The organism is Streptomyces sp. NPDC005775 (assembly GCF_042871565.1).
Taxonomy (GTDB): Bacteria; Actinomycetota; Actinomycetes; order Streptomycetales; family Streptomycetaceae; genus Streptomyces.
The window spans coordinates 119,765-176,793 of the sequence record NZ_JBIAIU010000018.1 but is presented as its reverse complement, the minus strand read 5'-3'; the positions used below and the strand labels follow the sequence as shown (position 1 = coordinate 176,793).

The 57,029-nt window shown below is 71.3% G+C and carries 47 protein-coding genes and 1 pseudogene (1 of these 48 cut by a window edge); 27 read left to right on the top strand and 21 right to left on the bottom strand.

What is annotated here, in order from left to right:
• Positions 1-87 precede the first annotated feature (87 nt).
• Positions 88-1,443 (bottom strand): lipase family protein, encoded by a 1,356-nt coding sequence (locus ACFYPA_RS33160; protein ID WP_389136076.1) that lies wholly within the window; start codon positions 1,441-1,443, stop codon positions 88-90.
• Between the two features lie 359 nt (positions 1,444-1,802).
• Here ACFYPA_RS33160 and ACFYPA_RS33155 point away from each other — a divergent pair, with 359 nt between their 5' ends.
• The 5 genes from ACFYPA_RS33155 (at position 1,803) to ACFYPA_RS33135 (ending at position 8,216) form a co-directional block, all read left to right on the top strand.
• On the top strand, positions 1,803-3,332 hold the full coding sequence (locus ACFYPA_RS33155; RefSeq protein ID WP_389136074.1) for a glycoside hydrolase family 43 protein: 1,530 nt from the start codon (positions 1,803-1,805) through the stop codon (positions 3,330-3,332).
• Between the two features lie 308 nt (positions 3,333-3,640).
• On the top strand, positions 3,641-4,594 hold the full coding sequence (locus tag ACFYPA_RS33150; RefSeq protein WP_359353629.1) for a hypothetical protein: 954 nt from the start codon (positions 3,641-3,643) through the stop codon (positions 4,592-4,594).
• A gap of 114 nt (positions 4,595-4,708) precedes the next feature.
• The gene (locus ACFYPA_RS33145) at positions 4,709-5,335 is read left to right on the top strand and encodes a TetR/AcrR family transcriptional regulator (protein ID WP_359085325.1); all 627 of its coding nucleotides are present in this window, start codon (positions 4,709-4,711) and stop codon (positions 5,333-5,335) included.
• Positions 5,336-5,367: 32 nt separating this feature from the next.
• Positions 5,368-7,029, top strand: coding sequence for an acyl-CoA dehydrogenase family protein (locus ACFYPA_RS33140; RefSeq protein ID WP_389136070.1), 1,662 nt, complete (start codon positions 5,368-5,370; stop codon positions 7,027-7,029).
• Between the two features lie 122 nt (positions 7,030-7,151).
• A complete protein-coding gene (locus ACFYPA_RS33135) occupies positions 7,152-8,216 on the top strand; it encodes an NAD-dependent epimerase/dehydratase family protein (protein ID WP_389136067.1) in 1,065 nt (354 codons plus the stop codon).
• Positions 8,217-8,219: 3 nt separating this feature from the next.
• Here the strand turns inward: ACFYPA_RS33135 and ACFYPA_RS33130 are convergent, their stop codons facing one another.
• Positions 8,220-9,326 (bottom strand): HAMP domain-containing sensor histidine kinase, encoded by a 1,107-nt coding sequence (locus ACFYPA_RS33130; protein ID WP_359085328.1) that lies wholly within the window; start codon positions 9,324-9,326, stop codon positions 8,220-8,222.
• Entirely contained in the window at positions 9,323-10,225 is a 903-nt protein-coding gene (locus ACFYPA_RS33125) for a response regulator transcription factor (protein WP_389136064.1), read from the bottom strand. The genes ACFYPA_RS33130 and ACFYPA_RS33125 overlap by 4 nt, the downstream gene beginning before the upstream one ends.
• 124 nt (positions 10,226-10,349) lie before the next feature.
• On the opposite strand from ACFYPA_RS33125, the gene ACFYPA_RS33120 reads away from it, so the two are divergent.
• The 3 genes from ACFYPA_RS33120 to ACFYPA_RS33110 are packed head-to-tail and all read left to right on the top strand — an operon-like array spanning position 10,350 to position 12,531.
• Positions 10,350-11,054 carry a glycosyltransferase family 2 protein gene (locus ACFYPA_RS33120; protein ID WP_359353637.1) on the top strand — a complete coding sequence of 235 codons (705 nt, stop codon included), beginning with the start codon at positions 10,350-10,352 and terminating at the stop codon, positions 11,052-11,054.
• On the top strand, positions 11,051-11,728 hold the full coding sequence (locus ACFYPA_RS33115) for a DUF2064 domain-containing protein (RefSeq protein WP_359317269.1): 678 nt from the start codon (positions 11,051-11,053) through the stop codon (positions 11,726-11,728). The genes ACFYPA_RS33120 and ACFYPA_RS33115 overlap by 4 nt, the downstream gene beginning before the upstream one ends.
• Entirely contained in the window at positions 11,725-12,531 is an 807-nt protein-coding gene (locus ACFYPA_RS33110) for a class I SAM-dependent methyltransferase (RefSeq protein ID WP_389136060.1), read from the top strand. Before ACFYPA_RS33115 ends, ACFYPA_RS33110 begins: the two co-directional genes overlap by 4 nt.
• 325 nt (positions 12,532-12,856) lie before the next feature.
• Here ACFYPA_RS33110 and ACFYPA_RS33105 read toward each other — a convergent pair whose 3' ends face one another.
• Positions 12,857-14,167: a molybdopterin-dependent oxidoreductase gene (locus ACFYPA_RS33105; protein ID WP_389136057.1), complete on the bottom strand. Its 1,311-nt coding sequence runs from the start codon at positions 14,165-14,167 to the stop codon at positions 12,857-12,859.
• A gap of 186 nt (positions 14,168-14,353) precedes the next feature.
• On the opposite strand from ACFYPA_RS33105, the gene ACFYPA_RS33100 reads away from it, so the two are divergent.
• From ACFYPA_RS33100 to ACFYPA_RS33085, 4 genes are all read left to right on the top strand, one after another.
• Positions 14,354-15,748, top strand: coding sequence for a hypothetical protein (locus ACFYPA_RS33100; protein ID WP_359317272.1), 1,395 nt, complete (start codon positions 14,354-14,356; stop codon positions 15,746-15,748).
• Between the two features lie 176 nt (positions 15,749-15,924).
• Complete coding sequence (locus ACFYPA_RS33095) at positions 15,925-16,533, top strand: hypothetical protein (RefSeq protein ID WP_389136054.1); 609 nt, start codon at positions 15,925-15,927, stop codon at positions 16,531-16,533.
• 591 nt (positions 16,534-17,124) lie between these two features.
• Positions 17,125-18,135: a glycoside hydrolase family 11 protein gene (locus ACFYPA_RS33090; protein WP_389136051.1), complete on the top strand. Its 1,011-nt coding sequence runs from the start codon at positions 17,125-17,127 to the stop codon at positions 18,133-18,135.
• A gap of 93 nt (positions 18,136-18,228) precedes the next feature.
• Positions 18,229-19,224: a polysaccharide deacetylase family protein gene (locus tag ACFYPA_RS33085; protein ID WP_359353647.1), complete on the top strand. Its 996-nt coding sequence runs from the start codon at positions 18,229-18,231 to the stop codon at positions 19,222-19,224.
• Between the two features lie 161 nt (positions 19,225-19,385).
• On the opposite strand, the gene ACFYPA_RS33080 is transcribed toward ACFYPA_RS33085, so the two are convergent.
• The 7 genes from ACFYPA_RS33080 to ACFYPA_RS33050 form a co-directional block, all read right to left on the bottom strand.
• A complete protein-coding gene (locus ACFYPA_RS33080) occupies positions 19,386-21,341 on the bottom strand; it encodes an acetoacetate--CoA ligase (RefSeq protein WP_389136048.1) in 1,956 nt (651 codons plus the stop codon).
• Positions 21,338-21,931, bottom strand: coding sequence for an alpha/beta hydrolase (locus ACFYPA_RS33075; protein ID WP_359085337.1), 594 nt, complete (start codon positions 21,929-21,931; stop codon positions 21,338-21,340). Before ACFYPA_RS33075 ends, ACFYPA_RS33080 begins: the two co-directional genes overlap by 4 nt.
• A complete protein-coding gene (locus ACFYPA_RS33070; RefSeq protein WP_389136045.1) occupies positions 21,928-23,238 on the bottom strand; it encodes an MFS transporter in 1,311 nt (436 codons plus the stop codon). Before ACFYPA_RS33070 ends, ACFYPA_RS33075 begins: the two co-directional genes overlap by 4 nt.
• The gene (locus ACFYPA_RS33065) at positions 23,222-24,097 is read right to left on the bottom strand and encodes a TauD/TfdA family dioxygenase (RefSeq protein ID WP_359085339.1); all 876 of its coding nucleotides are present in this window, start codon (positions 24,095-24,097) and stop codon (positions 23,222-23,224) included. The genes ACFYPA_RS33070 and ACFYPA_RS33065 overlap by 17 nt, the downstream gene beginning before the upstream one ends.
• Before the next feature lie 64 nt (positions 24,098-24,161).
• A complete protein-coding gene (locus ACFYPA_RS33060) occupies positions 24,162-25,133 on the bottom strand; it encodes a quinone oxidoreductase family protein (RefSeq protein WP_389136042.1) in 972 nt (323 codons plus the stop codon).
• Positions 25,134-25,189: 56 nt separating this feature from the next.
• Positions 25,190-26,248: a 3-keto-5-aminohexanoate cleavage protein gene (locus ACFYPA_RS33055; RefSeq protein ID WP_359085341.1), complete on the bottom strand. Its 1,059-nt coding sequence runs from the start codon at positions 26,246-26,248 to the stop codon at positions 25,190-25,192.
• A 186-nt stretch (positions 26,249-26,434) separates the two neighbouring features.
• The gene (locus ACFYPA_RS33050) at positions 26,435-27,454 is read right to left on the bottom strand and encodes an AraC family transcriptional regulator (protein WP_359085342.1); all 1,020 of its coding nucleotides are present in this window, start codon (positions 27,452-27,454) and stop codon (positions 26,435-26,437) included.
• Between the two features lie 252 nt (positions 27,455-27,706).
• On the opposite strand from ACFYPA_RS33050, the gene ACFYPA_RS33045 reads away from it, so the two are divergent.
• The 3 genes from ACFYPA_RS33045 (at position 27,707) to ACFYPA_RS33035 (ending at position 34,735) form a co-directional block, all read left to right on the top strand.
• On the top strand, positions 27,707-29,209 hold the full coding sequence (locus ACFYPA_RS33045) for a long-chain fatty acid--CoA ligase (protein ID WP_359085343.1): 1,503 nt from the start codon (positions 27,707-27,709) through the stop codon (positions 29,207-29,209).
• Positions 29,210-29,452: 243 nt separating this feature from the next.
• The gene (locus ACFYPA_RS33040; RefSeq protein WP_359085344.1) at positions 29,453-33,184 is read left to right on the top strand and encodes a S8 family serine peptidase; all 3,732 of its coding nucleotides are present in this window, start codon (positions 29,453-29,455) and stop codon (positions 33,182-33,184) included.
• Between the two features lie 351 nt (positions 33,185-33,535).
• Positions 33,536-34,735 (top strand): MFS transporter, encoded by a 1,200-nt coding sequence (locus tag ACFYPA_RS33035; protein WP_359085345.1) that lies wholly within the window; start codon positions 33,536-33,538, stop codon positions 34,733-34,735.
• Between the two features lie 97 nt (positions 34,736-34,832).
• Here ACFYPA_RS33035 and ACFYPA_RS33030 read toward each other — a convergent pair.
• The 3 genes and pseudogenes from ACFYPA_RS33030 to ACFYPA_RS33020 form a co-directional block, all read right to left on the bottom strand.
• A pseudogene (locus ACFYPA_RS33030) lies at positions 34,833-35,153 on the bottom strand (S8 family serine peptidase); the annotation flags it as partial.
• An 11-nt stretch (positions 35,154-35,164) separates the two neighbouring features.
• The gene (locus tag ACFYPA_RS33025; RefSeq protein ID WP_359085346.1) at positions 35,165-36,286 is read right to left on the bottom strand and encodes a serine hydrolase domain-containing protein; all 1,122 of its coding nucleotides are present in this window, start codon (positions 36,284-36,286) and stop codon (positions 35,165-35,167) included.
• A gap of 372 nt (positions 36,287-36,658) precedes the next feature.
• Entirely contained in the window at positions 36,659-37,636 is a 978-nt protein-coding gene (locus ACFYPA_RS33020; RefSeq protein WP_359085347.1) for a helix-turn-helix domain-containing protein, read from the bottom strand.
• A 124-nt stretch (positions 37,637-37,760) separates the two neighbouring features.
• On the opposite strand from ACFYPA_RS33020, the gene ACFYPA_RS33015 reads away from it, so the two are divergent.
• Both ACFYPA_RS33015 and ACFYPA_RS33010 read left to right on the top strand, forming a co-directional pair.
• Positions 37,761-38,723 carry an NADP-dependent oxidoreductase gene (locus ACFYPA_RS33015; protein WP_359085348.1) on the top strand — a complete coding sequence of 321 codons (963 nt, stop codon included), beginning with the start codon at positions 37,761-37,763 and terminating at the stop codon, positions 38,721-38,723.
• Between the two features lie 109 nt (positions 38,724-38,832).
• Positions 38,833-40,158: an APC family permease gene (locus ACFYPA_RS33010; RefSeq protein ID WP_359085349.1), complete on the top strand. Its 1,326-nt coding sequence runs from the start codon at positions 38,833-38,835 to the stop codon at positions 40,156-40,158.
• An 86-nt stretch (positions 40,159-40,244) separates the two neighbouring features.
• Here ACFYPA_RS33010 and ACFYPA_RS33005 read toward each other — a convergent pair whose 3' ends face one another.
• Both ACFYPA_RS33005 and ACFYPA_RS33000 read right to left on the bottom strand, forming a co-directional pair.
• Positions 40,245-40,775 (bottom strand): metallophosphoesterase, encoded by a 531-nt coding sequence (locus ACFYPA_RS33005; RefSeq protein ID WP_359085350.1) that lies wholly within the window; start codon positions 40,773-40,775, stop codon positions 40,245-40,247.
• Between the two features lie 174 nt (positions 40,776-40,949).
• The gene (locus tag ACFYPA_RS33000) at positions 40,950-41,600 is read right to left on the bottom strand and encodes a TetR family transcriptional regulator (RefSeq protein ID WP_359085351.1); all 651 of its coding nucleotides are present in this window, start codon (positions 41,598-41,600) and stop codon (positions 40,950-40,952) included.
• A 131-nt stretch (positions 41,601-41,731) separates the two neighbouring features.
• On the opposite strand from ACFYPA_RS33000, the gene ACFYPA_RS32995 reads away from it, so the two are divergent.
• The 5 genes from ACFYPA_RS32995 to ACFYPA_RS32975 all read left to right on the top strand — a co-directional run bounded on the left by ACFYPA_RS32995 (position 41,732) and on the right by ACFYPA_RS32975 (position 47,081).
• Positions 41,732-42,517 (top strand): SDR family NAD(P)-dependent oxidoreductase, encoded by a 786-nt coding sequence (locus ACFYPA_RS32995; protein ID WP_359085352.1) that lies wholly within the window; start codon positions 41,732-41,734, stop codon positions 42,515-42,517.
• Positions 42,518-42,804: 287 nt separating this feature from the next.
• A complete protein-coding gene (locus ACFYPA_RS32990; RefSeq protein ID WP_359085353.1) occupies positions 42,805-45,390 on the top strand; it encodes a tetratricopeptide repeat protein in 2,586 nt (861 codons plus the stop codon).
• The gene (locus ACFYPA_RS32985; RefSeq protein ID WP_359085354.1) at positions 45,387-45,767 is read left to right on the top strand and encodes a hypothetical protein; all 381 of its coding nucleotides are present in this window, start codon (positions 45,387-45,389) and stop codon (positions 45,765-45,767) included. Before ACFYPA_RS32990 ends, ACFYPA_RS32985 begins: the two co-directional genes overlap by 4 nt.
• Positions 45,764-46,432, top strand: coding sequence for a hypothetical protein (locus tag ACFYPA_RS32980; protein ID WP_359085355.1), 669 nt, complete (start codon positions 45,764-45,766; stop codon positions 46,430-46,432). Before ACFYPA_RS32985 ends, ACFYPA_RS32980 begins: the two co-directional genes overlap by 4 nt.
• A 64-nt stretch (positions 46,433-46,496) precedes the next feature.
• Positions 46,497-47,081: a hypothetical protein gene (locus ACFYPA_RS32975; protein WP_359085356.1), complete on the top strand. Its 585-nt coding sequence runs from the start codon at positions 46,497-46,499 to the stop codon at positions 47,079-47,081.
• A 16-nt stretch (positions 47,082-47,097) separates the two neighbouring features.
• Here ACFYPA_RS32975 and ACFYPA_RS32970 read toward each other — a convergent pair whose 3' ends face one another.
• Together ACFYPA_RS32970 and ACFYPA_RS32965 are read right to left on the bottom strand one after the other, a co-directional pair.
• On the bottom strand, positions 47,098-47,853 hold the full coding sequence (locus ACFYPA_RS32970) for a dienelactone hydrolase family protein (protein WP_359085357.1): 756 nt from the start codon (positions 47,851-47,853) through the stop codon (positions 47,098-47,100).
• A 231-nt stretch (positions 47,854-48,084) separates the two neighbouring features.
• Complete coding sequence (locus ACFYPA_RS32965) at positions 48,085-48,978, bottom strand: LysR family transcriptional regulator (protein ID WP_359317297.1); 894 nt, start codon at positions 48,976-48,978, stop codon at positions 48,085-48,087.
• Between the two features lie 100 nt (positions 48,979-49,078).
• Here ACFYPA_RS32965 and ACFYPA_RS32960 point away from each other — a divergent pair, with 100 nt between their 5' ends.
• Together ACFYPA_RS32960 and ACFYPA_RS32955 are read left to right on the top strand one after the other, a co-directional pair.
• Positions 49,079-50,164 carry an alcohol dehydrogenase catalytic domain-containing protein gene (locus ACFYPA_RS32960; RefSeq protein ID WP_359085359.1) on the top strand — a complete coding sequence of 362 codons (1,086 nt, stop codon included), beginning with the start codon at positions 49,079-49,081 and terminating at the stop codon, positions 50,162-50,164.
• Positions 50,165-50,360: 196 nt separating this feature from the next.
• Positions 50,361-50,729, top strand: coding sequence for a VOC family protein (locus ACFYPA_RS32955; RefSeq protein WP_359317300.1), 369 nt, complete (start codon positions 50,361-50,363; stop codon positions 50,727-50,729).
• Positions 50,730-50,771: 42 nt separating this feature from the next.
• On the opposite strand, the gene ACFYPA_RS32950 is transcribed toward ACFYPA_RS32955, so the two are convergent.
• Positions 50,772-51,296, bottom strand: a complete 525-nt coding sequence (locus tag ACFYPA_RS32950; RefSeq protein ID WP_359317303.1) for a hypothetical protein — start codon at positions 51,294-51,296, stop codon at positions 50,772-50,774.
• A gap of 13 nt (positions 51,297-51,309) precedes the next feature.
• Between ACFYPA_RS32950 and ACFYPA_RS32945 the strand changes: the two genes are divergently transcribed.
• Positions 51,310-51,438, top strand: a complete 129-nt coding sequence (locus tag ACFYPA_RS32945) for a hypothetical protein (protein ID WP_359317305.1) — start codon at positions 51,310-51,312, stop codon at positions 51,436-51,438.
• Positions 51,439-51,630: 192 nt separating this feature from the next.
• Here ACFYPA_RS32945 and ACFYPA_RS32940 read toward each other — a convergent pair whose 3' ends face one another.
• Positions 51,631-53,085 carry an endo-1,4-beta-xylanase gene (locus tag ACFYPA_RS32940; RefSeq protein WP_359317307.1) on the bottom strand — a complete coding sequence of 485 codons (1,455 nt, stop codon included), beginning with the start codon at positions 53,083-53,085 and terminating at the stop codon, positions 51,631-51,633.
• A gap of 551 nt (positions 53,086-53,636) precedes the next feature.
• Here ACFYPA_RS32940 and ACFYPA_RS32935 point away from each other — a divergent pair.
• Positions 53,637-55,106 carry a non-reducing end alpha-L-arabinofuranosidase family hydrolase gene (locus ACFYPA_RS32935; RefSeq protein WP_359085363.1) on the top strand — a complete coding sequence of 490 codons (1,470 nt, stop codon included), beginning with the start codon at positions 53,637-53,639 and terminating at the stop codon, positions 55,104-55,106.
• 170 nt (positions 55,107-55,276) lie between these two features.
• Entirely contained in the window at positions 55,277-55,636 is a 360-nt protein-coding gene (locus ACFYPA_RS32930; protein WP_359085364.1) for a hypothetical protein, read from the top strand.
• Positions 55,637-55,740: 104 nt separating this feature from the next.
• Here the strand turns inward: ACFYPA_RS32930 and ACFYPA_RS32925 are convergent, their stop codons facing one another.
• Positions 55,741-57,029 carry the 3' end of an AAA family ATPase gene (locus ACFYPA_RS32925; RefSeq protein ID WP_359085365.1) on the bottom strand. Its footprint extends 1,552 nt past the window's final position, so only the last 1,289 of its 2,841 coding nucleotides appear in the window; the start codon falls outside the window, past its right edge — the gene reads right to left on this strand; the stop codon is at positions 55,741-55,743.

Genomic DNA, 57,029 nt, shown 5'->3' with positions numbered 1-57,029 from the left:
TGCCCTGTCGGACGACGAACCGGGCGACTGCCGGGCGGACCGGGGATCCGCCCGGCAGTCGGTACCGAGTGCCGGGACGTCAGGACGTCAGGGCTGCAGCGGCATCGTCCAGCAGTTGGACGATGTGCTCCTGCCCGAGAGGCGGTCGGTCATCCAGGAGATCGCGTCGCCCTGGTCGGTGATCAGCGGGACCAGATGGTTGGTCAGGAGCTTGTCCCCGAGGTTCGGCAGCACGATCGCGTCATAGGTGACGTCGGCGCCCTTGCGGCACCAGTCCACGGCCAGTTGGCGCGCCTGCGCGTGGGGCACGATGTCGTCCTGCACACCGGTGGCCAGGCGCACCGGTCCGGTGGGCTTCAGCGTTCCGATGCGCTGCCTGTCGAGGGCGGCCTGTGCCTTGGGCTCGGCGGCGATGACGTCGCCGAGGGACTTGCCGCTGGTGGTCCACTTGGTGCTCTTGGTGAAGCCGTAGCCGAAGATCGCGTCGCCGACGCACATGGTCGAGGCGTCCTTCAGCGCGGCGCGGCCGGCGTCGTTGACGTTGGCCTCGACGACGTCCCTCAGATCGGCGTCGGCCTGGGCGAATCCGTTGATCGACCAGGCCAGCGCGCCGGCGAGCGCGCTGCCGTCGATGCCCTTCATCGTCGCGGTCAGGTTGGCGGGCGGCGCACCGGCATAGGTACCGGCGAGCTTGACGTCGGGTGCGTAGGAGGGCTGGAGTTCGGCCGCGGACGCGCTGGCGCCGCCGCCCTGGCTGTAGCCGTACAGACCGGTGCGCGAGTCGGGCGTGATCGAGGTGCCGGGCAGTTGGTGCGCGGCGCGGGCCGCGTCCAGCAGGGCGTGGCCCTGGTCGAGCCGGTTGACGTAGGTGTGGAGCCGGTCCGTCGTGCCGAGGCCGACGTAGTCGGTGACCACGACGGCGACGCCGGCGGAGAGCAGACGGTAGATCGCCAGCGTCTCGTAGCCGACCGAAACGGTCTCGGGGCTGAGGGTCAGCGGGTGCTGGAGGGTCATGGAGGGCGCGCACTGGTCGCCCTGGCCGACGGTTCCGGAGGCCAGCGCCACCAGGGGACGTGTGCCCGGTCCCTTCCAGGCGGCGGACGGTTCTATGTAGGCGCCGGTGACCGCGACGCCCTGTCCGCCCGAGTCGGTGGAGCGATACATCAGCCGGGTGGCCGTGCCCGGCATCGGCCGGCCGTCGAGGCCCGGCAGGCTCAGCCCGAGCGGCAGCGGCTCGTGGCGGATCACCGTGCCGTTTGCGGCGGGCAGTTCGGACGGCGGGTTGTAGAAGGCGGGGATGGTGACCCCTCGGGACACCACGGGCTGGGCCCCGTCGTTGGCGGACGCGGGTGCGGCGTACGCGGCCACGCAGGCCGCCGCGGTCACGGCGACGGCCACCGCGCGCATGCCACCGGCGCGTGGCCCACGGACTGGGGGAACCATGGGGGACGTCGTGGGGGAGATGGAAGGCGAACGGGTGTTCCTGCGGCTCACAGCTCACTCCTCGCTCTGCTCGGAATGCGGGTGAACGCAAGCTAGCAGCGGCACTTACCGAAGGTAACCCGTCGGTAAGTTACGCTGTGGTAACTGTCGAATCGGCCCCTCTGGACCACCCCCGCTCGGCACCTTCACCCCGTAGCGCCGGTGCAGGGAAGCGGAGAGCGGCCCTCGGTCGGCGGCGTGCGACCCCTCCCCCAAGCGTTGACAGTGCCGTCTCCCCGTGCGAGCGTCGAAGCGCTTCGACGATCGTGGCGGTACGGCGGGCAGCCGTTCCTGTCACCCGGCCACACCTTGGGACGGACATGGCGCTCTTCGACAACCCCGTGATTCCCGGCTTCAGTCCGGACCCGAGCATCTGCCGGGCGGGCGACGACTACTACGTGGCGACGTCCAGCTTCGAGTACGTGCCCGGGGTGCCCCTGTGGCACAGCCGCGACCTGGTGAACTGGCGGTTGATCGGCCACGCGCTGGACCGGCCCGGTCAGTTGGAACTGCCGGAGACCGTTCCGGCCTCGTGCGGCGTGTACGCGCCCACGCTGCGCCACCACGACGGCCGCTTCTGGATGATCACGACCGTGGTCACCGACGCCGGCACCGTCCTGGTGACCGCGAAGGACCCCGCCGGGCCCTGGTCCGACCCGGTGCCGGTCGGCGTACCCGGCATCGACCCCGATCTGGCCTGGGACGAGGACGGCGCCTGCTGGTGCGTGTACTCGGACGACGGCATCCGCGCGGTGCGCATCGATCCGGAGACAGGCGAAGTGCTGGACGAGCCGGTGGCGTTGTGGTCCGGCACCGGTCTGCAGTACCCCGAAGGACCGCACCTGTACCGGATCGGCGACTGGTGGTACCTGCTGCTGTCGGAGGGCGGCACCGAACGCGGTCACGCGATGTCGGTGGCCAGGGCCCGCAGCCTGCCCGGTCCGTTCGAACCTCACCCGGACAACCCCGTGCTCTCGCACCGCAGCACGAGCCACCCGGTGCAGAACGTCGGCCACGGCGACCTCGTACAGGCGCATGACGAGACCTGGTGGATGGTGCTGCTGGGTACCCGGCCCCGCGGCGACACCCCGAAGTACCACGGCCTGGGCCGGGAGACCTTCTTGGCGCCTGTCCGCTGGGAGGACGAGTGGCCACTGCCGGGGCCGGTGGACCTGCGGGCCGAGGCTCCCGCACTGTCGCCGCACCCGTGGCCCGACGAGGCGGACCGGGACGACTTCGACTCCCCCGCGCTCGCGCCGTGCTGGGTGTCACTGAGGCGGCACGATCCGGCCGCCGTCCGCCTGGACGAGCGCCCGGGCCACCTGGTGCTCCACGCCCGCGCGGACAGCCTCGACCTGCCCGGCGCGCTCTTCGTGGGGCGGCGGCAGCAGGACCCCGACTGCAGCGCCCGTACGCGCGTCGAGGTCGCCCCGGGCGGGCTGGGCGGGCTCGTGGTGCGGCTCGACGAAGCGCACCACTACCGGGTCGAGACGGACGGCGCCGGTACGGTCCACGTCGTCGCCAGGATCGGCCCGCTGTGCCACAGCGTGGCCGAACACACGGTGCCGCCGGGCCCGTTGACCCTGCGGATCGACGTCACCACCGCGGTGACCCTGCCGCCCTCCGTCACGGACCCGGGGGCGACGGCTCCGCCCGGCCTGCGGGTCGGCGGGCCCGACACCCTGCATCTGGGGTACGAGACGGCCGAGGGCGTCTTCGAGGTCCTGGCCGCACTCGACGGCCGCTACCTCACCACGGAGGTCGCCGGGGGCTTCACCGGCCGGGTGATCGGCATGTACGCGACCCGGGGCAGTGCGGCCTTCGACTGGTTCGGCCTGAGCCCGGCGTGACCGCGGGGGCGGGGGCGGAGCGCGTGCCGGGCGTGACCGCCGGAGCGGAAGCGGAACGCGCGCCGGGACACCGCTCGCGTTCCACTCCGCCCGTACCGCGCGGCGCTCAGTTCGGATGCACCGGCCGGACGGCCGTCGGATCGCAGTGGGCCGCGCACGCCGGCAGGTAGACCTCGTTGCCGACCAACATCAAGCACCCTGGCGGGCGGTGTGAGAACAAGCCGGCGCCCCTTGGGGGGCCCGGTTGCACCAACCCGCGCCGCAGAGAGGAGGATGCGGAGCGGGAGGGGATTTGAATGAGTTCAAAAATGGAGCATCCGGTGCAGGCGCGGGCACGGGTGCGGGACAGGTTCGGTGCGGTGCTGGCCACGTCCGTGTCCGTGCTGTTCGTCGAGGCCGCGATCGGGGCGATCGCTCTTGTCGTGTGGGGCCAGACCCAGGAGAGTCCGCGCCTGGCGCCCAACTCACTGGGGACCATCTTCCTGATCCTGCTGGCGCCCGTCATGGCTGCCGTCGGAGCTGTCGTCGGCACCCTGTTGTCGGTCGGCGTGGTGATGCCGCTCCTGACCGCGGCCGGGTGGCTCGGCCGCGGGCTCTCGGGGCGCGAGGCATGGTGGTGGGTTCCGGTGGTGACAGCCACCGGAGCCGCTCCGCCCGTCCTGACCGGGACGGTGCTCGCCGGGTCCGGTCCGCTGGCAGGCCTCGGCGGCTGGCTCATGGTGACAGCGGTGCTCGTTCCCCCGGCGCTGGTCGCCCGAAGGCTGCTGTCGGCGGACCGTCGACGGCTCACCGGCGCTGCCATGTTCTGGCGGGTGGTGATGTACGGGACGCTCGCCGTCATCGCCGCCTGCACGCTCGCCGTCAGCGCGCTCGCCGCGGGGATCGGGTACGAGCCTCCGCGGCTGAGCGCGGACCGGATCGCCGGGACGTGGTCCGACGGGAGGGGCGGCACGCTCCGCCTCACGACAGACGGCGCGGCCGCGGCCACCCGCGTCAACACGTTCGAGTCCGACGGCTCGTTCGAGTACGTGGCACACCCGTGCACCGGCACCGGGAGGTGGGAGTACGCCTCCGGTTCCGGGCCGTGGTCCCAGGTCGTGAACGTATCCATCGGCGCGTGCGCGATGGACGCCTGGGAGGTGTTCGGCACGCCCGAACATCCGAAGCTCTACGTGTTCATCGGCGATCCCGACTCCGTGGACCTCTACATCCTGCGACGCCAGCACCAAGATGTGTCCGCACCCATCGACTCCGCCCCGTAGAGCCAGGAACGGACCGAGGAGAGGTCGCCTGGGGCGCGGGCCTTCTCGCGAGGTCGCGGGCCGGGGCGTTCGGGACCCTTGTCGGAAAACTATGAATGATGGTTCACTTCTTTCATGGCCTACCGCAAGACCCCAGCCGAAATGCAGCGCCTCGAGTCGGCCCGTGAGCATCTGGTCGCCCGGGCGACCGACGTCGTCGCCGAAGTGGGCTGGTCAGGGGCGTCCGTGACCGCGGTCGCCGGCGCCGCGGGCATCGCGGCGGGCTCGGTGTACCAGCACTTCGCGTCGAAGTCCGCCCTCGCGGTCGAGGTCTTCCGACGGGCGGCGGGGCACGAGGTGGAGGTCCTCGAATCCGTGCTGAACGGCGCCGGTTCCCCGGTCGAGCGGCTCGCCGACGGCGTCCGGGTCTTCGCCCGCCGCGCCCTCGAAAGCCGCGGCCTGGCCCACGCCCTGCTCGCCGCTCCGGCCGATGCCGCGGTCGGTGCGGAACGGCTCGTCTTCCGTCGCCGCTACCGCGCGGTGTTCGCCGAAGTGATCCGCGAGGGCATGGCCGAGGGACTGCTGCCGCCCCAGAACGGGGAGGTCACCGCCGCGGCGCTCACCGGCGCGGTCGGTGAGGTCCTCGTGGCGCCGCTGGGCGCAGGCACTGCGGAGGAGGACGACGACGACCAGGACATCGTCGCCGAACTGACCGCCATGGCACTGCGCTGCGCGGGCGCCGCCCCTCTCCCCCGCATCTGAACCGTCACACGTCCCTGCCCCAGGAGGGCTTCATGTCCGACACCGCCGCAGCACTCCACAGCCGTCCGACCGCCACCACCCACGAGGTGACGAACCAGCCGCCGCCGCTGTCCGGCCACGACGTCGCCGACGACCCGGTGCTGGTGGAGGGCGTGCGCCGCGAGGGTGCCCAGTGGTACCTGGACGATCTGCACCGGCTGGGCCGCCGCGCCGGCAGCGAGGAGGTACAGCGCTGGGCGGACGAGGCCAACCGCCACGAGCCGAGGCTGCGCACCCATGACCGCTACGGCCACCGCATCGACGAGGTCGAGTTCCACCCCTCGTACCACTCCCTCATGGACGTGGCGATCAGCGAGGGGCTCGGCGGCGCCGCCTGGGCCGACGAGCGGCCCGGTGCGCACGTGGCCCGCGCGGCGGGCTTCATGGTGTGGAGCAGTACGGAAGCGGGCCACGGCTGCCCCGTATCGATGACGTACGCGGCGGTCCCCGCCCTGCGTCACGCCCCGGACCTCGCCAGGACGTACGAGCCCCTGCTGACCAGCCGCGTGTACGAGTCCGGGCTGCGCACACCGGCCGAGAAGCCCGGTCTGCTCGCGGGGATGGGCATGACGGAGAAGCAGGGCGGCACCGATGTGCGCGCCAACACGACCGCCGCCACGCGACAGACGGACGGCACCTGGCGGTTGCGCGGCCACAAGTGGTTCACGAGCGCCCCGATGAACGACCTCTTCCTCGTACTCGCCCAGGCCCCGGCCGGGCTGTCCTGCTTCCTGGTCCCCCGGGTCCTGCCGGACGGCAGCCGCAACACGTTCCGCATCCAGCGCCTCAAGGACAAGCTCGGCAACCGCTCCAACGCCAGCAGCGAGCCCGAGTTCGACGACACCGTGGCCTGGCTCGTCGGGGACGAGGGCCGGGGCGTGCGCACGATCATCAACATGGTCACCATGACCCGCCTGGACTGCGTGCTCGGTTCCGCCGCCGGCACCCGCGCGGCGCTCGCCCAGGCAGCCCACCACGTACGCCACCGGGCCGTGTTCGGTGCCAAGCTGATCGACCAGCCACTGATGCGCAACGTCATCGGCGACCTGGCGCTGGAGTCCGAGGCCGCGACCACGCTGGCGCTGCGCCTGGCCGGCGCGGCGGACCGTGCGCAGCAGGGCGACACCCAGGAGCGCGCCTTCCTGCGGCTGGCCACCGCCGTCGGCAAGTACTGGGTGTGCAAGCGCCAGCCCGCCGCCGTCGCCGAGGCCCTCGAATGCCTGGGCGGCAACGGGTACGACGAGGAGTCCGGCATGCCCCGCCTCTACCGCGACGCTCCGCTCAACGGCATCTGGGAGGGATCGGGCAACGTCAACGCCCTGGACATGCTGCGCGCCCTGTCCCGTGAGCCGGAGTCGCTCCAGGCCCTGAGCGCGGAGATCGAGGCCGCTGCCGGAGCCGACCGTCGTCTGGACGACGCCTGGCGGAAGCTCCGGGGTGAGCTCGCCCTCACCGAGGACGCGCCCCTTCGCGCCCGTCGCGTCATCGAACGCGCGGCACTCGTCCTCCAGGGCTCCCTGCTCGTACGCCACGCCCCGGCCGCCGTCGCCGACGCCTTCTGCGCGTCGCGACTGGCCGGGGACCGGGGCCTGGCCTTCGGAACCCTGTCGGCCGGGACGGACTTCGCTGGGCTGCTGGCCCGACTGCCTGTCTGACCGGCCTTCCGCGGCCGGCTTCCCGTCACGGGCCGGCCGCGCACGCCCGTTTCCCTTACGTTCCCGTGACGTGCCGGGTCGTCGGCGCCCGGTTCGCCCCGGCCCGGCCTACCGTGGGCGCCATGCGAGTACTGGTCACCGGCGGCGCCGGGTTCATCGGTTCGGAGATCGTGCGGACCCTCGTGTCGGCCGGGCACGAGGCGGTGGTGCTTGACGCCCTGCTCCCTTCGGCGCACGGCGACGGCGCCGTGCCGCCCGACACCGGCAGCGGGTTCGTCGTGGCGGACGTGCGCGACCGCGAGGCCGTGGACCGTGCGCTGCGCGGCGTTGACGCGGTCTGTCACCAGGCGGCGATGGTCGGCCTCGGCAAGGACTTCGCGGACGCGCCGGACTACGTGGGGTGCAACGACCTCGGAACGGCCGTGCTGCTCGCGGCGATGGCCCGCGCGGGGGTACGGAATCTGGTCCTCGCGGGGTCGATGGTGGTCTACGGGGAGGGGCGGTACGACTGCCGGCTCCACGGCCGGGTCCGGCCCGGGCCCCGCGCGGAAGCCGATCTGGCCGAGGGCCGGTTCGAGCCCCGCTGCCCTTCCTGCGGCACGGAACTGGTCCCCGGGCTCGTCGGCGAGGACGCGCCGGTGGACCCGCGCAATGTGTACGCGACGACCAAGCTCACCCAGGAGCACCTCGCCTCCTCGTGGGCGCGGGCGACGGGCGGGCGCGCGGTGTCGCTGCGCTACCACAACGTGTACGGGCCGGGCATGCCGCGCGACACCCCGTACGCCGGTGTCGCCTCCTTCTTCCGCTCGGCCCTGGCCCGGGGCGAGGCGCCCCGCGTGTTCGAGGACGGCGGCCAGCGCAGGGACTTCGTCCATGTGCGGGACGTGGCCGCCGCGAACGCCGTCGCGCTGGAAGCGGTCGCGGGGCTCGGGCCCGGCAGTTTCGCCGCGTACAACACCGGGAGCGGGCAGCCGCACACCATCGGCGAGATGGCCGCCGCCCTGGCATCGGCCCACGGGGGCCCGGCCCCGGTGGTCACCGGTGAGTACCGGCTCGGGGACGTACGCCATGTCACGGCGGACTCGCGGCGGCTGCGCGACGAACTGGGGTGGAAGCCGGAGGTGGGCTTCGCCGAGGGGATGGCGGGGTTCGCGGCGGCGCCGCTGCGGGAGGGAGCCTCGGTATGAGGCTCACGCCACCGGCAGCGTCACCTCGAAGCAGCAGCCGCCGCTGACGTTGCGGACGTCCGCCCGGCCGGCGTGCGCCTCGACGATCCCGCGCACGATGGCGAGCCCGAGGCCCGCGCCGGCCGGTGGCGTACGGGCGTGGGTACCGCGCCAGCCGGTGTCGAAGACCCTGGGCAGGTCCTCCTCCGGGATGCCGCCGCAGCCGTCGGTCACCGAGAGCACCACCCCGCCGCCCGTGCGGTGGGCGGCCACCGCGACGGTGCCGTCGGCGGGGGTGCGGCGGATGGCGTTGATCAGGAGGTTGCCCAAAACACGGCTCATCTCCTTGCCGTCGACCTCGATGGGCACCGCCTCGATCCGGTCGCCCACCAGCCGTACACCGTGCTCCCGCGCCAGCGGGTCGGCCCCGGCGAGCGCGTCGCCCACCAGGTCGTAGACGGAGATCCGGGTGGGGGTGAGGGTGAGCGAACCGGCGTGGATGCGGGAAAGCTCGAAGAGGTCGCCGACCATGTCGTTCATCCGCTCCACCTCGGTGCGTATCTGCCGCAGATAGCGCCGCGAGTCGACGGCCATGCCGTCCTCCAGCGCCTCGGACATGGCACGCAGTCCGGCGAGCGGGGTGCGCAGGTCGTGCGAGATCCAGGCGACGAGCTCCCGCCGCGAGGTCTCCAGGGCGCGCTCCCGCTCGCGCGAACTGTCGAGCTTGGCGCTGGTGGCGGCCAGTTCGCGGGTGAGCGCGGCGAGTTCGGCCGTGGCCGGGGCCTCGGGGGCGGCGAAGGTGCCGCCGTCGCCGAAGGAACGGGCGGCGAGCGTCAGATCGCGGCTCCGCGCAGCCACCCAGCGGCCCAGGAGCATCGCGGTGGCGAGCGAGACGACGGCGGCCATGGCCACCACGATGGTGACCACGGTGAGGTCGTGCGGCGACAGGAACATCTCCCAGGCGACGGCCAGCGTGCCGGCGAGCATCGCGGTGACGGCCACGGCGGCGACGACGGTCAGCGAGACGACGAGCGATCGGTGCCGGGAGAGCCGCAGCACGAGTGCGCCGAGCAGTCCCGCGGCTGCGGCGCCCAGGAAGGCGAAGAGCGCGATGAGGAGGATGTCGGTCATGCCGGCGCTCCGGAGCCGGAGCCGGTAGCAGGCGTGGAATCGGTGCAAGGCGTGGAAGCGGTGGAAGGCGTGGAAACGGCGGGGGCGGCGGCCCGGTCCCCAGGCAGGTCCAGTCGGTAGCCGACGCCCCAGACCGTACGGATCAGCTCCGGGCGGGCCGGATCGGCCTCGACCTTCCCGCGCAGCCGGCGGACGTGGACGGTCACGGTCGACAGGTCCCCGAAGTCCCATCCCCAGACCCCGCTCATCAGCTCCTCGCGGGTGAAGGCCCGGCCCGGGTGTCGCAGGAGGAAGGCGAGCAGGTCGAACTCCCGCAGGGTGAGGGCGAGCGCCCGGCCGTCGAACGTCGCGCGCCGGGCCGCGGGGTCCAGGACCAGGCCCGCGCCTTCGAGCAGTTCGGGGCGGCCGGGAGGTGTCGCGGCCGCCCGGGCGCGGCGCAGCACGGAGTCGACGCGCAGGACGAGTTCGCGGGGGCTGAACGGCTTGGTGACGTAGTCGTCCGCCCCCGTCTCCAGGCCGAGGATGCGGTCGTCCTCGTCGCCGCGCGCGGTGAGCATGATGACCGGCACGGGTCCGTGCGCCCGCATGCGGCGGCAGACCTCGAAGCCGTCCATGCCCGGCAGCATCAGGTCCAGGACGGCGAGGTCCGGACGGCGGGCGGCGTACTGGTCGAGCGCGGCCGGGCCGTTCGACGCCCGCGCCACCTCGTATCCGGCCCCGGTCAGGTACCCGGCGACCACCTCCGCCACCGTGGGGTCGTCGTCCACGACGAGCACATGGCCGCGCGGGGAGGCGCCGCGAGCCGGCGCACCCGGCGGAGGCAAGGCTCCGGGCTCCGGGCGGGGTGCCGGCGCCCCGTCGGCGGGGCGGCGCGGTGAGGGGTCCGGGGTCGGCTGCATGCCCCCCACCTTGGCACCCGCCGCGGCCAAGCGCGGACACCCCTGCGCCGCCGACCGCCGACGTCCACATTCCGTAAGATTCCGGAACCCGAATTGTCGCTTTTCGCTCCGTAGGGTGAGCCGGGTGACTGCTCCCTCGGATACCTCCGGCCTCTGCGCCGATATCGTCCTGCCCTGTCTTAACGAAGCCGGCGCACTGCCCGGGGTGCTGGCCGCGGTCCCGCGTGGCTGGCGGGCGATCGTCGTGGACAACGGTTCCACCGACGGTTCGGCCGCACTGGCCGCTTCCCTCGGCGCCTCGGTGGTGCGTGAGCCGCAGCGGGGCTTCGGCGCGGCCTGCCAGGCCGGGCTGCTCGCCGCCGAGGCCGAGTTCGTCTGCTTCTGCGACTGCGACGGCTCGCTGGACCCCGGTCTGCTCCCCGGACTCGTCGCCCGGGTCGCCGCCGGGGAGAGCGACCTGCTGCTCGGCCGCCGTCGCCCCCAGGGGCGCGGCGCCTGGCCCCTGCACGCACGGGCGGGCAACGCGGCGCTTGCGCGGATGCTGCGCCGGCGCACGGGGCTGCGTCTGAGCGACCTCGGACCGATGCGGGCCGCGCGCCGGGCCGATCTGCTGGCACTCGGCCTCACCGACCGCCGCAGCGGCTACCCGCTGCAGATGGTCGTGCGCGCCGCCGACGCGGGACTGCGCGTCACCGAGACGGACGTCCCGTACCTCCCGCGGACGGGGAAGTCGAAGGTCACCGGCACCTGGCGGGGCACCTGGCACGCGGTGCGCGACATGCGCGCCGTGCTGGCGGAGCCACCGGTCCGGATGGGGGCCACGCGATGAACCGACCCCGGTCCGACACGGCCCGTCTCGCCCCGGCCGGGGCGACGACCCTGCTCGTCATCGCGAAGGAGCCGCTGCCCGGCCGGGTCAAGACCCGGCTCACTCCGCCGTTCTCCCCCGCCGAGGCCGCGCGACTCGCCGAGGCGGCACTGGCCGACACGCTGCGTACCGTGCGGGCGCTGCCCGCCGCGCGGCGCGCGGTCGTCCTGGACGGGCGGCCGGGGCCGTGGCTGCCGCCCGGCGTCGAGGTGGTGGCGCAGGGCCCGGGACGTCTCGACGAACGGCTGGCCGCCGCGTTCGCCGCCTGCACCGGGCCGACCCTGCTGATCGGAATGGACACCCCGCAGATCACCGCCTCCGATCTGGCTCCCGCCCTCTCCCCCCACGCCTGGGACGACTGCGACGCCTGGTTCGGCCCCGCCGAGGACGGCGGGTTCTGGGCGCTGGGCCTGGCCGAACCCGACCCCGGGCTCCTGCGCGGCGTGCCGATGTCGGTGCCCGAGACCGGTGCGGTACAGCGGCGCCGGCTGGTCGACGCCGGACTGGCCGTCCGCGATCTCCCCCGGCTGCGGGACGTGGACACCGCGGCCGACGCCACGCACGTGGCCGCACTCGCGCCGCACGGACGGTTCGCCGCCGAACTCGCCCGGCTGACCGGGGCGGTGGTCCGATGAGCCGTACGGGCCAGGACCGTGACGTGATGAGCGCCCCCCATCCGGACGTCGCCTCGTGGGGCACCGATCCCTACGCCAACGCGCTGCGCAACGGACACGGCCCGCTCTTCCTCCGCCGTACGGACGGCTGGCTGCTGCCGCTGGACGTGGAGCGGTGGTGTGCCGGCGCGGACGCCGCGGACCTGTCGGCGCTGCGCCGTTGCGAGGGGTCCGTCCTGGACATCGGCTGCGGGCCCGGGAGGCTGGTCGCCGCGCTGGCGGCCCGGGGCCACCGCGCGCTCGGCATCGACGTCAGCGAGGCCGCGGTCGAGCGCACCCTGCGGCTCGGCGGTTCGGCACTGCGCCGCTCCGTTTTCGAACCCCTCCCGGCCGAGGGGCGCTGGGGCACCGTCCTGCTCCTCGACGGCAACGTCGGGATCGGCGGTGACCCGTCCCACCTGCTGCGGCGCACGGCGGACCTGCTGGCCCCGGGCGGGCTCCTCATCGCCGAGACCGCACCGCACGACATCGACGAGCGGGTCCGGGTGCTGCTGGACGACGGGGGCGCCTCCACCGCCGGGCCGCCGGCCGCCCCGTTCCCGTGGGCCCGGCTCGGCACGTCCGCACTGCTGGGATACGCCCGCCACCACGACCTGCACCGCGTCGATCAGTGGGACGCGGACGGCCGCTCCTTCGTCTCCCTGCGACGCTGCCGGACCGTCCGGACCACCAGCCAGGCCGCCGACACCGAGAACAGCGCGGCCGTGATCAGCAGCCAGTTCCCCAGGAACACATCGGCCGACAGCCCGCTGGCCGGCTCGTAGCGCTCCGTCTGCCGGGTGATCAGCGGGAACCACACGAGCAGCAGCAGTCCGGAGAGGAAGACCGGCACCCGGACGAAGTTCACCAGGTCCGGGCGCCGGCCGGCCGGCAGGCGCAGCAGCCGGTCCGCGCCGGCGCAGAGCGGAACCAGCACCAGGTCGTGCACGAGGGCGGCGCCGACGAACCACATGATGACGCCCCAGGTGTCCCCCGCCAGCAGCCGTACGCCCGCATAGCCGGCCAGGGCGAAGGAGGCTGCCATCAGCAGGAGGTGCAGCGGCCCCTCCCCGTACCAACGCCGTACGACGGCGCGCGGGTCCACACGGTTCACAGCTCTCCAAAGGTCAGCCGGGACACCCATTTGGTGTTGAGTACGCCGGGGGCTGCCGGGACGATGATCCGTGCCGGATATCCGTGATCGGGGGTCAGGTCCTCGCCGTTGACCTGGAGGGCCAGCAGGGAGCGCGCGTCGCGCACCTGGTTGTCGCGCAGGGCGACCCGGCGGAACGGCCCGCTGCGCTGAACGGACTCCACGAGCACGCCCGGCACCCCGTCCGGGTAGCCGGCGAGCGCGGCCAGGTCCTTCAGCCGTACCCCGCGCCACCACTGGTCCGAGGTGGACCAGCCCTCCACGCACGCGATCGGGAGCGCCGCGCTGTGCTGGTCCATCGCGAGGAGCTGGTCGCGGGTGAACCGGAGGTCTCCGGCCGGCCCGCTGACGGTGAGCCACCAGCCCTCCCCCGTGTCGGCGGCGGTGACGCCGACGGCGGCGGCCGTCTTGTTGATCTGGAAGCCATTCGGCCCTGAGCCCGGCTCGGCCGCGCCGTGCGGAGTGAGCACGGCGAGCCGCCGCAGCGGTCCGTCGAAGCTCCGCCCGGCCGAGGTGATCAGCAGGACCAGTGAGCCGGCACCGACCATGGCAAGCGCACCGCGGCGGGACAGCGTCGGCGGCGAGGGGGCCGGGGAATCCAGCCGGTCCCCCTGAACGGCCCCGCTCAGTCCTCCCGACCGCAGCACCCGTACGGCCTGCGGCACCCGGAGCCCCGCATGGGCGAGAAACGCGGCGAAGAACACCCACGCCCCGTAGAAGTGCAGGGGGTAGAAGGAGCCGGGGAACAGGTACTCCAGCTGGATGTTGAGCAGCCCCGTGACGAACTCGAACAACGCCCCGCCCACCAGCAGGAGCAGCGAGATCCGCTCCAGGGCGTGCCCGACGGATCGGGCCGGCGGCAGCGCGAAGAGCCGGGGGACCACGGACCAGAGCTTGGCCAGCAGGACCGGCACGAGCACGATCCCGAGGGTGACGTGGAGCCCCTGCGTCAGCCGGTACAGCCAGTGCGGCCCGGTCGGCCAGTCGAAGAGGTAGAAGCCCAGCAGCCCCTTGTCCGGAGTCTTGTCGTTGACCGGGTTCAGGTCCGGGTTGTACGCGGCGTACGACAACAGACCGGTCACGAACAGCACGGTGATCCCGACGAGCAGGACGAGGCCGAGCACCGCGGTGAACCGCATGCCGCGCACCGGGCTGCGCCAGAACCCGGGCGCGGAGGGGAGGCGTCCGAGAATCGTCGGCGCACGTCCGCCGAGCAGACGGGAAAGGAACGCGGGTGGGGTCGGACTCTGCCGACGGCTGTCGCCCATGCGCCGACGCTATGCCGGGGGTGGAGGTGTCGCGTGGTTGCGACTCCTGACGAAACGATGACGTCACCCCCTGGAGGCACGGTGCGGGGCGCCCCTCCCTCCCCCGCCCCCACCCGAATCTGACGGTTCGGTGACGCGCCCGCCCGCCACGCCCCCACCCCGTGGTGTCGTGCGTACGGTGCGTGCGTGAAGACCGTGGACCGCACCGAACAAGTCATCGAACCGCCTCCCACGCAACGCTCCGGGCACCGCCGGGACCTGGCAGCCGCGGGTGCGGGGGTCGTACTCGTCGCCGCAGCCGTGTTCGTCGGCCGGGCCTTCGACGACTACGGCCGCGTCCTCGTGGTCCACTGGCCGCCCCTGCTCGCGACCTGGAACCCGCATGTCGGGCCCGGCACCTGGCTCGCGCCCACCGTCGCCGCGGCCGTCATCGCCTACGGCCCCGTCCTCGCCGACCGGTGGCCCTGGCGCTCACTGCTCCTCAGCGGCTACGCCACCGCGCTCGCCTGGGTCTTCTCGCTCGCGCTGATCGACGGCTGGGAGCGGGGCATCGCCGAACGCATCACGACGAAACACGAGTACCTGCGGGTCATCGGCCGCTTCGACGACATCGGTGCCGCCCTGCGCGGCTTCAACGAACACATCCTGATCGGCCCGCCGGGCAACTGGCCCGCCCATGTCGCCGGGCACCCGCCGGGCGCCACGCTCACCTTCGTCCTGCTGGACCGCGTCGGGCTCGGCGGCGGCGCCTGGGCCGGGGTCTGGTGCATCGTGACGGGCGCCTCGGCGGCGGTGGCCCTCCTGGTCGCCCTGCGCGCCCTGACCGACGAGCACACCGCACGCCGCGCCGCCCCGTTCGTCGTCCTCGCCCCGGTCGCGATCTGGGCCGGCACCTCCGCCGACGGCTACTTCACCGCGGTGGCCGCGTGGTCCGTCGCGCTGCTGGCCCTGGCCGCCACCCGCACGGTCCGCAGCCCCGCGGCCGCCGCCCTGGGCGCCGGGCTCCTCTACGGACTGACCTGCTACCTCAGTTACGGTCTGACACTCATCGCGGTCCCGCTCCTTACCGTCCTCCTGCTCACCCGCACCGCCCGGCCGCTCCCCCTCTTCGCACTGGGGGCTCTGGTGGTGCCGGTGGCCTTCACCCTGGCGGGCTTCAACTGGTGGGAGGCGTACCACCTGCTCGTCGAGCGCTACTACCAGGGAGCCGGTGGGGTCCGCCCGTACTCCTACTGGGTCTGGGCCAATCTCGCCTGCACCGCGATCGCCGTCGGACCGGCGACGCTCGCGGGCCTGCGCCGGAGTACGGCGGGTGCTCCCGGCGCGGTACGCGCGCTGCGCACCGGGACGACCACTGCGCCGCAGCGGCTGGTCCTGCTCGCCTCGGCGGCGCTCCTGGCGCTGCTGGCGGCCGACCTGTCCGGGATGAGCAAGGCCGAGACGGAACGGATCTGGCAGCCGTTCATGCTCTGGCTGCTCCCCGCGGCGGCCCTCCTGCCCGCCCGTGGCCGGCGCGGCTGGCTGGCCGCGCAGGCGATCGTGGCCCTGGCGGTCAACCACCTGCTGTGGACCGGCTGGTGACCGGACTGCGATAGCCGCTGAGGCGCGCGGCCCCGCCCCGGAGCCGCGTGCTCGCCCCCGACAGGGCCACCGCAGGTGTGCGCGCTTCACTCGGCGGAGTGGAGTCCGCAGCCCGCAAAGAGCATTTCGGCCGCGCCACGCTCAGGTCTCGGGCGGGGCTGCCGAACGATGAGCGCATGTCACTGAACAGTGTGCGCTCGCTGGCCCGCCGCGTGGTTCCCACCCTGCTGGTCGCCCAGGTCGTTCTCTTCCCCCTTCAGCCCGCCTCCGCCGCCGCACACACGGCCCATCCGTGCCGGTCGCTCGCCGGCTGCGGTTCGGTCGTCGTCGCCCCCGTGTCCCAGGCCGCCCCGGACCACGGTGACTGCACCAGTCCGGAACCGGTCGTGTGTCAGATCCGCAGGGAGACGCCGACGGAGCGCGAGGTCGCCCGCGACCAGCGGATGCGCTATCACCAACTCCTCGAGGACATGGAGCGCGAGGAGTGTGCCATGCGCGAGGAAGGGCGCTCGGAGGAGGACATCGCCCGTGCTCTGGTCCGGATGCGCAACGACGCCAAGGACGTCGTCCGTGCCGGCATGACTCCGGAACAGGTCGCGGAACTGGAGGCGCGCAATCAGAAGAAGTACGGCAACCCGCTCGGCCCGACGGCTGACCAGCTCTACATGAAGTACGGCTCCTGGGAAAAGGTCGCCGAAGCCGCCACCCGTTCCAGCGCGGCCGTGGACCGCGAACTCGGTCTTGAGTTCCGCCACTGCCCCTGCGAAGTGCTCCAGGCAGCCTGATCAGCCGTCAGTCCGGGCCGTCTGTCCGCGCGGACGGGCGGCCCGGACTGGGCCGCGTCGGCGGGAGGTACGAGCCCCGACCCCGCCGCGCGGCTGTGCGCAGCGCCGCGACGACCGCCGTGAGCGGGGGGTTTCGCGGTCCCGGTGTCACGTGTCGCGGCGAACAGCCGCCCGAGGATCGTCGCTCGACGCCCTGCGGATCCCCGACGAGTCGCGGCGCCGCTCCGTTGGACGCGAAGCACGGACGACACCGCATCCAGCGCTTCGAAAGTTTCGAACTCGTCCGCCAAGCGGGATGGATCACCTCGCACCAACTCGGCCGTACGTCGCACTGAAATCCCTCTATCCAGGCAATTGGCCTGCAAAGAAAGCCACTCCAACACCCCCTCATCAAGACCGAAGCTTTCGAAATAAATGCCGAAACTATTGACAGCCGTCGGAGCCGGACCAAAGATCCGTGGTCAGGCCCGACCACCACCACCGTCCACCGCCGCGTGAGCCCAACCAGGCGGCCAGGCACTTGTGTTGGCGGATTTACGTGAGGGCCCGTCCGGCACCACTCGTACGTCACAGTCCCTGGAGGACACCGACATGAGCGCACCCGTGCCTACGCCGCGCAGACGCAGACCCGCCCGCTGCATGACCCTGCTCAGAAGCTCCTGGGTCATCGCCCTGGCCGCGGTCGGCGTGTTGCTGCTGCCCAACGCCGCCAGCGCCGACACCGTCATCAACTCGAACCAGACCGGCACCAACAACGGTTACTACTACTCGCACTGGAGCGACGGAGGCGGTTCGGTGTCGATGACACTGGGCTCCGGCGGCAACTACGGCTACCAGTGGAGCAACGTCGGTAACTTCGTCGGCGGCAAGGGCTGGAGCACCGGCGGACGCAAGTCCGTGAACTACTCGGGCAGTTTCAACCCGTCCGGCAACGCCTACCTCGCGCTCTACGGCTGGACCACCAATCCTCTGGTCGAGTACTACGTCGTCGAGAACTTCGGCACCTACCGCCCCACCGGCACCTTCAAGGGCACGGTCACCAGCGACGGCGGCACCTATGACATCTACGAGACGACCCGGGTGAACCAGCCCTCGATCGAGGGCACGAAGACCTTCAAGCAGTACTGGAGCGTCCGCCAGGCAAAGCGGACGGGCGGCACCATCACCACGGGCAACCACTTCGACGCCTGGGCGAGCCACGGCATGAGCATGGGCTCCTTCAACTACATGATCATGGCGACCGAGGGCTACCAGAGCAGCGGGAGCTCGAACATCACCGTCAGTGAAGGCGGTTCGGGCGGCGGCACGGGCGGCGGTACGGGCGGCGGCGGCTCCGGCGGCTGCACCGCGACCCTCTCCGCAGGCGACAAGTGGAGCGACCGCTACAACCTGAACGTCTCGGTCTCGGGCTCCAGCAACTGGACCGTCACCATGAAGGTCCCGTCACCCGAGAAGGTCCTGTCCACCTGGAACGTGAGTACCAGTTACCCGGACAGCCAGACCCTCGTGGCCAAGTCCAACGGCAGCGGAAACAACTGGGGAGCGACCATCCAGACCAACGGCACCTGGACCTGGCCCACGGTCAGCTGCAGCGCCGGCTGACCCCGCCCCACCGGGTCCGCGAGGACCCTCACCTTCCCAGCAGGCCGGCCATGCTCCTCGGCGTGGCCGGCTCCCGCCACCAGGAGGACCCCCATGCATCTCCTTCACCGCCGCCGCCCGGCCGCTCTGGCCGCCGGACTCCTTCTCACCGCGACGGCCTCCCTGGGCCTGACCGCCACCACCGCCGCCCCCGCGCAGGCCGCCACCTGCAACGGCTACGTGGGCCTCACGTTCGACGACGGCCCGTCCAACGACCACACCCCCGCCCTGCTCAACGCCCTCAAGCAGAACGGCCTGCGGGCCACCATGTTCAACGAGGGCCAGTTCGCCGCCTCTGCCCCGAGCCAGGTGCAGGCGCAGATCAACGCCGGCATGTGGGTCGGCAACCACAGCTACACACACCCGCACCTCATCCAGAAGAGCCAGGCCGAGATCGACTCGGAGATCTCCCGGACCCAGCAGGCCATCGCCAACGCCGGCGGAGGCACCCCGAAGCTGTTCCGGCCGCCGTACGGCGAGACCAACTCCACGCTCAAGGCGGTCGAGGCCAAGTACGGTCTGACGGAGGTGATCTGGGACGTCGACTCGCAGGACTGGAACGGCGCGAGCACCGACGCGATCGTGCAGGCCGTGGGACGGCTCACCAGCGGACAGGTCATCCTGATGCACGAGTGGCCGGCCAACACGCTCGCCGCGATCCCGCGGATCGCTCAGTCGCTCGCGTCCCGCGGCCTGTGCTCGGGCATGATCTCGCCGCAGACCGGGCGGGCCGTCGCGCCCGACGGCAGCGCGGGCGGCGGGACCGGTGGAGGCGGAGGCACCGGCGGCTGCACCGCGACGCTGTCCGCGGGGCAGCAGTGGGGCGACCGCTACAACCTCAGCGTCGCCGTCACCGGTTCCAGCAGCTGGACCGTCACCATGAACATCCCCTCCCCCCAGAAGGTCCTCTCGACCTGGAACATCAGCGCCGCCTACCCCAGCGCCCAGGTCCTCACCGCGAAGCCCAACGGCAGCGGAAACACCTGGGGGGTGACACTCCAGACCAACGGTTCGTGGACCTGGCCGACGGTGTCGTGCACCACGGGCTGACCACTTGAAGGGCACGGCACCGTTCGCCGGCACGGTTCTGCGGGCGAGGGGCGTGGGGCAGGGCGATTCGCCACCTGCTCCCACGCCCCGGTCGGGCTGCTTGCGCTCGGGCTCCCGTACGAAAACCGCGGCAGCCTCCCCGGTGCCTCGCGGGGCAGCCCTCAGCTCCGGCCGCTCCCCAGCCGGGCGGCGAACCGCGCGAACCAGGCCAGCATGTCGGGGTGGGTCACAGCGCCTTCCGCACTGACATCGCTGACGCGGGCGCCCTGGAGGATGCGTTTGACGGGGACCTCGAGCTTCTTGCCCGTCAGAGTGCGGGGCACGGCCTCGACGGGGACGACGGCGTCCGGGACGTGCCGGGGCGAGAGGCTCTGCCTGATCGCGCCGACGATCTCCTCGCGCAGTGCGTCGTCGAACGGCTCCCCCTCCTCGGGCACGACGAAGAGCGGCATGTAGTAGCGGCCGTCGGGAAGCTCGGCGCCGATGACGAGGCTGTCGGCGATGCGTGGCAGCCCCTCGACGACGGCGTAGAGATCGGCCGAGCCCATCCGTACGCCCATGCGGTTGAGCGTGGAGTCGGAACGTCCTGCCACCGCGACGGACAGGTCGGCATCGACGGTGACCCAGTCGCCGTGCCGCCATACGCCCGGATAGACGTCGAAATAGCTGCGCGTGTAGCGCTCCCGCCCGGGGTCGTCGACGAAGTACAGAGGCATCGACGGCAGCGGTGCTGTGACCACCAGCTCGCCCTGCTCCCCCACGCACGGCCTGCCCTCGGCGTCCCACGAGGCGAGGGCGACCCCCAGAGCCGGGCCGGAGAGCCGGCCCGTGCGCACCGGCAGCAGTGGGGAGCCGCCGGCCAGCACCGAGCAGATGTCGGTGCCGCCGCAGATCGACTGGAGCCGGGCATCGGGGCCGAGCCGGTCGCGGGCCCAGTCCCAGGTGCTGTCGGGCATCGCCGAACCGGTCTGCAGGATGGACCGCACCGCGGTGAGGTCCCTCTCGGCAGCCGGGGTGGCGCCGTCCTTCTCCGCAGCCATCAGGTAGGCGGCGCCGACACCGACGGTCGTGGCGCCGGTGCGTTCGGCGATCCGCCAGACCCCATTGACGTCGGGATGGGTGGGGCTGCCGTCGTACAGGACGAGCGTGCTCCCGTGCAGCAGGCCCGCGACCATGAGGTTCCACACCATCCAGCTGGTGGAGGTGTGGAAGAAGTAGCGGTCGTCCGCGCGCAGGTCGACGCCGAGCCCGAGCGCTTTGAGCAGTTCGACGACGATGCCGCCGTGACCGTGCACGATGCCCTTCGGTACGCCGGTGGTGCCCGACGACCACAGGATCCACAGCGGGTGGTCGAACGGGACGTCGGCGAAGACCGGCCGGGCCCGGCGGTCGGCGAGTTCGGTCCAGTCGTGCCGGGTCACGTCCGGCCGAGGCAACTGGTCCGGGGCGGCCCCGGACGCGTACAGGCGGTCGACGGAGACGAGGTGGCGGACCGTGGGCAGGCCGTCCATGATCTCCGCGATGTGCGGGCGCCGGTCGTGCTCCTTGCCCGCGTAGCGGTAGCCGTCCGCGGCCACCAGAACCGTCGGGCGCGCCTGGCGGAGCCGGGCGAGGACGCTCGGCGTGCCGAAATCGGGCGAGCAGACGGTCCAGGTGGCGCCGACGGCGGCCGTGGCGAGGAGGGCGACCACGGCCTGGGGGATGTTCGGCAGGTACCCGGCGACGCAGTCCCCGGGGCCCACTCCCATCTCGCGCAGGGAGGCGGCGACGCCGGCCACCTCCTCGTTGAGCCGGTCCCACGAGGTCTCCACCGGGTCGCCGGTCTCGGACACGGCGATGAGTGCGGGACGTGCGTCGGTGGTGTGGGCGAGGCACTGCCGCGCGAAGTTAAGACGCGCCCCGGTGAACCACGTCGCGCCCGGCATCGTCGCGTCGGCGAGCACCTCGTCGTGGTCGCTGACGTGGTGCAGGCCGTAGTAGCCCCACACGGCCGACCAGAAGCCCGGCAGGTCCTCGGTGCTCCACCGCCAGAGTTCCGGATAGCCGGCGAACGACAGGCCGCGCTCCGTCTCCAGCCACCGCAGGAAGTCCGCGATGTTGCTGGTCGGCGCGCTCATGCCGGGACCTCGGGATCCGGGGTCGCGCGACAGCCGAAGGCGTCGAGGAACTCCCGCGCCCGTGGCCAGTCCCCGTAGCCGGACGCGGGATTGAGGTGTCCGACGGCGCCGACGTCGACCAGGCGGCTGCCCCAGGCCCGGGCCAGTTCGGCGACCCGATCGAAGCGGGCCAGGGGATCGTTCGTGCTCGCCGCCACGACGCTGGGGAACGGCAGCGGGGCCCTGGGGACCGGCAGCCAGCCGTGCTCGCTCAGGGTTCCGGGTCCGGGATGGCCTTCGGGCAGCGGAGTGTCGAAGTCCGGCGGCGTCGCGAGCAGCGCGCCCCGCACCGGGCGGTGGTGGCGGGCCGCCCAGTGGACGGTGGTGAGCACTCCGGCGCTGTGCGCGACGAGTACCACCGGCCCGGCGATGCGGGACAGTACGCCGTCGAGGGTGGCGACCTGCGCGTCGCGGCTGAACCTGGCCTCCGTCAGGGGTGGCACGGTCACGGCCCCGGGGAGCCGGGCGGCGAGTGCCGTCTGCCAGTGGTCGGGGACGTGGTCGCGCAGGCCGGGCACGAGCACGACCGTGGGCGCGGGGACGGGGTTCATGTCGGAAGCTCCGTTTTCGTGAGGGGCGCGGCCTCGGCCGGGACCGGGACGAGACCCTTGGCGTAGTGACGTCCGCCGAGGGCGAAGGCCAGGCCCGCCACGACCGAGACGAGCGGGATCACCCGGAGCGCCGCGTCCAGACCCATGCGGTCGGCGAGCATGCCGGTCACCGCGGGGCCGGGTGCGAGGCCCAGCAGACTGTTGGCGAGGGTGAGCGTGGCCAGGGCGGTGGCCGCGACGGCGGCGGGGGTCAGGCTCATCACCATGGCGGCCGCGGGTCCGGCGGTGGCGTTGCACAGCAGTGTTCCCGCGCCGATGAGGACGAGTTGCGCGGCGCCGGGCGGTAGTTGGAACCCTCCTGCCAGCAGGACCACTGACCCGGTGCTGCAGATGACGGCGACGGACCACTTGAGGTGCGGGTTCCTGCGGCCGAGCCGGTCGCAGACCATGCCGCCGCCGACCATGCCGATCCCGGTGATGAGCGCGAAGACGCCGGCGGCGAGCCCGGCCTTGTCGGGTGGCATTCCGTAGTAGCGGTCCAGGTAGCTGGGCATCCAGGCCAGCAGCGCCATCGCGAGAAACATCTGGAGGCCGCTGCCCACGTAGGCACACAGCACGGAGACGGAGGAGAACAGCCGCGGCAACAGCTTCCGCACCGAGACCCCCGTGCCCGGCTCGGCTGCGGGCTCGGCCTCGGCGCCGGCGCCGGCGCCGGCGCGGGACAGTCTGCGCTCGGTCACGACGACGCCGTAGACCGCGGCAAGGGCCAGCCCGAACAGCCCCATGACGCCGAACGTCCACCGCCAGCCGAGGTGTTGGGCGATGACACCGCCGATCGACACGCCGAGTACGGATCCGAACGCACCGCCCGCGATGAACGCGCCGGAGAGCGTGGCCCGCATGGCCACCGGAAACACGCTCAGCACCACCGCGATGCCGACGCTCCCGTACGCCGCCTCCCCGACCCCGACCAGGAAGCGGCCCAGGAACATCTCGCCGTAGCTCGCGGAGACCGCGCAGCCCAGGGTCGCAAGGCTCCACACCACCGCCGACAGGACCAGGCACCTGACCCGGCCCCAGCGGTCGGCGAGCAGCGACAGGGGGAAGGTCAGCAGGCCGACCATCAGGGCGACGACGCCGCTCAGGGAGCCCAGAGCGGTGTCGGAGAGCGCCCATTCTGCCTTCAGCAACGGGAACACCGCGTTCAGGACCTGCCGCGACATGTAGTCGGACAGCAGCAGTCCGAAGCTGAGGGCGAACACCAGCCACGCGTAGCCGCGCGTCATGGGTTCAGCTGGTCCGGTCACCGGCGATCCCCGCTCGTTCCATTTTGCGGACGGCCGGCCAGTAGTCCTGGACGGCGTAGTGCTGGGTGGAGCGGTTGTCCCAGATGGCGACGCTGTTCGGGGTCCAGCGCCAGCGGACCTGGTACTCGGGCACCGCGGCCTGGCTGATCAGGTAGTTGAGGAGGAGGTTCGCGCCGGGGGCGTGGTCCTGGCCGAACCGCACGTTCTGCGGGGTGTGGTGGTTGACGAAGTGCGTGGTGAAGGCGTTGACGAAGAGGATCTTCTCGCCGGTCTCCGGGTGGGTGCGGACCACCGGGTGCTCGGGGTCCGGGTAGCGCGCTTTGAGTTGGTGGCGCTGTTCCATCGGCATGACGGCACCGAAGCTCGCCTCGATGCTGTGCCGGGCGCGCAGGTCCGCGATCTGGTCGCGGATGTGTTCGGGGAGCCTGCGGTAGGCCTCGGCCATGTCGACCCAGATCGTGTCGCCGCCCACCTCGGGTGTCTCGACGCAGCGCAGCACGGCGCCCATGGGAGGGCACTCGCGCCAGGTCGCGTCGCAGTGCAGGGCGTTCTCGTAGTGCTCGGGCTTGCTGTCGAGGTCCTTGTAGATACGGACGAGGCCCGGGTGGTCGGGATCGCTGCCGAGGACCGGGTGGTCCTCCAGCGGACCGAGGCGTGAGGCGAAGGCGACGTGCTCGGCGCGGGTCAGGTCCTGGTCGCGCAGGAACAGCACCTTGTGACGGAGCAGGAGTTGTTTGATCTCGGCGAAGAGGGCGTCATCGCGGGCGGCCTCACCGAGCTGGACGCCGTGCAGTTCGGCTCCGAGGGTGCAGGTCAGCGGTTCGGCGTGGATGCGGGTGCGGGCGGAGGTCTGCGTCATGTGCGCTCTCCCGGTGCGGCTCTGGGGAATCGGGGAACTCGGGGGAATCGGGAACTCGGAGGAATCAAGGAACGAGGACGGACGAGCCCATGGTGCGGCCCGCTTCCAGTGCGCGGTGCGCGGCCACGGCGTCGTCGAGTGCGTAGCGCTGGTTGATACGGATCCGGATCCGGCCGGCGGCGACATGGCCGAACACCTCACCGGCCAGCGCGTCCCGCTCCGAAGGATCGGCGATGTAGTCGGCCAGCGCCGGGCGGGTCACGAACAGGGAGCCGTGAAGGGCGAGCTTCATCGCGTCGAGGGGCGGCACGCCGGACGCCGTGCCGAAGCACACCAGGAGGCCGCGGCGGCGCAGCGAGGCCATGGAACCCGCGACGGTGTCCTTGCCGATGCTGTCGAGGACGAGCGGGACGCCGACCCCGTCGGTCAGCTCCCGCACGCGTGCGGCGACGTCCTCACGGCGGTACAGGATCGTGTGGTCGCAGCCGTGGGCGCGGGCGACTGCGGCCTTCTCCTCGGTGGAGACCGTGCCGATCACGGTGAGGCCGAGCAGCTTCGCCCACTGGCTGACGATGAGGCCGACGCCTCCCGCGGCGGCGTGCAGCAGAATCGTGTCGCCGGGGTTCAGCGGATGGATCCGGCGCAGCAGGTACGCGGCGGTGAGTCCGCGCATCGTCATCGCGGCGGCGGTCTCGCAGTCGATGCCGTCGGGCAGCCGGATCAACGGGGCTGCGGGCATGATGCGTTCGGTGCTGTACGCGCCGAGCGGGCTGCCGGTGTACGTGACGCGGTCGCCCTCGGCCACGCGGGTGACGCCCGCGCCGACCGCTTCGACGACACCGGCGCCCTCGACACCGAGACCGGCCGGCAGCGGGGCCGGGTACAGGCCGGTACGGAAGTAGGTGTCGGCGAAGTTGAGACCGACGGCCTCGTGCCGGACGCGCACCTCACCGGGGCCCGGGTCGCCGACGGTGACGTGTTCCCGGCGCAGGACGTCCGGGCCGCCGGTTTCGTGGAAGCGGATGGCGTGTGCCACGGGGTGCTCTCTTCGTTCGGTGGCGGTCAGCGAGTGCTTTCTGTGTTCGGCGGTGGTCAGCGGGCGGTGTCGCGGAGCATGAAGCCGCGCTGACCGGGACGCCGGTTGGGCACCATGCCGAGTCGGGCCAGTGTCCGGTCGGTGTCCTCGTAGTACTCACCGAGGTGGTAGATCTTCTTGGCCTCCGCGCCGCTCGCGACGTCGCGGCCGAGGCTGTCGGCGATCTCGACCATCTGCTCGACCTGGCGCACGGAGCTCATGGGCTCGCCCTTGCGGGCCCACAGGTTGTCCTCGTTGCCCACGCGGACGTGCACCCCCAGGGCGATGGCCACGGCGTTCATCGGGGCGACGGCGCGCATCGAGGACTCGATGGTGAGGACGGCACCGTCGGGCACGCGGCGGACGAACTCGATCAGGTCGGCGGGGTGACGTCCGGAGAAGCCGCCGCCGATCGCCACGTAGTTGAGCACCAGCGGGCCGGTGTACACGCCGCTGCGGATCAGTCGCTCGACGGTCTCCAGCTGCGCCAGGGTGGCCAGTTGGAAGTGCGGCTGGATGCCGTTGGCGCGCAGCCGCTCGAGGTGTTCGAGGTAGAAGTCGGGACCGGCCTCGACGACCATGTCCCGGTAGGCCTTGTAGAAGTCGGGCTTGGCGATGGAGGTGCCGGCCAGGTCGTCGTCCGACATGATCTCGACGATGTTCATCTGGCTGGTGTTGATGGCGATCGTCACCTGGTCGGGACGCGGGTCGAGTTCGGCCAGCAGGTGACGGGTGTCGTAGCTCAGCCACTTCGCCTCGGCGCCCTCGTCCTCGGGGGCGAACGAGATGGATCCTCCGATCTGCAGGACCATGTCCGGGACGGCCTCGCGCAGCCGTCCGACCAGCTCGTTGAACATGGACATGCGCTTGGAGCCGTGGCCGTCCAGTTCCCGTACGTGGATGTGGAGCACGGTGGCGCCGGCGTTGTAGCAGTCGACGGCCGCCTGCACGTGCTCGTCCATCGTGAGGGGCAGGTCGTCGGCGTCACCGGGGAGCCACTCCGGGCCGTAGGGAGCGGCCTGGATGACCAGCTTCTCCTGGTTCTCGGGCAGCAAGGAGTCATCGAGGAAGTGCATGGGGTCATCTCCTGATACGCGGATGCGGATGCGGGCTGATGCGCCGGTCGGACGCTCACAGCGCCGTGCGCACCAACTTCGTTGCACCACAGGAGAGTTGAGGTAGAGGCCCTCTGGGCTCCTGTGGTACGGCCACGTTAGGAGCGAGCTGCCTGCCGCGCTTTACCCGAGGTGACAGGAGACTTGTCAGTTGGGGACAGGGCCGTCGAGCGCCTTGCGGGTGCGCCACTCGCGGGCGCTGGTGCCGAACTGTTCGCGGAACCATCGGGAGAAGGCACTGGGAGCCGCGAAGCCGAGCAGGCCGGAGATCTCCGTCAGGGAACGGCGCGGGTTGGCCACCAGCTGTTCGGCGAGCTGTGCACGCGTGGCGTTGACGAGCCCGGAGAAGGTCTCGCCGGACGCGGCCAGATGCCGGTGGACCGTCCTGCGGTCGACGCCGAGACTGCTCGCGACCTGTTCCATGGAGCAGCGCCCGGTCGGCAGCAGCACCTCGATCAGCTCGCGCACCCGGTCCAGCTCGGTGGCGTCCGCCGTCACGGCGAGGGACTCGAAGTACTGGCGGGCATATCCGCGCAGCAGAGGGTCCGCCATCTTGTTCGGGGTGGCGAGCTCGTTGGCGTAGAGAACGATTCCGTTGAGTTCCCGGTTGAATTCCACCACGGGTCCGAAGTAGCGCCGGTGCGCGGCCGGGTCGCGGGGGACGCCGTGGGTGAAACACACGGACACCGGCTGCCAGCGGGGGCCGAGGAATGCCCGCAGGAACCCGATGTAGGTACCCGTGGCCAGCTCGACGGCCTGCCGGGCCTCGCGCACTTCGCCGAGTTCCAGACTCAGCTTGATGGTGGCGAACCCGTTGGCCTCGGTCAGCCGGCTGCGGAGCAGCTCGTTGTAGGTGCGCTCGTGGCGCACGAGGAGTGCGAGGGCGCTGCGCACATCGGGCTCCTCGCGCAGGACGAGGCTGATGGGACCGAGGTTCGAGAAGCGTCGGCGCTCCGCGAGGAGCAGGCCGAACTCCTCGCGACGGGCGGCCGAGGCGGAGAGTTCGAGGAGCTCGGTGACGGCGACGCCGGAGATCCACCGGTCCTGGACGGCGAGACCTACCGGGTCCAGGCCCACGCGCTTCATCAGCGCACGCGGATCGAGACCGAGGGACTGGCTGAGCTCTACGTAGCTGCTCAGCGCTGCGTTGCGGACCAGTGGTTTCATCGGCACTCCTGGGCTCTGTCCCCAACAGATAAGTCATCTGACCCACCAGGTCAAGCGCCGGCACACTCCGTGACCTAGCGTGGCACCGCCCCCGCGTTTCGCGACGGCCCTGCGTCCGGCCCCCGCAGCGTGGTGCGGGGTTACGTGGCGCCGCCGGCTCCCCCGGCGTGGCCGCGCCTGGGTCGCACCGCTCGGTGTGACCCCCTCCGCACCGCCCGCACCCGCCTCACCCCCCGACGACAAGGAAGCCGCATGACCGACCTGTTCGCACTCCTGGCCCGATCCGTCCGGTCCCACGCTGACAGGACGGCGGTGCGCCAGGGCGAGGACTCCCTCACGTACGCCCAACTCGACGACCTGACAGCCAGGTTCGCCGCACTCCTGCGGACCAAGGGCCTGCGAACGGGCGATCGCGTGGCGGTCGCCCTGCCCAACGTCGTCCAGTTCCCCGTGGTGTACTTCGGCATCCTGCGCGCCGGCGGCACGGTGGTGCCGGTCAATCCACTGCTGAAGTCGGGCGAGATGGTGTTCGTGCTCCGCGACTGCGGTGCCCGCCTCGTCGTGTCCTCCCCCTCCTGCGCCGAGGAGGCCGTTCCGGCGGCATCGCGGACCGGAGCGGAGTGTCTGGTCGCGGAGCCGGCAGCGTTCGCCACCCTACTGCGCTCGGTCGAGCCGATGGCCGGAGCGGCCGGAACTTCCGACGAGGACACCGCGGTGATCCTGTACACGTCCGGCACCACCGGGGTCCCGAAGGGCGCGGAGCTGACGCACCGCAACCTGGTGAGCAACGCCCTGACGGTGGCGCGGACGCTGCTGCGTCTGGGTTCGGACGACGTCCTCTTCGGCGGTCTGCCGCTGTTCCACGCGTTCGGGCAGACCTGCGCCATGAACGCCTCGATCGCGTCGGGTTCCTGCCTGTCGCTGCTGCCGCGCTTCCACCCGGCCGAGGCGCTGGAAACGCTCAGCCGGGACGGGGTGACGGTCTTCCTGGGGGTGCCCACGATGTACGGGGCCCTGCTCCGGAACGGTATGGATCGGCCCCTGCCCCGGCTGCGCCTCGCCGTCTCGGGCGGCTCCTCCCTGCCCGTCGAGCTGCTGCACGCCGCGGAGCGGGAGCTGGGCGTCACCGTGCTGGAGGGCTACGGCCTCTCCGAGACGTCCCCGGTGGCCTGCTTCAATCCGCCGGACCGCCCCCGCAAGCCGGGATCCATCGGGCTTCCCGTCCGCGGCGTCGAACTCCGGCTCGTCGCAGCCGTCGGCGGCGTGGCCGGCTCCGGCGAGATCGGCGAGCTGGCGATGCGGGGCGAGAACGTCATGAAGGGGTACTGGAACCGTCCGGACGCCACCGCCCAGGCTTCCCGGGACGGGTGGTTCCACACCGGGGATCTCGCCCGCGTGGACGAGGACGGCTACTACTTCGTCGTCGACCGCAAGAAGGACCTCGTCATACGCGGCGGCTACAACGTCTATCCGCGCGAGATCGAGGAGGTGCTGTACCGGCACCCGGACGTCGAGGAGGCGGCAGTGGTCGGTGTACCCGATCCGGATCTCGGTGAGGAGGTCGCCGCGGCGGTGGTCCTGCGCACGGGCGCCCTGACGACGACGGTCGAACTGCGCGACTACGTGAGACAGCGGGTGGCGGCGTACAAGTACCCCCGGATCGTCACCCTGGTCGATGCCCTGCCCAAGGGCGCGACCGGCAAGATCCTCAAGCGGGAGATCCGGATCGTTCCGCCGACCCGCTCGGGCACCTGACCGGCAGGGCTCACGACGTGGTGCATGAGACGTCCCCGGGGCCGGGGGGTGTCATCCCTGGCGCGGCCCACCGGCTTCCTGGGAGAACCGCCCCGCGCGTCCGCGCGCCGCGACCGAGCTGACGGATCTCCGCCATGCGGCCTACCCGCCAACACAAGACGGTGTCGGCCGCGTTGCTGTCGGGGGACATTCGTCGCAGCACCCGGACCACCCATTCACCGGGTGCGCGGAGGAGAGACATCCATGACCAGAGCATCCGCGAGACGGCGGGCCCGGCTACTCGCAGCCGGGCTGTCCCTCTCACTGCTGCCGGCCGGACAGGCCGTCGCAGCCGGGGCGATGGGTACGACGGCAGGCACCGATCGTGCCGCGTCGTCCGTGCACGCACCCACCACCGCGCGAACCGTCACCCTGATCACCGGGGACCGGGTGACGGTGACCGACCTCGGCGCAGGCCGGAAGTCGGTCGCCGTGGAGCGCCCCGCGGGCGCGACCGGAGCGGTGCGCAGTGAGATATCCGGCGGCCGGATCACCGTCGTGCCCGACGAGGCCCGGCCCTACCTGCGGGCGGGCGTCCTCGACGCCGAACTCTTCGACGTCACCGCTCTGATCGAGCAGGGCCTGGGCGACCCGTCCTCCGACGGCCTGCCGCTCATCGTGACGTACACGAAGAACGCCCGGAGCGCGCCGCCCCGCGGGGCCCGCCAGGTCCGCGTCCTGCCGAGCGTGGGCGGTGCGGCCCTGGAGGCGTCGGAGTCCGGGGAGTTCTGGCGCACGGTCGCGCCGGACGTCGGCTCCGCAGCCCTGAGAACCACCCCGGCACCCGCTCAACTGGCGGGCGGGGTCGGGAAGATCTGGCTTGACGCCCGCGTCGACACCGCGATGGAGGCCAGCAACGCCCAGATCGGCACCCCCGCGGCCTGGGAGGCCGGGCTGACCGGCAAGGGTGTCAAGGTCGCCGTCCTCGACACGGGCGTGGACCTGACCCATCCCGATCTCAAGGGCCGGGTGAGCGAGACCAGGAGCTTCATCGACGGCCAGGAGGTCGCCGACCGGAACGGCCATGGCACCCACGTCTCGTCCACCGTGGGTGGCAGTGGTGCGGCCTCCGACGGCAAGGAGCGGGGTGTCGCGCCCGACGCCACCCTCGCCGTCGGCAAGGTCCTCAGCGACCAGGGCTCCGGATCCGAGTCGCAGATCATCGCCGGCATGGAGTGGGCCGCCAAGGACGTCCACGCCAAGATCGTCTCCATGAGTCTCGGCTCGTCCCAGGGCAGCGACGGCACCGACCCGATGGCCCAGGCGGTGAACACCCTCTCCCAGGACACGGGCGCTCTGTTCGTCGTCGCGGCAGGCAACGCGGGCGCCCCCGGCACCATCGGCTCCCCGGGCGCCGCCGACTCCGCGCTGACGATCGGCGCGGTCGACTCCGCCGACCGGCGTGCGTCCTTCTCCAGCCAGGGCCCCCGCCAGGGCGACAACGCCCTGAAACCCGACCTGTCCGCGCCGGGCGTGGACATCGTCGCGGCGCGCTCGCAGCTCGTGAGCGGCAGCGGCCCCTACACCGTGATGAGCGGGACGTCCATGGCGACCCCGCACGTCGCGGGCGTGGCTGCGCTGCTCTCCGAGAAGCACCCCGACTGGGACGGACAGCAGCTCAAGGACGGGCTGATGAGCACGTCCGAGCAGATCAACGGCACGTCGTACGAGGTGGGTGCGGGCCGTGTCGACGTCCCGTCCGCCATCGACGCGCGGATCACCGCGACCGGCAGCGCCGACCTCGGCTTCGTCGGCTGGCCGTACGGGGAGAACAAGCCGGTCGCCAAGACGCTGACCTACACCAACTCCTCCGACCGGGCGGTCACCCTGGCCCTGACCGCCGAGGGCGCCCCCGCCGACGTGGTCACCCTCGCCGACTCCACCCTCACGGTCCCCGCGCACGGCACCGCTCGGACCACGGTCACCGGTGACGGCGCCGCCGCGTCCGTCGGCACGACCTCCGGACGGATCGTCGCCCGGGACGGCGACGCGGTGGTGGCGCACACGTCCTTCGGTATGACCAAGGAGAACGAGCGCTACACCCTCACCGTCCACGTGAAGGACCGTGACGGCGCCCCGACCGCCGCGTACGTGGCCGTCAAGCAGATGGCCGAGGGCACGTCGGTCATCCCGGCCCCGGTCGGTGACTCGGGCACGCTCGCACTGCGCCTGGAGCCCGGCTCGTACGACCTGTCCACTTTCCTCGACGTGCGCGGCGGCAAGGGCGGGGACTCCCTGGGCCTCGGTCTTCTCACCGAGCCCGAGGTCATCCTGGACCGTGACCGCGAAGTGACGCTCGACGGACGGACGTTGCGGGAGATCCGGGCGGACGTGGGCCGGCGGACCGAGACCCGTCAGCGGATCATGGAGTTCAACAGGTCCGCGAACGGCGAGTCCTTCGCACCGTCCGTACTGGTCCCGTCGAAATACGACAGCATCTTCGCCGCGCCGACCCGCAAGCCCGCCACGGGCACCTTCGAGTACCGGACCGTGTGGCGGCTCGGCAAGCCGCAGCTCGACGTCGAAGCGGGCGGCAGGCAGCTCGGCGAGGCCGTCGTCCAGCGCGGATCGGACCAGTTCACCGGGCGCGAGCGGATGCCTCTGGTGGACGCGGGCACCGGAAGCGCCGCCGACTATGCCGGCCAGTCGGTCAAGGGCAGGGCGGTCGTCGTGCGCCGCACCGACGCGGTCGGCCCCGGCGAACTGGCGCGGAACGCACAGGACGCGGGTGCCGCGGCCCTGTTCGTCACCGACGACGCTCCCGGGCGGCTGCTGGCCGGGTTCGGCGCGGCCGACGGGTCGACACGGCCGCTGTACATCGCGACGGTGAACGCCGCGGACGGGGCGCGGCTGATCGAGGCCGCTCGGCTCGACCGGGGCGTGGAACTGACCGGCACCGAGTTCACGCCGTACGTGTACGACCTCACCGAAGGACACCCGGGGGCGATCCCCGCCGACCTGACCTACCGGCCGGGCAGGAGCGAGCTGGCAGTCGTCACCAACACGTTCCACGCGCCGAAGGGGGCCGACGGCAGCGAGTTCCGTTACTCGGTCACCGACACCTTCCCCATGGGCATGGGCGTCCCGGAGAAGATCAAGCTTCCCGTGGAACGCACCGACTACATCAGCGCCGGACCCGAGCAGGGGTGGCACCAGTCCGTGACCAGCGGCCCGGGCGCCATCGAGGAACGTGAGGGCGTCGTGCACTTCCGCGGCGGCAAGCGCTCCGCGACCAACTGGTTCAAGCCGGTCTGGCACCCGTGGCTGGGCACCGGCCTCGGCTGGGGCCAGGAGCGCGCAGGCAACAACCTGCAGTTCAACACCCCGGGTTGGGGTGACTCGGGCCCCGACCACACCGGCTTCGGCGATGTGTGGCACGCGAGCTCGGTGAGCCAGTTCACCACCGTGTACGTGGACGGGGTGCAGGTCGACCGGAGGCTGGGCTCGGGGGCGTACGCCCGGAAGGTCAAGTCGACCGAGCAGGACTTCAGGGTCGTCACCGACACCACCCTCGACCCGGATGTCTGGCGCCTCGCCACGAAGGGCCACTCCGAATGGACCTTCAAGTCGGCCGCCACGCCGGCCGACCGGTGGACGTATCTGCCGATGCTCAACCTCGGATTCGACGTCGACACCGATCTGCACGGCGACGTGCGGGCCGGAAAGCGTCTGGATCTCGGGATCTTCTCCGAGTACGTCCAGGGCGCTGCGGACACCGGGAGGATCACCGGCTCCACGCTGGAGGTCTCCTTCGACGACGGCGGGACGTGGAAAACGGTCGAACTGGGCTCTGTGCGCGGCAAGTCCGCCTCCTGGGCCGGCTCGGTGCGAGTGCCGGACGACGCGCGGTACGTCTCCGTGCGGGCCTCGGCAACCGACGACCGGGGCGGTTCGGTCAGGCAGGAGATCGTCCGGGCGATGGGCGTGCGGAAGTAGCTGACGTCTGCGCTGCGGCACGTGAGGCCGTAACTGCGTCGCTGAGCGCGGTACCTGGCGAAGTCGCCGGGTGCCGCGCTCAGCGACGGTGCCGCGGGTCGGAAAGCACCACTCCTGATCCCTCAACGACCTGCGTCGGGGTCCGATCGCTCATGCCGTCAAGGTGACGACGGAACGCGGCTCGGTACCCCGGCCCGAGTGGATGACACCACCGGTGCCGGGAACTGGCGGCATCGTGTTCCCCGGCGGCCGGTTGCCTCCGGTACGCACCTGGGCCGGGGTATTAAGGTCGGCCTTCGGCCGCGGCGTGCGCGGCCGGGGGAACCAGGACTCGGTCCAGGAGAGGTGTTCGTGAACATCGTTGTGCAACGCGGTGCGATCGCCGCGGTGCAGGTGCTCGGCCTCGCTGTCTGGTTCTCCATGTCGGCGGTGGTTCCCAGCCTCCGGACGGACTGGGGGCTCACTGCCGGCGGTGCGGTGTGGCTGACGGCCTCGGTACAGATCGGTTTCGTCGCCGGGGCCGTGGCCTCGGCCGCCCTGAATCTGGCTGACCGCGTCGCGCCACAGCGTCTGCTCGCCGCCAGTGCCGCGGCAGCCGCCACCTGTACCGTGGTGCTGGCCCTGGTCGCCGACCAGCTCGCCGTCGCCATTCCGCTGCGCTTCTTGACCGGGATGTTCCTGGCCGGGGTCTACCCCACCGGCATGAAGCTCATGGTCTCGTGGGCCGGCAGTGCGGGACGGGGCAGGACCATGGGCGTCCTCATCGCCGCCCTCACCCTTGGCTCCACGCTTCCTCACCTGATCGCCGGGGTCGGGTCACTGCGCTGGCGCGATGTTCTGCTCGCCGCCGCGACGGCCGGCTTCGTGGGTGCCGTCATTGCCCTGCTCCTTGTCCGGCCCGGCCCATACGCGGCGAAGGCCGCACCTGCCCGCAACCCCAGGTACGCGCTGAACATGTTTACCGAGCGCGGGCCGCGACTGGCGAACCTCGGTTACTTCGGGCACATGTGGGAGCTCTACGCCCTGTGGACGTGGATCCCGACCTTCCTCCTGGCGACCTCTGCCTCGAAGGGGCTTCCGGGCTCCGTGGAGATCACGGTGTTCCTCACCATGGGACTCGGCGGAGCCGCCGGTTGCCTGCTCGGAGGATGGGGCGCGGACCGCTTCGGCCGCCCGCCCGCCGCCATGACGGCTCTTCTCCTCAGTGGTCTGTGCTGCCTGGCCTCCCCGTTCCTCTTCCATGCTTCCCCGCCGGCCCTGTTCGCCTTCTGCATGCTGTGGGGTGCGGCCGTGATCGCGGACTCGGGGGTGTTCTCGACATCGCTGAGCGAGGTCGCCGACCACCGCTACATCGGAACGGCCCTCACCGCCCAGACCGCGATCGGCTTCGCCCTGACGGTCATCACCATCCAGCTCACTCCCCTGCTGGCCGAGGCCGTCGGCTGGCGTTACGCCTTCCTCCTCCTGGCACCCGGCCCCCTGGCGGGTGCGCTGGCGATGCGGGCGTTCGGCCGGGAGGCCTCCGTCGCAGTTCCGCGGGGCGGCTCCTGAGGCCCGGCGGCAACCGGAAGACGCCCGCGGCCCCTGGTCCTGGCCCACTCCCTGGCCGCGATGATCCCGGCGTTCTACGTGTAGCCGCCTTGCCGACCAGCAGGTCGGCGGCTGGGGTGACGCCCTTGCAGACGCCGTCGGAAACGGTGCCCGAGCCGGCCACGGCCGAGGCGGCATGGGCGCCGTGACCGTTCCGTCCAGCACTTCTGCCGGGCACGGAGCTCTTGGTGCCGACGATGCTGCCCTTCGCGTCCGGATGCGCGGGGGCGATGCCGGAGTCGAGTGCCTCCGCCGTGTCACCCTTGCCGTCGAAGCCCTCGGCCCAGGCCTCGGGGCGCGCCGATCCGCGGCATCGAGTCCTTGAGCGAGACCTTGATCCGGCATGCGCCGCGGCCCCGCCCTCGAGGGGGGCCGCCACGCTCCCGTCGCTCACGCGCCGCAGAACTCGGCTTCGACGACTCGCTGTTCGTGTACGTTCCAGTCGCCGTTGAAGTTCACTGACAGGACGTGCCCGCCGTCGGTGGTTGCCACAGTCTGCGAGATGGACCCCTGGATGCCGCCGTTGTGGCCCCATACGACCGTGCCGCAGGACAGCTCCATCCTCATCAGGCCCAGGCCGTAGGAGACCGTCGGCATCTCCTGGATCGGCTCGGTCGTGGTCATCTCCGCCAACTGGCGCTCAGGGAGGAGCCGACCGGAGAGCAGGGCCTGGTAGAACCGATTGAGATCACGGGTGGTGGAGACCATCTCCCCGGCGGCCCCCGCGAGGGAGGGGTTGAGCTCGGTGACGTCGTACGTGGAGCTGTCGGGTTCTGCGGGCCCCGCCAGTTCACCGGTCAGCTTCGAGTAGGCGCGTCCACTGGGACCCGGCACGCCGGCCCGGGTGCCGGGCAGTGTGGTGGAGTCCAGATGCAAGGGGCGCAGGATTCGCCGCTCGATCTCGCGGGCGTACGAGTGACCGGTGGCTTTCTGGATCACCAGCGCGGCGAGGACGTAGTTGGTGTCGGAGTAGCTCCACCCGCTGCCGGGGTCAAAGGCCGGCTGGTGGGTCATGGCGAGGTGGACGATCTGCTGCGGCGTCCAGGTGTCGTAGCGGTGCTGGAGGAAGTCGGTGCTGAACTCCTTGCGTTTGAAGCCCGCGTCGTCGGTGTAGCTGTAGACGCCGCTGGTGTGGTTGAGGAGCTGGCGCAAAGTGATCTTCGTGCCGTCGTGGCCGTTCCCCCGCACCATGCCCGGCAGCCAGTGGTCCACGGTGTCGTCCAGACTCAGCCTGCCCTCGGCTTCGAGCTGGAGGACGACGGTGGCCACGAACGTCTTGGTGATCGACCCCACCCGGAACCGGTCACCGGCGCGCGGCTGTCGACCGGTCGCCAGATCGGCGGTGCCCGCACGGCCTGCCCAGGAGTCGCGCCCCCGCTGGGCGAGCGCGATCGCACCGGGCGGTCCGCCCCGGACCACCCCGTCCAAGGCCGCCTGCGTGGCCTGATGGCCGCCGCGCGCGGTCGATGCGTGACCGGTAGCACCCTGGGGGGCCGCTGCCGACGCGGGCATGATGAATCCCGCGGACATCACCGCCATCGCGACCGCCCCGACAGCAGCGACCCGCAACCTCGGCGCCCCCGGCCTGCCACCGGCCCTGCTCCTGGGCGAACGTGATCCGTCTGCTGCGGGTGCGTGCTCGTACACGAAAGGCTCCTGGAGGCCGGTGGCGACAACTTCTCTGCGGGCTCCCAGTATTTTCGGTCAGGGCCATCGCCCGGGATCCTGCCAGCCACCCGCTTGGAGGTGGGGCCAACCCCCTGTCGCGCATTCCTCGGAGCGATCACTTCCCAGCTGAACGCCGGGGGATCTGCGTGGGCGTCAGCAGGACAACGCGGCCTGACGGCCGATCTGTTACGCGGGCCGGCCACGCTTCGTGGGCGCTCACGCGGTCACCGCCTCCGGCGCGTGGTGCGCCCGGCGGTAGGCCGCCGGAGACAGGCCGACGTAGGTGTGGAACTGCTTGCGCAGCGCGACCGGGTCGCCGAAGCCGCAGGCGGTGGCGATGCGGGCGATGGGCAGGGCCGTGGACTCCAGCAGCAGGCGTGCGTGGGCCAGTCGGCGCTGGGACAGCCACTTGAGCGGGCTGATGCCCGCCTCCGCGCGGAAACGACGGGTGAAGGTGCGCACACTCATGTGGGCGTGAAGTGCCATGTCCTCCAGCGTGATCGGGTCGGCCAGCCGTTCCAGCGCCCACTGCCGGGTCTCCGACGTCGAACGGTCGGTGTCCTGAGGCACCAGGTGCTCGATGAACTGTGCCTGTCCGCCCTCGCGCCACGGCGCTGCGACGCACCGGCGTGCCGCGGCCGCCGCGACCGTCGCCCCGTGGTCCAGACGGACCAGGTGAAGGCACATGTCGATGCCGGCCGCGCCACCGGCGGACGTCAGGATGCGACCGTTGTCGATGAACAGCACATTCGGATCGACCTCGACGTCGGGGAACAGCCGCGCGAACGTGTCACACAGCGCCCAGTGAGTGGTGGCCCGCCGACCGTCGAGCAGCCCGGCCGCCGCGAGCAGGAAGGCCGAGGTGCACAGACTCACGATGCGGGTCCGCGGCCGGATCGAGTCCAGTACCGCGGCGAGGTCGCCCGGAAGCGTCCCTGTCGCGAGCAGGTCGGCAGTGGGCTCCAGGGTGGCGATCACGACCGTGTCCGCGGTCCGCAGCAGCGACTCGTCGTGGTCCAGGAGGAGTCGGAAGTCCTCGTGCGTACGGACCGGCAGCCCTCCGATCGAGAAGGTCCTCACCGAATAGAGGCGCGTCCCGTCCGGAGTGCACGCTTCGTTGAACACCCGGGCAGGGATGCCCAGATCCAGCGGCAGGACTCCGTCGAGAGCGAGAACGGCAACGTTGTGCGGCATGGCCGGAATGGTACGACAGGTGTCCCGCAGGCCACTCACCCGCCGCTGCGACAGCACGACAGAGTGGATCTCGCCGGGCCCGGCCCGACGTGAGAACACACGAAACAGACATGAGCGAGGAAGCATGAGCGAGCACACCATGCGTGCCGTCACGGTCAGGGAATTCGGCGGCCCCGAGGTCCTGACCGCCGAGCGGGTGGCCCGCCCCGAACCCCTGCCGACCGAGGTACTGGTGCGTGTCCACGCCGCCGGGATCAACCCGGTGGACTGGAAGACCCGCGCGGGTCAGGGCATGGCGGGACTGCAGACGCTGCCGCTGATCCTGGGCTGGGACGTCTCCGGCGTCGTGGAGGAGGTCGGCTTCGGCGTCACCACCCTCGCGCCCGGTGACGAGGTCTACGCGATGCCCTGGTTCCCGCGCCCCGCGGGTGCGTACGCCGAGTACGTCACGGCGCCCTCCCGCCACTTCGCCCGCAAGCCGGCCTCGATCGGTCACGTCGAGGCCGCGGCCCTGCCCCTCGCGGCGCTCACCGCGTGGCAGGCCCTGGTCGACACCGCCGGCGTGCGGCCCGGGCAGCGCGTACTCGTACACGCGGCGGCCGGCGGCGTCGGGCACCTGGCCGTGCAGTTCGCCAAGCACCTCGGCGCCGAGGTCGTGGCGACCGCTCGCGAACCCCGCCACGCCTGGCTGAAGGAACTGGGCGCGGACCAGACGATCGACTACACGCAGCAGCGGTTCGAGGACGTGACGGGCGGCATCGACGTCGTCATCGATCTGATCGGGGACCAGGACGACAACGCGACACGTTCGGTGTCGGTGACCCGTCCCGGCGGCCTCGTCATCGCGGTTCCCGGCGGCGTCTCGGAGCGCCTCGCCACCGTGGCCGGCCAGGCCGGGGTGCGCACCAGCCCCTTCCTGGTGGAGCCGGACTCCCCGGCCCTGACCGTGATCGCCGGGCTGGTCGATTCCGGCGGGGTCCGCGTCGAGGTGGAGCGCTCCTTCGCGCTGGAGGAGGCCGCCGAGGCCCACCGTCTCGGCGAGACCAACCGCACTCGCGGCAAGCTCGTCCTCACCGTCACCGACTGACTCCCCCAGCCTCCGGGCAGACGGGCCGCCGGATGCCTGCTCATGCGCCTGGGCAGGCATCCGGGGGGCTCGGCGCCTGCTCGGCCCCGGGGCGGGTATACGGGATCGAGTGAAACCTCTCCCCCTCAAGCCCCCGCCGTCGGACTCCCCGCCCGCACTCAAGAAGGCCCTGACCACCCCGCTGCTCTACTTCTTCATCCTGGGCGACGTCCTCGGAGCGGGCGTGTACGTCCTGGTGGGCCAAGTCGCCGCGGAATCCGGCGGCGCTGTGTGGGCCCCCCTGCTCGCCGCCCTGTGCCTGGCTCTGCTCACGGCCGCCTCCTACGCGGAGCTGGTCACCAAATATCCGCGTGCGGGCGGCGCTTCGCATTACGCCACCCTGGCGTACGGGCCCTTCCTCGGCTTCCTGGCCGGGTTCTGCATGCTCGCCGCCGGCGTCGTGTCGGTGGCCGCCCTCGCCCGAGGGTTCGGCGGCGACTACCTGTCCGAGTTCGTCACGCTCCCCGTAGTGCTGGTGACGATCGTCTTCCTCGCCGCCCTGGCTCTGCTGAACGCGCGAGGCATCAGCGAGTCGACCCGGGCCAACGTCGTCGCCACGGTCATCGAGGTCAGCGGGCTGCTCCTGGTCATCGGGCTCGGCGCCTGGATCGTGCTGCGCGGCGACGGAGACACCGCGAGGCTCACGGACCTGGGCACCTCGCGTGAAGGGCCCGTGGCAGCCCTGCTGAGCGGCGCGGTGCTCGCCTACTACTCCTTCGTCGGCTTCGAGACGTCCGTCAACGTGGCCGAAGAGACCCTCGACCCCCGTCGCTCGTATCCCCGAGCGCTCTTCGGCGCACTGGTCACCGCCGGCGCGGTGTACGCACTGGTCGGAGCGGCCGCCGCGGCATCGGTACCGACCGAAAAGCTGACGGAATCCAGCGGGCCGCTCCTCGAAGTCGTCCGGGCGGCGGGAGGAGTCCCGACGGAACTCTTCAGCGCCATCGCCCTCGTGGCCGTAGCGAACGGAGCCCTGCTGACGGGCATCATGTCCTCACGACTGGCCTACGGCATGGCACGGGACGGTCTGCTGCCCCGCTTCCTGACCAAGGTCCTTCCCGGCCGGCGCACCCCGTGGGCCGCCATCGCCGCCACCACGGCGCTTTCTCTGCTCCTCGCGCTGACCGGCGATGTGTCCACGCTGGCTTCCACGCTGGTCCTCCTGCTTCTGGTGGTCTTCTTCCTCGTCAACACCGCACTTCTCGTACTGCGCCGGGATGCGGTCACCCGGGAGCACTTCCGGGCACCGACCCTCGTCCCCGTCCTCGGAGCCCTGTCCTGCGTCGTCCTCGCCACCCAGATCGGACGCGATGTGTGGCTGCGAGGACTGCTCGTCCTGGCCGTCGGCGCGGTGCTGGGCGCGGTCGCCGCCGTACGGTCGCGGCGGACCCCTTGACCCGGCCCCGGGGCACCTGACCGTGCCGTCGTCCCGGAGGCCCTGGGGGAGGAGACCGCTCGACGCGCCGGGCGCCGTGACCGATGTCAGCGTTTCGGCAATCGGTGCAGCGTGACTCCGCCCACCGCTCCATCCCCGACGACGAGAGTCATGTAAGTGCAGTACGGCTGCCGTCTGCGGTCCGTCGGCGACCCCGGGTTGAGGAGGCGCAGGCCACCCGGCGCCTCCGCGTCCCAGGGAATATGGCTGTGGCCGAAGACCAGGACATCCAGATCGGGAAAGCGGTCGGCGCACCGGGCCTCCCTCCCCCGTGCGCTTCCGGTCTCGTGCACGACGCCGAACCGCAGGCCGCCCAGCTCCGCCCGAGCCACCTCGGGCAGCCGCTCTCTCAGCTCCGGGCCGTCGTTGTTGCCGAACACGCCGATCAGCCGCCGTGCCCGTCCTTCCAGCAGGTCGAGCGTGGCGGTGTCGACCCAGTCCCCCGCGTGGATCACGACATCGGCCGCCTCCACCGCCTGCAGCAACGGGGCCGGGAGGCTCTTGGCTCGTACCGGCAGGTGAGTGTCGGAGACGAGGAGCAACCGCGTGGACTCATCCGCCGGAGCACGCTTGATCATGTCAGCGATGTACCCCGCGCTGCCTGTTTCGACGCCTCACCGGTGCGAGCGCGGGTCGCGCCCCGAGCCGCAGATCTCCATTGCCGCAGCGGTTTCGGCCGACCCGTGAATCGGGCGGAAACGACAGTCACATGAGTGGGTTCCCGTGATGCCTCCGAACCTGCGGACTCGCCCTCAGGGCGACAGAAGCCTCATCCCGGCCGTGAGTTCGCGCAGGCACCGCACCACGAGGTCCACCGGGGACCCGATCTCGCCGGAGTCCGGGTCCATCGTCGCCCACCTCTCCAGCGCCACACGGATCGCGGCAGTGGCGGCTGCGGCGACCAGCCGGACCTCCAGAGGGTCGGCATCCGGCCCCGCGAGGCGCCCCACCACCGGCAGGAGCTGCTCCTCGGATTCCTGGTTCACCCGGTACCAGACGGCCCGCAGGGCGGGGTCGCTCTGGGCGGACCGCAACAGGTCACGGGTCCAGCGCAGCCCCTCCTCCCCTCCCAGGCCGCCCGATGGTTCGAACGATGCGACCGCCGCGGACTCCAGGGCGCGGGCAAGGTCCACGTCCGGGCCGGTTTCGGCGAGCAGGAGGCGCCAGCGGTCGCCGCCGGACGACAGGAGCGGCCCGATCGCGTCCTGCTTGCTGCGGAAGTACCGGTAGAAGGTGCGCAGCGCGACACCCGCTCGGGCCGCGATCTCCTCCGCGGTCGTACCGTCGGGCCCCTTCTCGGAGAACAGCTCGGCCGCCCCGCGGGCGATGTCCAACTGTGTCGCGATCTTGCGGCGCTCCGTCAGGGAGGCCGGGGCGGAGCGAGAGGTCCGGGGGTGACTCATGAGGAAAGAGTACGTGCCGACGACCATAGGTGGCACAGAATGCAGTAATGACAATTTGTGCCACTAAGGCGTACGGTGGACATGCCGCGCAGGCCAGTCGGCCCGCGCTCCTCACCGGAAGGAAGATCGAAATGAACCGCTTCCAAGGACGCCGCTCACTGATCACCGGCGGCGGCTCGGGCATCGGGCAGGCCACCGTGCTGCGCTTCCTGGCCGAGGGCGGCGAGGTCGTGGCCGCCGACGTGAGCGAGGCAGGTCTCAAGGACACCCGCGCCAAGGCGGGCGCCGACGCGGGCCGGCTGACGACGGTCGTGGTGGACGTGGCTGATGAGACGTCCGTACGGGCAGGTGTCGCCGCCGCCCTCTCGGCCCTCGGCGGGCTGGACGTACTGGTCAACGCGGCCGGCATCCTGCGCTCCTCGCACACCCACGAGACGACCCTCACCGACTTCAACAAGGTGATCGCGGTCAACCTGACGGGCACCTTCCTGATGATCCGCGAAGCGATACCCGCGCTCCTGCGAGGTGATGCCCCGGCCGTGGTCAACTTCAGCTCCACCTCGGCCGTGTTCGCCCACCCCTACATGGCGGCGTACGCGGCCAGCAAGGGCGGCATCCAGTCCATGACGCACGCCCTGGCCTCCGAGTACGGCAAGCAGGGCATCCGTTTCACCGCCGTGCAGCCCGGTTCCATCTCCTCCGGCATGACCGACGCCTCCGGCGAGAGCAAACTGAGCCAGGGCCCCGGCCTGCCCGCGGGCACCGACCTGAGCCTGTTCGCGAAGCTCTCGCCGGCGCTCGGGGAGGGTTTCGCCGGCCCCGAGGCGGTCGCGGGCGTCGTCGCGATGCTGGCCTCCGAGGACGGGAAGTTCATCACCGGCACAGAGGTCCGGATCGACGGCGGGACCCATTTCTGACACCGCTGCGCCCGCCGTGTGCAGCGGATGCCGGAAGCCGGAGAAGTGCGAAGCCGGGTGCGCGCGATTCACCGGTCAACGGGCGGTCACGCCTCGCCCCAGGACTCGGGCGACCTTGGTTTTCACGCGCGCCACCCGGTCCACGCGCGCCGCGCCCCGCCGTTCGACTGGTCACCACCCGAAGATCGAACAAGTCGGCCGGAATAACCCGAAAGAGTTACTCCCCCTCTTGAGGTGGTCAGGGCCATCGGAGCTGGATATCTTCAGCTCTCGGGGAGAGGGGGCCCATGGGGGATTCCTACGTCACGGACATCGCCGGACATCCGGCCTGCGAGGTGCTCCTGGCCGCGTGGCAGAGCCCGGACACCGAACGGCGGCGGGCGCTGGTACGGGACATCGACGTCCCCGGTCCGATCGCCCTGCGCAGCCGCTACCGGACACTGCTGGACCCCGAGGCCCCCTCGGGCCCGTGGAATCCGGACCTGACACCCGAAGCCTGGGTGCGGCAACTGCGGCTCGAAACCGAGGGCGACAACTCCGCGCGGTCGGGTGCGCCCACCGCGGCACTGGCCGCGTTCCGGGCCCTCCTCGAGGAGGAGACCGGAAGCGGGCCCCAACTGGCCACGGTGCACGCCCACATCGGGCTCGGCAAGATCGCCATGAACCGGAACGACATCGAGGCAGCCTCCGAGCACATCGAGAGGGCCACGGTGGTGGCCGATGAGTCGATGTACCGCTTCGGCCGTGCGCAAGCGCTGGTCGTCAGGGGGTACCTGTCCCTGTGGCACCATTCCGCGGAACTCGCCCTGGACCAGTTCCGGGAGGCGGCGGAGATCGCCACCGCCCTCGATGACCCGGTGTTCGGGGGCAACGCGCTGCTCGGCGCGGCAGAGTGTGCCGAGCGGCTCGGCGAGCTCGACCGTATGGAGCAGCTCGGCAGGGATGCCTACGCCGCGTTCGTGGCTGTCGGGTCGGCCCAGGGCCAGGGGAACGCGGCCCAACGGCTGGCCGGCTGGCTGCACCGCCGCGGAAAGCACTCGGACGCCTGGGACTGGCTCGACCTCGCGTTGGCGGCCTTCCAGGAGGAGGGCGATCCGAACGGGCTGGTCAACGTGCACTCGTTGCGCGGTGACCTGCACCTGGACAACCGCCGGTTCGACGAGGCGGCGGAGGCGTACGACGCGGCACGGGAACTCGCCTTGTCAGCGGGGCTGTCCCGGGCGCAGGCCCACGCCGCGCAGGATCTGGGCAGAACGGCGCGGGGCCGGGGAAACTGGGCCGAGGCGGTGGAGTTGTTCACCGAGTCCCTGGAGCGGTACCGGGGAATCGGTGATCTGCTGGGCATGTCCAATGCCATGGGCAAACTGGCCGAAGCACAAGAGGAGTGCGGCTCCCCGGAGGACGCGTTACGGACCTGGCGCGAGGCCGTCGTGGAGGTCGAGTCCTACCGCGCCGACCACCAGGAGGAACGCTTCCAGGAGGAGTACCGACGCCGCTTCCGGGACGTGTACGGGAAATCGCTGTCGGCGGCGGAGAAGCACCACTCGCCCCGGACATTCGCCGTGGTGGCCGACTTCCTGGCCGGCCGCCGGCTGGCGGGCCTGCTGGAGGCGAACAGCACCGCCATGGCCGGCAACCAACTGGACCGGCTCCAGGAACTGCTGGCCAGGGCGGACCGCGGACTGCTCGCGCACCGCAGAAGCACCCGTGCCGATGAGGAGCGCTTCGGTGACGAGCGCCGGGAGCACCGAATACGCCGCCTGGGCGCGTTCGAGGCCCGGCAGGGGGCCGAGCCCCGGGCGGGCAAGTCGCTGGACGACCTGCTGGCAGCCGTGTACCTCCCACCGGCCGACGAGGGCGGAGCGCTCCTTGAGTCCCTGCCCGACGGGTGCCACACGCTCCAGCTCCTCCTCGACCCCGTCGACGAGGAGCTGGTGCGCTGGTCGTGGAGCGCCCCGGAGGGCCACCCCTCCATGGGCAGCTTTCGGCTGGCACCGGCCGCACTGGATTTGCTGTCCGTACTCAGGTCCGGAGACCGGACCACGGAACGTCAGGCATTGACGGCAGTCGATCTGCGCCCGCTGTCCGCACTGCTCCCGCCGCCTCTGATCACGGCACTCGTGGCCTCGGGGCCGCATGACCTGCTGATCGTCCCGGCCGGTGAGCTGTGGCGGGTGCCGTGGGGTGCGCTTCCCCTGGAGGACGACCTCGTCCTGGGCGAGGTCGCACGTTTCGTGATCTGTCCCTCGCTGACGATCCAGCGCCAACTGGCCACGCGGCACGGCCACACGCCCCACCCGCGATCGCCGGTGGATGTCGACGTGTGGCGCAGCCCGCTCGTGAAACGTCATCCATTGGATCTGTTCCAGGACCGCCGGTGGAGTCCGCGTCGCCTGTCCTCGGCGGCCGAGGCCCGCGGCGCGATCTACAACGGGCGGGAGCTGATGGTGCTGACCGGGCACGGCAGACCCGACACCGAAGCGGGCCACTACCTCGAACTCGACACGGACGAGTGGCTCCTGCCCGCTGACCTTCTCGGCCGACGCCCACCTCGGCGACTCGCTCTGATCGCCTGCTGGGGCAGTGCCTACCCCGGCCGCTCCCCCAGCGACCCGATCAGCGTCGCCACGCTCGCGCTGGCCGGAGGCTCCGACGAAGTGCTGGCCACGGTGGGTGAGCTGGGCGACTCCGCTCCGGCCACCACGTACGTGGAGATGGTGCTGGACAGCCTCCCGGAGAACACCATGGCGGCGGCCGTGCACCAGGCCACCCGTCAGTTCCTCGCGCGCCGGGAGTACCGCTCGCTCGCCCTGCACCACTGGGCGCCTCTGATTCCCATCGGTACGCACAGACCCTGCGGAGGTCAGCGGTGACACCCCGCGCACATCGGAACCTGAAGTACGAGCTCGACGAGCCGCTGGCCTACAGGTGGACGAAAGCCGCCTTCACCATGTGCGTCGGGGACGACCCGGAACTGAGAGCGGTCGTGAAGAGCTCCGGCGGGATCACGCGAGCGGTCGTCAGCGGCGCCTGCCCGCGTTGTCTGGGGGACATCTCCGGTGAGGAGATTCTGACCGCGGCCGGCGAGTCGGGCGTGCTCGGCGATGACACGGCGGGGACCCCGGACCCGTACACCCGTATCAACGTGACGTGCGACTGCGAGCGCGCGCACAAGAACCGGCCCGCCGGCGTGACGACGGGCTGCGGCATCACCTTCACCATCGAAGTGTTCCGGGACGACATCGCATGACGCCCCCGTCGCGATACCGCGAGCCGGCCTCTCCCCTGAGCGAGCGCGAACTCGCGGAGGACGCGGCATGGCGCGAGTACGCGGAGGACTCGCTCACCCGGGCCCGGGCCAGCGCGGAACAGTGGCGCACCGGACTGGGGCTGCTGGTCACCGTCATGGCCGCCGGGCTCATGCTGGGCGGGCCCGGCAGGATGGCGGACCTGAGCCCCGTCTGGCGCGGTGTCGTCACCGGCGTACTGGGCTTCGGCTTCACCGTGGCGCTCTTCGGCCTGTGGGCCGCGTCGCGCGCGTCCGCGATGGGTGGTTCGGGACCGGTCGACCGGGACCGGATGCGCAGACGCTACGGGTCCCTGGTCCATTACAAGGCCGCTGCCGCGGCGAGGTGTTGGGCCGATGTCCGCAGGGCCAGGATCGCGCTGCTCATCTCCCTGCCCGTGGTCGTCACCATGACGCTGACGTCCTGGTGGCTTCCGCGCGACGCCCCGAGCGGGAACGGGGACGCGCGGCCCCGGGTGCTCGTCGTGACGCCCCGAGCCGTCCTCTGCGGCGAGCTGACCAGCGGTGCGAAGACCATCACCCTCGTCTCGGACACGTCCGGTACCCCGCGCCGGGTGCCGACCGCCGACGTCGTATCCCTGACAGTCGTCGACTCCTGCCCGCCTTGAGCACACACCGCATGGCGTGACTCAGTGACCATGCACCCGGAAACGGCGAGAGAGAGGAAGCACGGTGAGCGGACCGAGCAGAGCCGCGTACGAGCGGAGCGAACTGGACTGGAACCGGCTGCGGCGCTACGCGGAAACGGTGGCCCGGGAAACCCGCGCCCCGCGCGGGACCCGCCAGGTCGTCGAACGGTCGGAGCGAACCCGCCATGTCAGCAGCGGGCTGTTCGGCATGTTCACACGGCAGGAAACCTACACCGTCGACGTCCCACGGACAGAGACCGACGACTTCTGGGTTCTGCAGTCCCGGTCCTGGCACAAGAAGGAGCGCGGACAAGGCAATCAGCCGGATGAGGATCTGACCGCGTTGTACGACTACTGCCTCACCGTGAAGGGCGGCCTGGTGGTCAGGTTGACCTCGGAGACGGACTGTTTCTTCAAAGGAGCGCTGACGTTCTCGGACAGGACAACGTCCGAGCAACCGATGACCGGCGACGACGTGATGCTCTTCGACTTCGAAGCCGAAAGGTACTACCGGGAGAAGGGAAGGTTCACGATCGAGACCGACCGCGACCCCGACCGCAACCGCCTCAAGCACCACGCGAAGGGCGTCGGCCTCTCCGTAGCCCTGAAGCGCCTGCACCAGAGCTGAGCACGACACCGGCCGGTCAGGGGGTGGCCGGACGTGGACCCGCCACCTCCTCCGTCACGGGCAGGCACTCGGAAAGCAGGCCGACGACGTCGCGCCAGGCTCGCTGTGCGTGCCGTGGGTGGTAGCCGACGCCGGGGCGCACGGTGTGGTCGACCGATGGATGGTGGAAGGCGTGAAGGGCGCCGCCGTAGACCGCGAGGCGCCAGTCGACGCCCGCGGCCTGCATCTCGGCGGTGAACGCGTCCCGCTGCGCGGGGGGCATGATCGGGTCTTCCGATCCGACCCCGGCCCACACCGGGCAGCGGATGCGCGCCGCCTCGCCCGGCCGGCCCGTGGTCAGTGCGTTGACTGTCGCGATCGCGCGCAGGTCGACACCGTCGCGCCCGAGTTCCAGCCCGATGGCGCCCCCGGTGCCGTAGCCGACGGCGGCGATCCGGTCGGGGTCGGTCCGCGGTTCGGCGCGCAGCACGTCGAGCGCCGCATGGCCGATGCCCCGCATCCGGTCGGGGTCGGCGAGCAGCGGCATGCAGCGGGCCAGCATCTCCTCGGGGTCACCCAGATAGCGCCCGCCGTGAAGGTCGAAGGCCAGCGCTACGTATCCCAGCTCGGCGAGAGCATCGGCCCGGCGTCGCTCGACGTCGCTGAGCCCCGTGCCCTCCGGTCCGAGCAGCACCGCGGGCCGGCGGTCGACACCGGCCGGAAGTGCGAGGTGCCCGATCATCGTCAGACCGTCGGCCGGGTACTCGACCGTGCGCGTGGTGATCGTCGTCATGAGACGGGACTGTAGTGCTGGTCGAGCCCGGTCGGGCCGGGGTTCACCGCCGGCGGAACAGCGCGGCTCTCCCTCCGCATGCGGCGATGGCTTACAAGCACCGTCGGAGGCCCCGTTCCCGCGGCAGCGTTGTCGGATCACCTGCCCAGGCCACGGTGGTGGAGGCTGACCCTGGCCGGCGGATACCGGCCCGGCCCCTGAAGGGGCGTCACCAGCTCGGCACCGCAAGGTTCAGGCGGTCGAAGTGATCGCTTGGGTGACGGCCTTGATCGCCGGGGCGGGGTCACCGCAGAGGCGTGCCACGAGCACACGGCGGATCTCGGGGGGTGCGCCGTCGACGTGCAGCAGGCTCACCCCGGGCGGCAGCACCGGGGAGAGCCGAGCGGGCACCGTGGTCACGCCGAAGCCGCCGGCGACCAGCTGGAGTTTCGTCAGCCAGTCGCGTGCGGAGTGGATGACGCGCGGCCGTCCCGGCAGGCCGGGCCAGACGCCGAGCAGCGGCTCGGAGCTTGATGACGGGGTGGCGATCCATGGCGCGTGGACCAGCTCGTCGACGTGCACCGTGGTCCGTCCGGCGAAGTTGCCGTTCGAAGGCACCGCCACGGCCAGTTCGGTGTCCGTGACGGTCTCGAGGTGCAGGCGCGGCGAGTCGCCGTCGAACGGCCGGTGGGGTGGGCGGGACGTCAGTACGGCGAGGTCGAGCGAGCCCGCGCGCAGCGCCCGGATCAGGACGGGCGTGGTGCCCTCGCGGGTGGTGACCGTGATCTGCGGGTCGGTCGCCGCGAGGTGCGCGAGTGCGGCGGGCAGGATTACCGAGCCCGCGCTCTGGACTGCCCCGAGCCGTACCGGTTCGGTCCGCGGGACGGTGCCGGCGAGCTCACGTTCGGCCGCTGCGAGGGAGGCGAGGACCGTGTGGGCGTGGCGCAGCAGGGTCAAGCCGGACGGAGTGAGCCGTACCCCGTCCGGGCGGCGTTCGAACAGGGTGGTGCCGACGCTGCGTTCGAGGGCTGCGGCCTGGCGTGAGACGGCCGACTGCGTGTATCCGAGTCGGGCAGCTGCCGCGGTGAAGCTCCCGGACTCGGCGATCTGCCGCAGAACCCGTAGCCCCGCGCTGGAGATGTCCATGCGGGATAGGCATACCACAGATGCCAGACCCTCGCTTCCCGCATGCCTCTCCCGCTCCTAGTGTTGGTCTCAGGAGCCCGGACGAACACGGAGGTCATCAGTGCGAGCAGCAGTTCTGACGCGGTTCGGCGCCCCACTCGCGGTGCGGGAGGTACCGGACCCCGAGGCCGGGGGCGGTGAGGTGGTGGTCGAGGTCCTCGCCGCCGGCGTGGCGCCCTACGCGGCCGAAGTCTTCAGCGGCAAACGGAAGTACCCCCTTGTCCCTCCTGTCGTGCCTGGGGTCGGCGCGGTGGGGCGGATCGTCCACGTCGGCCCTGACGCCACCTGTCTGCGGGTCGGCGACCTGGTGTGGTGCGACTCGACGGTGCGCTCGCGGGACGATGCTCTGACGCCCGACATCACGCTCCAGGGCTGGAGTTCGCGGGGCGAGGGAGGCGCGCGGCTCGCCGAGCACATGCACGACGGCGCGTTCGCCGAGCTCATGCGGGTACCGACGGAGAACGTCTATCCGCTGCCCGCCGCGGCCGGGGAGGATCCGGCCCGCTGGGCGGCGCTCACCGTGCACACCATCTCCTACGGCGGGCTGCTGGCAGGCGGGTTCGCGGCCGGCGAGACGCTGCTCGTCAGCGGGGCCACCGGCAACCTGGGCAGCAGCGCCGTCGCGGTCGCGCTCGCGATGGGCGCGGGCCGCGTGGTCGCCCCCGGCCGCGACAAGGCCGCGCTCGGCCTTCTGACCGACCGGTTCGGTCCGCGTCTGCGCCCGGTCCCGCTGACCGGGGACGAGGCCACCGACCGCGCGGCGATGTCCGCGGCAGCCGACGGCCCGATCGACATGGTGATCGACCTGCTCCCGCCGAGCGCACCCAGTTCGGCCGCGCGCGCGGCGGCCATGACCGTGCGCGAGTACGGCCGCGTCGTCCTCATGGGCGGCGTCGGCATGCTCGGTGGCGACGACCTCGCACTCCCGTACCCATGGATCATGCGCAACTCGATCACCGTGCGCGGGCAGTGGATGTACCCGCGCACAGCCAATGTCGGCATCATCCGGCTCCTGGCCTCGGGCACGCTGGACCTCGCCCCCGAACGCGTCCGGTCGTTCGGCCTCGATGCCGTCAACGAGGCCATCACGTACGCCGCCGCGCACGGTGGCCCGTTCGACCGCACCAGTCTCACCCCCATCAGCTGAGTGACACGGCCCATGATCCCCACCACCTACGAGCCGCCGCCCTCATCGGGGTGACCCCGTTTCGGGCCGCTCGTACTGGTCGTGGGTGGCAGTCCGAGGTGCGGATCGTGGATCGTCCGGCAGGGCGGTTCTGCCGATGAGTTCACGGTCCTCGAACGGTCTACCCAGCGACACGACCGTTCTCGACAGGAGTGCCATGTCCACCATCCAGCCAGTGATCATCACTGCCGACCACGACGTCCTGGTCGGCTTCTATACGAAATTGTTCGGCGCCGAGGAGATCTTCCGGCGACCCGCGGAAGGCCCGGCCTTCTACCTCGGCCTGCGCATCGGCGACAGCGACCTCGGCCTGGTGGCCAAGTCGGCCCCGGGGGCCGGGGCGGCACCGCGGATCCTGCTCAGCATCGGTGTCGATGACGTCGACGAGACGCTCGCCCGGGTGACGGCGCTGGGCGGCACGGTCAGCGGCGGCCCCACCGACATGCCGTGGGGACAGCGCGTCGCCCACATCCGAGACCCCGACGGCAACCCGGTGAACCTCACCCACCCGATCCCGGCTCAGTGACGCCGGTCCGGCATCGGGCACGCAGTGGCTCCAGCTTGCCCCTCACGCCAGTGTCCGCGCCCAGCACAGGGCGGATCTGCCGGGTGATGGCCGGGTGATGGCCGGACCGTCGGTCTGCCGCACGGCGGTCAGGGCTTGACCAGCCGCTCTTCCTGCACAGCCGACCACCCAGCACGCTGAGTGGTCGGCTACTGCACTGTCGGCCTGGATGCGGTCGATGACGTGCCACGCCCACTCGTCGAGGTTGAGGATGCGTGACGCGAGGCCCTGCGGATGCAGCGGCACCCGGGGAACGCTCACCGGCGGCTCGAGCAGATGGGGGGCCACGCCGGCAGTGAGGGCGTGGAAGGCCGCGTTGGCCGAGACGAGGTCACCGTGCCCTTCGACGACCACCGCCGGGTCCGGCAGGTGGCCGTCCAGGACCCGTTCGAGGGCGGTGCGAATCGGTTCGCGTTCAGGGGCGCCCAGGCGGGTCTGCGGGTAGGCCGGGGCGAATCCGGCCGCGAGGAGCAGGGCATCGCGCTCGCGGATCGGCACCTCCAGGGATTCGGCCAGCCGGATGATCACTGACCATCGAAGGATGACCGCGACGACCGCACCGCCCTCGGTGGAGCGCGGCTACCACCTCACCCAGGAGGCGGCATCGACGGCCTCTCGCGGCGCACCCCGCACACCACGCACACACGGCCGGCGTGCTGCCTTCGACTGAGCAGAGCATGGCGACGTTCGAGGTATCGGCCTCCGGCCCGCGCCCGGGCCGGAGGCACAGCCGCTTCGAGAGCCTCCCCCGGCTGCCGCTCTTCCACAGTCCATGCCGCAAGGGTTGCCGCCATGACGACGGCAACCCTCTTGCGTGATCAGCGATGTTCTCGTCAGGAGAGGACGGCGGCAGCAGACCGTGTCAGGACGACAGGGTCCAGCGCTGGTTGCTGCCGTTGGAGCATGAGTAGAGCTGGAGCTGGGTGCCGTTGACGGTGCCGGCTCCCGCGGCGTCGAGGCACAGTCCGGACTGGACCCCGACTATGGACCCGTCGGAGTTGAGACGCCACTTCTGGTTGTCGCCGCCCCAGCAGCTGTAGATCTGGATCTTGGCGCCGTTGCCGCTGCCGGCGGCGTCCAGGCACTTGTTGCCGTAGACCCGCAGCTCACCGGCGGAGGTGTGTTCCCACTTCTGGTTGTCGGCACTGTGACAGTCGTACAGCTGGACCGCAGTGCCGTCCGCGGTGCCGGAGTTGGGCACGTCCACACAGCGGCCCGAACCGATGCCCTTGAGCTGTCCGCTCTGGCCGCCGTCGTCGCCGCCGTCGTCGCCGCCGCCGGGCGAGCCGCTGTTGAGTGCGTTGAGGACGGCGGTGTAGGCGGACTTCTTGCTGCCGTCGTTGTTGAACAGCAGCGGCGTGTCCCCTGATCGCCAGGAGTCGCTGTCGCGCACCCCCCAGACGGTCATGCCGAGGCAACGCGAGACGGCCAGGCAGTCGTTGACCACATTGGCGTACGTCGTGGCCGAGGCACCCTGGATGTCGAGTTCGGTGATGGCCACGTCGACACCGAGGGCGGCGAAGCTCTGCAGCGTGGTGCGGAAGTTGCTGTTGTAGGGGCTGCCGCTGTTGAAGTGCGACTGGAAGCCGACGCAGTCGATCGGCACGCCGCGCTGCTTGAAGTCCCGGACCATGTTGTACATGGCCTGGGTCTTGGCCCAGGTCCAGTTCTCGACGTTGTAGTCGTTGTAGCAGAGCTTGGCGGCGGGATCGGCGGCGCGCGCGGTTCGGAAGGCGACCTCGATCCAGTCGTTGCCGCTGCGCTGCAGGTTCGAGTCGCGCCGGGCTCCCGAATTGCCGTCGGCGAAGGCCTCGTTCACGACGTCCCACTGGGCGATCTTGCCCTTGTAGTGGCCCATCACGCCGTTGATGTGGTCGGTCATCGCCTGGCGCAGACTGCTGCCGCTGAGGCTCTGCATCCAACCGGGCTGCTGGGAGTACCAGGCCAGGGTGTGACCGCGTACCTGCTTGCCGTTCTGCACGGCCCAGTTGTAGACGCGGTCGGCGCTGCTGAAGTTGAACTGGCCCCGCTGCGGCTCGGTGGCGTCGATCTTCATCTCGTTCTCGGCCGTCACCATGTTGAACTCACGGCCCGCGATCGTCGTGTACGCCGAGTCGCCGAGCCTGCCCGAGGCGATGGCGGTACCGAAGTAGCGGCCGCTCTGCGCCGCCGCGGCGCCGAGCGTGGTCTCGGCGGCGTGTGCGTTCGACGGTGCGACCAGTGCGGCGGACGCACCCAGGACGCCGACGAGCAGCGCCGGCAGCAGCGCGCGGAGCGGTCGGCTGAGAGCGGATCTCGGAAGGGCGTAGGAGCCCATGGCTGTGCCTCCAGAATAGGTATGCGCGAAAGGACGGAATCGCGGCGGGCTGCGTCGTACGCACTCATTCGGACGACGAAGGAACAGGCCGGCGCGCGCCGATCTGTCATGCGGCCGTACACGGATCTGCCGGGCGGCGCCCATCGCTCGGAGCCGACGTCGTGGGACCTCCCTCACCCATGTCCGTATCTAAGCCGGGATGATTGAGGTTTTGACAGTGGATCGTCAATACCTCTCACAGAAAATGTTTCCGTTCATTGCTCGAAATATTTCGAACCGTAGTCGCGCCCACGGACAGGCTCCCGGCATGACCTTCGGAATTCGGCCAAGGCCCGTTAACCGGCGAAAACCCCATGACTTGGCCCCATGCCGCGCCCGTCAGAGAGGGGTCGGTTACAGACAGATCTGCCACACACCTTGACGGGGAGCGCTCACATTCCTAGCTTGTGGCGTCACGTGGACGAAGCTATTGCGAAATATTTCGCGACTGCTTCCTCCTGCACCGCGGCCCGCCGGGTCACCCCACCCGGCCCCTCCCAGGAGGTCCTTCGATGTGGTTTCGCCATGCGTTCCGGGTCAGTCCAGGACGCCTGCTCGCCCTCCTCGCGCCCTTGTTACTCGTGGCCGGCTTCCTCGGCGCCCAGCCCGCCGACGCCGCGACCGTCGATCCCCAAGCCTCGTACGTGCTGGTCAACCGCAACAGCGGCAAGGCCCTGGATGTCTACAACATGGCGACCGACGACGGCGCCCGCATCACCCAGTGGACCCGGAACGATCAGAACCAGCAGCAGTGGCAGTTCATCGATTCCGGGGACGGCTACTACCGCGTCAAGTCCGTCCACTCGGGCAAGGTGCTGGACGTCTACAACTGGTCCACCGCGAACGGCGGCTCGATCGTCCAGTGGACCGATCTGAACGCCACCAACCAGCAGTGGCGGCTGGCCGACAGCTCGGACGGCTACGTCAGGCTCATCTCGCGGCACAGCGGCAAGGCCCTCGAAGTACAGGGCGCGTCCACCGCCGACGGCGGGAACGTCGTCCAGTACGACGACTGGGGCGGCACCAACCAGCAGTGGAAGCTGGTCAAGGTCGGCGGCGGCGATGTCCCTGGCGCGTGCGACCTGCCGTCGGGCTACCGCTGGACGTCGACGGGCGCACTGGCGCAGCCCAAGCAGGGATGGGCTTCGCTCAAGGACTTCACGGTCGTCCCCTACAACGGCAAGCAGCTCGTCTATGCGACGACGCACGACATGGGGACGAGTTGGGGGTCGATGAACTTCGGCCTGTTCACCAACTGGTCGGACATGGCATCGGCATCCCAGAACACGATGTCATCCGCGACCGTCGCCCCCACGCTCTTCTACTTCGCACCGAAGAACATCTGGGTGCTCACCTACCAGTGGGGCGGAACCGCCTTCTCCTACCGGACGTCGAGCGACCCCACCAACCCGAATGGCTGGTCGGCCCCGCAGGTGCTCTTCTCCGGGAGCATCAGTGGCTCCGGAACCGGACCCATCGATCAGACGGTCATCGGTGACGGGACGAACATGTACCTGTTCTTCGCCGGTGACAACGGCAAGATCTACCGGGCCGCCATGCCGATCGGGAACTTCCCGGGCAGCTTCGGGACGTCATCCACGGTGGTCATGAGCGATACGACGAACAACCTGTTCGAAGCCCCGCAGGTCTACAAGCTGCAGGGGCAGAACCGGTACCTCATGATCGTCGAGGCGATCGGCTCGGCGGGCCGCTACTTCCGCTCGTTCACGGCCACCAGCCTGAACGGGTCGTGGACACCTCAGGCCGCGACCGAGAGCAATCCGTTCGCCGGCAAGGCCAACAGTGGCGCCACCTGGACCAACGACATCAGCCACGGCGAACTGATCCGTACCGGCCCCGATCAGACCATGACCGTCGATCCCTGCAATCTGCAGTTGCTCTACCAGGGCCGCAGCCCCGGTTCCGGCGGCGATTACGGCCTCCTGCCCTACCGTCCGGGCCTGCTGACACTGCAGCACTGACGGGGTGGAAGGCGGGTCCGCTGCCTGGCTGCGTGCTGATGAGCGCGGCAGGTCGTGGAGTCAGAGGTACTCGCTGAGGCCCCGCCGTCGACGGCGGGGCCTCAGCCTCGCCCTGCCAGGACCGGCACCGCAGGAAGGCAGCCCGACGGCCGACGAATATAATCGGCCCCATGTCGAAGCCTGACGCGCTGCTTGTAGACGTTGCCGCCCTGGTGGAGTCCGGGCGCAGCAATCAGATGCCTCTGACCGTGGTCGCCGGTGGTGCTGTGATCACCGGCCGGCTGGCACCCGAAGCCGTCTGGAGGCAACGGGTGTCGGAGGTCTTGGCGGACTCGGCCCGCCTGACCGGCTTTTCCGCCATGTTCACCAGTGCGGCACCCGGCGAAGGGCCGCCGACGCATCTGCACTTCCACGTGGCTCGGATTCTGCAGGGCACGGTGGGGATTCCGGAGACGGGCGGGATGTACAGGGTGGCGATCGAGGACGTCAGCGCCTGGACCATGGGCGACTTCAGCTACTCCGACCACTGACCCCTGCCGGGCACGACGTCGATGGGGCTCCGCTCACAGCACGGTGCCGCAGGGCCGCCTCTTCCCCGAGGCCCCGACCGGCCGCCGGCCGTGGTGCGCGGCGGTCAGGCCCCGCCCTTCGCATCGATGTCCCGACCCGCGTCCGTGTCAACGGCCGTGGCATCGACCACATGCCTCAACTGGGAGCGCACGGTGATGCCCAGTTTGGGGAAGGCCCGGTAGAGGTGTGAGCTGACGGTGCGCGGGGACAGATAGAGCTTCTCGGCCACCTCACGGTTGGTCATGCCGAGCGCCGCCAGCCGCACGATCTGCTGCTGCTGCGGGGTGAGGCCGGCGAAGGCGTCCGGTTCCGTGAAGGCGCTCCGGGCACCGGCGGCCCTGAGTTCGGACTGGGCCCGCGCCACCCAGGGCTGCGCGGCCAGCCGCCGGAAGACGGCCTCGGCGGTGACCAGGGGCGCACGGGCCTCGGAGATGCGGCGGCGGCGCCGCAGCCATTCTCCGTACGCGAGCAGCGCCTGGGCATGCTCGAAGGGCCGACGGGCGAGCGCGGGAGCCTCCAGAGCCGCCGCGAAGTGGTGCTCCGCTTCCTCGGCGGGAGCGAGTGCCGCCCGGCTCAGACGGACCAGCGCGCCCCTGCGCGGGGCCAGTGCGCCCGCCTCCGCCAGGGACCGCTCGACTCCGTCCACGATGCGGGTGGCCTCCTCGCGGCGGCCGACCCGGGCCGCGGCGGCCGCCAGCTCGGGCAACGCCGGGTAGGAGAGGTGGTAGTGAGTGGGGTTGCCCAGGTCGTCGAAGAGCGCGCGGTAGTGCTGGTGGGCGGTCTCGTGGTCGCCTTCCACGGTGGCGGCGGTGCCCAGCGCGCGCTGGGCGAGGGCGAGGACGGAACGGCTCTCCTGCGGGTCTACGAGCGAGAGGGCGCGCCGCGCCCGGGCGCGGGCCCCGGCCACGTCCCCGCGCAGCGCGCACAGCAGCGCCTCCGTGGCGGCGGCACAGGCCGCGGCATGGTCGAGCCCGGCCTCCGACGCGACGGCCGCGAGTTCGGCGCCGGCCGTCTGCGCGTCGGCCCACCGGCCCTGTTCCAGATAGGCGAGGGCTGCTACCCCGCCGAGTCCGTCCGGCAACGGCCCCTGCGAGGTCCACGCGGCGAACGCCGCGTCGTACGTACGCGCGGCCAACGCGGTCTCGTCCAGCAGCCAGGCGGCGACGGCGAGCAGGGTCAGCGTCTGCGGTTCCTCGCGCGCGGCCGCGGCCAGGGCGGGCAGCCGCAGGGCGAAACGCGTGTCGGCGGCGTCCGGACGCGCGACGACCGCGGTCCAGCCCGCCAGGAGCGTCTCCCGTTCCCCGAGGCGGTGGCCGGGGGGCACGGAGGCCAGGGGCAGCAGGCATTCGATCT

Coding starts and splice junctions, on each gene's coding strand:
- ACFYPA_RS33160 (WP_389136076.1), bottom strand. CDS start 1,443: ATGGTTCCCCCAGTCCGTGGGCCACGCGCCGGTGGCATGCGCGCGGTG.
- ACFYPA_RS33155 (WP_389136074.1), top strand. CDS start 1,803: ATGGCGCTCTTCGACAACCCCGTGATTCCCGGCTTCAGTCCGGACCCG.
- ACFYPA_RS33150 (WP_359353629.1), top strand. CDS start 3,641: ATGGAGCATCCGGTGCAGGCGCGGGCACGGGTGCGGGACAGGTTCGGT.
- ACFYPA_RS33145 (WP_359085325.1), top strand. CDS start 4,709: ATGGCCTACCGCAAGACCCCAGCCGAAATGCAGCGCCTCGAGTCGGCC.
- ACFYPA_RS33140 (WP_389136070.1), top strand. CDS start 5,368: ATGTCCGACACCGCCGCAGCACTCCACAGCCGTCCGACCGCCACCACC.
- ACFYPA_RS33135 (WP_389136067.1), top strand. CDS start 7,152: ATGCGAGTACTGGTCACCGGCGGCGCCGGGTTCATCGGTTCGGAGATC.
- ACFYPA_RS33130 (WP_359085328.1), bottom strand. CDS start 9,326: ATGACCGACATCCTCCTCATCGCGCTCTTCGCCTTCCTGGGCGCCGCA.
- ACFYPA_RS33125 (WP_389136064.1), bottom strand. CDS start 10,225: ATGCAGCCGACCCCGGACCCCTCACCGCGCCGCCCCGCCGACGGGGCG.
- ACFYPA_RS33115 (WP_359317269.1), top strand. CDS start 11,051: ATGAACCGACCCCGGTCCGACACGGCCCGTCTCGCCCCGGCCGGGGCG.
- ACFYPA_RS33110 (WP_389136060.1), top strand. CDS start 11,725: ATGAGCCGTACGGGCCAGGACCGTGACGTGATGAGCGCCCCCCATCCG.
- ACFYPA_RS33105 (WP_389136057.1), bottom strand. CDS start 14,167: ATGGGCGACAGCCGTCGGCAGAGTCCGACCCCACCCGCGTTCCTTTCC.
- ACFYPA_RS33095 (WP_389136054.1), top strand. CDS start 15,925: ATGTCACTGAACAGTGTGCGCTCGCTGGCCCGCCGCGTGGTTCCCACC.
- ACFYPA_RS33090 (WP_389136051.1), top strand. CDS start 17,125: ATGAGCGCACCCGTGCCTACGCCGCGCAGACGCAGACCCGCCCGCTGC.
- ACFYPA_RS33085 (WP_359353647.1), top strand. CDS start 18,229: ATGCATCTCCTTCACCGCCGCCGCCCGGCCGCTCTGGCCGCCGGACTC.
- ACFYPA_RS33080 (WP_389136048.1), bottom strand. CDS start 21,341: ATGAGCGCGCCGACCAGCAACATCGCGGACTTCCTGCGGTGGCTGGAG.
- ACFYPA_RS33075 (WP_359085337.1), bottom strand. CDS start 21,931: ATGAACCCCGTCCCCGCGCCCACGGTCGTGCTCGTGCCCGGCCTGCGC.
- ACFYPA_RS33065 (WP_359085339.1), bottom strand. CDS start 24,097: ATGACGCAGACCTCCGCCCGCACCCGCATCCACGCCGAACCGCTGACC.
- ACFYPA_RS33055 (WP_359085341.1), bottom strand. CDS start 26,248: ATGCACTTCCTCGATGACTCCTTGCTGCCCGAGAACCAGGAGAAGCTG.
- ACFYPA_RS33050 (WP_359085342.1), bottom strand. CDS start 27,454: ATGAAACCACTGGTCCGCAACGCAGCGCTGAGCAGCTACGTAGAGCTC.
- ACFYPA_RS33045 (WP_359085343.1), top strand. CDS start 27,707: ATGACCGACCTGTTCGCACTCCTGGCCCGATCCGTCCGGTCCCACGCT.
- ACFYPA_RS33040 (WP_359085344.1), top strand. CDS start 29,453: ATGACCAGAGCATCCGCGAGACGGCGGGCCCGGCTACTCGCAGCCGGG.
- ACFYPA_RS33025 (WP_359085346.1), bottom strand. CDS start 36,286: ATGCCCGCGTCGGCAGCGGCCCCCCAGGGTGCTACCGGTCACGCATCG.
- ACFYPA_RS33020 (WP_359085347.1), bottom strand. CDS start 37,636: ATGCCGCACAACGTTGCCGTTCTCGCTCTCGACGGAGTCCTGCCGCTG.
- ACFYPA_RS33015 (WP_359085348.1), top strand. CDS start 37,761: ATGAGCGAGCACACCATGCGTGCCGTCACGGTCAGGGAATTCGGCGGC.
- ACFYPA_RS33005 (WP_359085350.1), bottom strand. CDS start 40,775: ATGATCAAGCGTGCTCCGGCGGATGAGTCCACGCGGTTGCTCCTCGTC.
- ACFYPA_RS33000 (WP_359085351.1), bottom strand. CDS start 41,600: ATGAGTCACCCCCGGACCTCTCGCTCCGCCCCGGCCTCCCTGACGGAG.
- ACFYPA_RS32995 (WP_359085352.1), top strand. CDS start 41,732: ATGAACCGCTTCCAAGGACGCCGCTCACTGATCACCGGCGGCGGCTCG.
- ACFYPA_RS32990 (WP_359085353.1), top strand. CDS start 42,805: ATGGGGGATTCCTACGTCACGGACATCGCCGGACATCCGGCCTGCGAG.
- ACFYPA_RS32980 (WP_359085355.1), top strand. CDS start 45,764: ATGACGCCCCCGTCGCGATACCGCGAGCCGGCCTCTCCCCTGAGCGAG.
- ACFYPA_RS32970 (WP_359085357.1), bottom strand. CDS start 47,853: ATGACGACGATCACCACGCGCACGGTCGAGTACCCGGCCGACGGTCTG.
- ACFYPA_RS32965 (WP_359317297.1), bottom strand. CDS start 48,978: ATGGACATCTCCAGCGCGGGGCTACGGGTTCTGCGGCAGATCGCCGAG.
- ACFYPA_RS32955 (WP_359317300.1), top strand. CDS start 50,361: ATGTCCACCATCCAGCCAGTGATCATCACTGCCGACCACGACGTCCTG.
- ACFYPA_RS32945 (WP_359317305.1), top strand. CDS start 51,310: ATGACCGCGACGACCGCACCGCCCTCGGTGGAGCGCGGCTACCACCTC.
- ACFYPA_RS32940 (WP_359317307.1), bottom strand. CDS start 53,085: ATGGGCTCCTACGCCCTTCCGAGATCCGCTCTCAGCCGACCGCTCCGC.
- ACFYPA_RS32935 (WP_359085363.1), top strand. CDS start 53,637: ATGTGGTTTCGCCATGCGTTCCGGGTCAGTCCAGGACGCCTGCTCGCC.
- ACFYPA_RS32930 (WP_359085364.1), top strand. CDS start 55,277: ATGTCGAAGCCTGACGCGCTGCTTGTAGACGTTGCCGCCCTGGTGGAG.